At 42.3% G+C, this 44,931-nt stretch carries 45 protein-coding genes, 1 pseudogene and 1 riboswitch; of the genes and pseudogenes, 29 read left to right on the plus strand and 17 right to left on the minus strand.

All coding sequences use genetic code 11. The annotated features are described in order from the left end of the window. Positions 1-414 precede the first annotated feature (414 nt). The 9 genes from liaF to J7I93_RS09460 all read left to right on the plus strand — a co-directional run bounded on the left by liaF (position 415) and on the right by J7I93_RS09460 (position 10,925). A complete protein-coding gene (liaF, locus tag J7I93_RS09420; protein ID WP_214725578.1) occupies positions 415-1,149 on the plus strand; it encodes a cell wall-active antibiotics response protein LiaF in 735 nt (244 codons plus the stop codon). Further along, positions 1,146-2,168 (plus strand): sensor histidine kinase, encoded by a 1,023-nt coding sequence (locus J7I93_RS09425; protein WP_214725580.1) that lies wholly within the window; start codon positions 1,146-1,148, stop codon positions 2,166-2,168. The genes liaF and J7I93_RS09425 overlap by 4 nt, the downstream gene beginning before the upstream one ends. Before the next feature lie 45 nt (positions 2,169-2,213). Beyond that, positions 2,214-2,846: a response regulator transcription factor gene (locus tag J7I93_RS09430; RefSeq protein WP_214725583.1), complete on the plus strand. Its 633-nt coding sequence runs from the start codon at positions 2,214-2,216 to the stop codon at positions 2,844-2,846. Positions 2,847-2,976: 130 nt separating this feature from the next. Next, positions 2,977-3,927: a cation diffusion facilitator family transporter gene (locus J7I93_RS09435; protein ID WP_214725585.1), complete on the plus strand. Its 951-nt coding sequence runs from the start codon at positions 2,977-2,979 to the stop codon at positions 3,925-3,927. A 209-nt stretch (positions 3,928-4,136) separates the two neighbouring features. Then, on the plus strand, positions 4,137-4,286 hold the full coding sequence (locus J7I93_RS09440; protein ID WP_214725587.1) for an RAxF-45 family protein: 150 nt from the start codon (positions 4,137-4,139) through the stop codon (positions 4,284-4,286). Between the two features lie 367 nt (positions 4,287-4,653). Then, positions 4,654-6,531, plus strand: coding sequence for a ribosomal protection-like ABC-F family protein (gene abc-f, locus J7I93_RS09445; protein ID WP_214725588.1), 1,878 nt, complete (start codon positions 4,654-4,656; stop codon positions 6,529-6,531). Positions 6,532-6,761: 230 nt separating this feature from the next. Then, positions 6,762-8,138: a sigma-54 interaction domain-containing protein gene (locus J7I93_RS09450; protein WP_214725590.1), complete on the plus strand. Its 1,377-nt coding sequence runs from the start codon at positions 6,762-6,764 to the stop codon at positions 8,136-8,138. Between the two features lie 86 nt (positions 8,139-8,224). Further along, positions 8,225-9,541 (plus strand): aspartate aminotransferase family protein, encoded by a 1,317-nt coding sequence (locus J7I93_RS09455; RefSeq protein ID WP_214725592.1) that lies wholly within the window; start codon positions 8,225-8,227, stop codon positions 9,539-9,541. Between the two features lie 16 nt (positions 9,542-9,557). After that, positions 9,558-10,925 (plus strand): YjiH family protein, encoded by a 1,368-nt coding sequence (locus J7I93_RS09460; RefSeq protein WP_214725594.1) that lies wholly within the window; start codon positions 9,558-9,560, stop codon positions 10,923-10,925. A gap of 450 nt (positions 10,926-11,375) precedes the next feature. Here the strand turns inward: J7I93_RS09460 and J7I93_RS09465 are convergent, their stop codons facing one another. Further along, positions 11,376-11,828, minus strand: coding sequence for a DUF2269 family protein (locus J7I93_RS09465; protein WP_214725595.1), 453 nt, complete (start codon positions 11,826-11,828; stop codon positions 11,376-11,378). Positions 11,829-12,014: 186 nt separating this feature from the next. Here J7I93_RS09465 and J7I93_RS09470 point away from each other — a divergent pair, with 186 nt between their 5' ends. Then, a complete protein-coding gene (locus J7I93_RS09470) occupies positions 12,015-13,340 on the plus strand; it encodes a polysaccharide biosynthesis protein (protein ID WP_214725597.1) in 1,326 nt (441 codons plus the stop codon). Between the two features lie 116 nt (positions 13,341-13,456). Here the strand turns inward: J7I93_RS09470 and J7I93_RS09475 are convergent, their stop codons facing one another. Further along, the gene (locus J7I93_RS09475) at positions 13,457-14,131 is read right to left on the minus strand and encodes a TrkA C-terminal domain-containing protein (RefSeq protein WP_214725598.1); all 675 of its coding nucleotides are present in this window, start codon (positions 14,129-14,131) and stop codon (positions 13,457-13,459) included. 58 nt (positions 14,132-14,189) lie between these two features. Next, positions 14,190-14,453, minus strand: a complete 264-nt coding sequence (locus J7I93_RS09480; protein ID WP_214725600.1) for a hypothetical protein — start codon at positions 14,451-14,453, stop codon at positions 14,190-14,192. 210 nt (positions 14,454-14,663) lie between these two features. Between J7I93_RS09480 and J7I93_RS09485 the strand changes: the two genes are divergently transcribed. Continuing rightward, positions 14,664-15,602 (plus strand): magnesium transporter CorA family protein, encoded by a 939-nt coding sequence (locus tag J7I93_RS09485; protein WP_214725602.1) that lies wholly within the window; start codon positions 14,664-14,666, stop codon positions 15,600-15,602. A 221-nt stretch (positions 15,603-15,823) separates the two neighbouring features. Here the strand turns inward: J7I93_RS09485 and J7I93_RS09490 are convergent, their stop codons facing one another. Continuing rightward, positions 15,824-16,777: an SDR family NAD(P)-dependent oxidoreductase gene (locus J7I93_RS09490; protein ID WP_214725604.1), complete on the minus strand. Its 954-nt coding sequence runs from the start codon at positions 16,775-16,777 to the stop codon at positions 15,824-15,826. Between the two features lie 72 nt (positions 16,778-16,849). Next, on the minus strand, positions 16,850-17,422 hold the full coding sequence (locus J7I93_RS09495) for a TetR/AcrR family transcriptional regulator (protein WP_214725606.1): 573 nt from the start codon (positions 17,420-17,422) through the stop codon (positions 16,850-16,852). A gap of 159 nt (positions 17,423-17,581) precedes the next feature. Here J7I93_RS09495 and J7I93_RS09500 point away from each other — a divergent pair, with 159 nt between their 5' ends. From J7I93_RS09500 to J7I93_RS09520, 5 genes are all read left to right on the plus strand, one after another. Next, on the plus strand, positions 17,582-18,094 hold the full coding sequence (locus tag J7I93_RS09500) for an acyl-CoA thioesterase (protein ID WP_214725608.1): 513 nt from the start codon (positions 17,582-17,584) through the stop codon (positions 18,092-18,094). 14 nt (positions 18,095-18,108) lie between these two features. After that, a complete protein-coding gene (locus J7I93_RS09505) occupies positions 18,109-18,393 on the plus strand; it encodes a hypothetical protein (protein ID WP_214725610.1) in 285 nt (94 codons plus the stop codon). Between the two features lie 395 nt (positions 18,394-18,788). Then, the gene (gene ggt / locus J7I93_RS09510) at positions 18,789-20,570 is read left to right on the plus strand and encodes a gamma-glutamyltransferase (RefSeq protein ID WP_214725612.1); all 1,782 of its coding nucleotides are present in this window, start codon (positions 18,789-18,791) and stop codon (positions 20,568-20,570) included. A 379-nt stretch (positions 20,571-20,949) separates the two neighbouring features. Next, a complete protein-coding gene (locus J7I93_RS09515) occupies positions 20,950-21,384 on the plus strand; it encodes an NUDIX hydrolase (RefSeq protein WP_214725614.1) in 435 nt (144 codons plus the stop codon). 21 nt (positions 21,385-21,405) lie between these two features. Next, positions 21,406-21,732 (plus strand): SCP2 sterol-binding domain-containing protein, encoded by a 327-nt coding sequence (locus J7I93_RS09520; RefSeq protein WP_214725616.1) that lies wholly within the window; start codon positions 21,406-21,408, stop codon positions 21,730-21,732. Positions 21,733-21,775: 43 nt separating this feature from the next. Here the strand turns inward: J7I93_RS09520 and J7I93_RS09525 are convergent, their stop codons facing one another. Continuing rightward, complete coding sequence (locus J7I93_RS09525; RefSeq protein ID WP_214725619.1) at positions 21,776-22,273, minus strand: GNAT family N-acetyltransferase; 498 nt, start codon at positions 22,271-22,273, stop codon at positions 21,776-21,778. Positions 22,274-22,286: 13 nt separating this feature from the next. Continuing rightward, positions 22,287-22,736, minus strand: a complete 450-nt coding sequence (locus tag J7I93_RS09530; RefSeq protein ID WP_214725621.1) for an SRPBCC family protein — start codon at positions 22,734-22,736, stop codon at positions 22,287-22,289. Positions 22,737-23,176: 440 nt separating this feature from the next. Between J7I93_RS09530 and J7I93_RS09535 the strand changes: the two genes are divergently transcribed. The 7 genes from J7I93_RS09535 to J7I93_RS09565 all read left to right on the plus strand — a co-directional run bounded on the left by J7I93_RS09535 (position 23,177) and on the right by J7I93_RS09565 (position 29,597). Continuing rightward, on the plus strand, positions 23,177-23,320 hold the full coding sequence (locus J7I93_RS09535) for a hypothetical protein (RefSeq protein ID WP_214725623.1): 144 nt from the start codon (positions 23,177-23,179) through the stop codon (positions 23,318-23,320). A gap of 120 nt (positions 23,321-23,440) precedes the next feature. Beyond that, positions 23,441-23,614, plus strand: a complete 174-nt coding sequence (locus J7I93_RS09540) for a hypothetical protein (RefSeq protein WP_214725625.1) — start codon at positions 23,441-23,443, stop codon at positions 23,612-23,614. 164 nt (positions 23,615-23,778) lie between these two features. Next, on the plus strand, positions 23,779-25,290 hold the full coding sequence (gene cls / locus J7I93_RS09545) for a cardiolipin synthase (RefSeq protein ID WP_214725627.1): 1,512 nt from the start codon (positions 23,779-23,781) through the stop codon (positions 25,288-25,290). Positions 25,291-25,541: 251 nt separating this feature from the next. Then, a complete protein-coding gene (locus J7I93_RS09550; RefSeq protein WP_214725629.1) occupies positions 25,542-26,933 on the plus strand; it encodes a TldD/PmbA family protein in 1,392 nt (463 codons plus the stop codon). A gap of 1 nt (position 26,934) precedes the next feature. Then, positions 26,935-28,293: a TldD/PmbA family protein gene (locus J7I93_RS09555; RefSeq protein ID WP_214725631.1), complete on the plus strand. Its 1,359-nt coding sequence runs from the start codon at positions 26,935-26,937 to the stop codon at positions 28,291-28,293. A 414-nt stretch (positions 28,294-28,707) separates the two neighbouring features. Beyond that, positions 28,708-29,253, plus strand: a complete 546-nt coding sequence (locus tag J7I93_RS09560; RefSeq protein WP_214725633.1) for a GNAT family N-acetyltransferase — start codon at positions 28,708-28,710, stop codon at positions 29,251-29,253. 62 nt (positions 29,254-29,315) lie between these two features. Continuing rightward, the gene (locus tag J7I93_RS09565) at positions 29,316-29,597 is read left to right on the plus strand and encodes a hypothetical protein (protein ID WP_214725635.1); all 282 of its coding nucleotides are present in this window, start codon (positions 29,316-29,318) and stop codon (positions 29,595-29,597) included. Between the two features lie 43 nt (positions 29,598-29,640). Here the strand turns inward: J7I93_RS09565 and J7I93_RS09570 are convergent, their stop codons facing one another. The 5 genes from J7I93_RS09570 to J7I93_RS09590 all read right to left on the minus strand — a co-directional run bounded on the left by J7I93_RS09570 (position 29,641) and on the right by J7I93_RS09590 (position 33,742). Further along, on the minus strand, positions 29,641-29,982 hold the full coding sequence (locus tag J7I93_RS09570) for a DUF3243 domain-containing protein (protein ID WP_214725637.1): 342 nt from the start codon (positions 29,980-29,982) through the stop codon (positions 29,641-29,643). A gap of 76 nt (positions 29,983-30,058) precedes the next feature. Further along, positions 30,059-30,790, minus strand: coding sequence for a twin-arginine translocase subunit TatC (gene tatC / locus J7I93_RS09575; RefSeq protein ID WP_214725639.1), 732 nt, complete (start codon positions 30,788-30,790; stop codon positions 30,059-30,061). Between the two features lie 14 nt (positions 30,791-30,804). Beyond that, positions 30,805-31,023, minus strand: coding sequence for a twin-arginine translocase TatA/TatE family subunit (tatA, locus tag J7I93_RS09580; protein WP_214725641.1), 219 nt, complete (start codon positions 31,021-31,023; stop codon positions 30,805-30,807). Positions 31,024-31,207: 184 nt separating this feature from the next. Further along, entirely contained in the window at positions 31,208-32,923 is a 1,716-nt protein-coding gene (locus J7I93_RS09585; RefSeq protein ID WP_214725643.1) for a GMC family oxidoreductase, read from the minus strand. 51 nt (positions 32,924-32,974) lie between these two features. Beyond that, positions 32,975-33,742 carry a gluconate 2-dehydrogenase subunit 3 family protein gene (locus tag J7I93_RS09590; protein ID WP_214725645.1) on the minus strand — a complete coding sequence of 256 codons (768 nt, stop codon included), beginning with the start codon at positions 33,740-33,742 and terminating at the stop codon, positions 32,975-32,977. 560 nt (positions 33,743-34,302) lie between these two features. Between J7I93_RS09590 and J7I93_RS09595 the strand changes: the two genes are divergently transcribed. Then, positions 34,303-35,028, plus strand: coding sequence for a 5-formyltetrahydrofolate cyclo-ligase (locus tag J7I93_RS09595; RefSeq protein ID WP_214725647.1), 726 nt, complete (start codon positions 34,303-34,305; stop codon positions 35,026-35,028). A gap of 12 nt (positions 35,029-35,040) precedes the next feature. On the opposite strand, the pseudogene J7I93_RS09600 reads toward J7I93_RS09595, so the two are convergent. The 3 genes and pseudogenes from J7I93_RS09600 to mscL all read right to left on the minus strand — a co-directional run. Further along, a pseudogene (locus tag J7I93_RS09600) lies at positions 35,041-35,478 on the minus strand (peroxiredoxin-like family protein); the annotation flags it as partial. A 230-nt stretch (positions 35,479-35,708) separates the two neighbouring features. Beyond that, positions 35,709-36,353 (minus strand): Bax inhibitor-1/YccA family protein, encoded by a 645-nt coding sequence (locus tag J7I93_RS09605; protein ID WP_214725651.1) that lies wholly within the window; start codon positions 36,351-36,353, stop codon positions 35,709-35,711. Positions 36,354-36,425: 72 nt separating this feature from the next. Then, positions 36,426-36,794 (minus strand): large conductance mechanosensitive channel protein MscL, encoded by a 369-nt coding sequence (mscL, locus tag J7I93_RS09610; RefSeq protein ID WP_214725652.1) that lies wholly within the window; start codon positions 36,792-36,794, stop codon positions 36,426-36,428. Positions 36,795-37,116: 322 nt separating this feature from the next. After that, a riboswitch (PreQ1 riboswitch) is annotated at positions 37,117-37,162 on the plus strand. Between the two features lie 110 nt (positions 37,163-37,272). Between mscL and queF the strand changes: the two genes are divergently transcribed. From queF to J7I93_RS09635, 5 genes are all read left to right on the plus strand, one after another. Beyond that, entirely contained in the window at positions 37,273-37,770 is a 498-nt protein-coding gene (gene queF, locus J7I93_RS09615; protein ID WP_214725653.1) for a preQ(1) synthase, read from the plus strand. 16 nt (positions 37,771-37,786) lie between these two features. After that, positions 37,787-38,419, plus strand: coding sequence for a queuosine precursor transporter (locus J7I93_RS09620; protein ID WP_214725654.1), 633 nt, complete (start codon positions 37,787-37,789; stop codon positions 38,417-38,419). Positions 38,420-38,597: 178 nt separating this feature from the next. After that, positions 38,598-38,888, plus strand: a complete 291-nt coding sequence (locus J7I93_RS09625; protein ID WP_214725655.1) for a YhdT family protein — start codon at positions 38,598-38,600, stop codon at positions 38,886-38,888. Continuing rightward, complete coding sequence (gene panF, locus J7I93_RS09630) at positions 38,885-40,327, plus strand: sodium/pantothenate symporter (RefSeq protein WP_214725656.1); 1,443 nt, start codon at positions 38,885-38,887, stop codon at positions 40,325-40,327. Before J7I93_RS09625 ends, panF begins: the two co-directional genes overlap by 4 nt. Positions 40,328-40,605: 278 nt before the next feature. After that, positions 40,606-41,796: a hypothetical protein gene (locus tag J7I93_RS09635; RefSeq protein ID WP_214725657.1), complete on the plus strand. Its 1,191-nt coding sequence runs from the start codon at positions 40,606-40,608 to the stop codon at positions 41,794-41,796. A 43-nt stretch (positions 41,797-41,839) separates the two neighbouring features. On the opposite strand, the gene J7I93_RS09640 is transcribed toward J7I93_RS09635, so the two are convergent. Both J7I93_RS09640 and J7I93_RS09645 read right to left on the minus strand, forming a co-directional pair. Then, positions 41,840-43,072 carry an aminopeptidase gene (locus J7I93_RS09640; RefSeq protein WP_214725658.1) on the minus strand — a complete coding sequence of 411 codons (1,233 nt, stop codon included), beginning with the start codon at positions 43,070-43,072 and terminating at the stop codon, positions 41,840-41,842. Between the two features lie 206 nt (positions 43,073-43,278). Continuing rightward, the gene (locus J7I93_RS09645; protein WP_214725659.1) at positions 43,279-44,559 is read right to left on the minus strand and encodes an MDR family MFS transporter; all 1,281 of its coding nucleotides are present in this window, start codon (positions 44,557-44,559) and stop codon (positions 43,279-43,281) included. Between the last annotated feature and the right edge of the window lie 372 nt (positions 44,560-44,931).

Here is a 44,931-nt window from a genome sequence, read left to right on the forward strand (position 1 = left end):
AGGATCAAGTGCCTTCCGCTCCAATCAACTCAGTAATTAAAACTAGTTTGCAGGCAACAAACTTTGCGAAAAAGCTATTTAAAAACGTGCAAGATAAACATTAAACCAAATTAAAAATCCTGCCTGTAAATAAACTAATTGTTTTAAAAAAAGACCGTATGGCTCACTTAATCCTCCGTACAGTCTCTTTTTTCTCGTGAAAACCAAAAACTCATTCTATTTTATGAACAAAAAATGGTATTCTAAAAAGGCGTAGGGATGCTGCGCCTTTTCGGCCTTATTTTTATAAGTTAAATTTCTGAACTTAGATAACTGTCTGGTTTCAGGCGTCATCGGTTGAGCTTATAAAGTCGCCGATAAGCAGGCGCCTTGGGCTTAACTGATCATTCCAATATGCAGAAGGAGGGATGCCTCATGAACTATAAAATAAAAAGCGATTATTTAAGCTGGATCGTAATGGTGGGCATTGTCGTCCTCTTTGTGGAAATTGCCTTTTTTAATAGGGGAGTGATTTTCTCTCTTCTTGTTCCAATTGGAATGGTGTATATTGGAAGAAAGTGGATGCCGCGAACCTCTGGAAAATGGCTTTTCTGGCTGGGGTTAATTTTTCTGCTCATCAATATTTTTAGCATGATGACGTTAAAATTTTTCCTGCTGGCTATTTTGATTCATCTGCTGATTCAGTTTGCGCAATCCAAAAAGGACCCGAAACAAATCAGGCCGGAGATTAAAGAACCAAGTGTTAATCTTCAAAAAGAAACGGTCATTAAAAAAGATCCGCTTTTTTCCAATATATTTGTTGGCCAGCAGACAACGCCTGAGCAAGTGTATGAATGGAATGATATTAATATACAGACAGGCATTGGCGATTCTGTCATTGACTTAAGTTATACCGTACTTCCAAAGGGAGAAACCGTCATTTTTATCCGAAACTTTATCGGCAATGTAAAGGTGCTTGTTCCTTACGATGTGGAAGTAAGTGCCAGCCATTCAGCCATTGTCGGTGCTGCAAGAATATTTGAATATGAAGAATCAAAGCTTTTTAACCAAACACTGCAGCTTCAGACACCAGGCTATGATAAATCGGGACAGCGCATCAAGATCTTCACCTCACTGCTGGTAGGCGATATAGAGGTGAAGCGCGTATGAGTATCATCCAGCGGCAAATTGTTTGGGGGGCCAGCATGTCCCTCCTGATTCTTGCTGTCCTGACGGCTTCCTTTTTCACAATGTTTCCCATTCCTGATTGGGGTGATTTATGGGAGACAGAGGTACTGGATATTCCGTTTATTATCTTCGTGCCAAGCGTCAGCCTGGCGATCGGCCTGATTTTTGGATTCATGTCAGGCTTATATTGGCGCCGGAAGCTTCAGACGGTTGATAGCCTTCTTCATCAGGTTGAGGAAGGGCGTCAGCTGGATGCTGACGAACTGAATACAGGCAAAGAACTGCAGTCCATTGCCGGCAGGGTGGGGAAAATTCAAAAGCATATTGCTGATCAGGCAAAAATTTCTCAAAAGCTTGCAAATGAAAAAGCTGAGGATATTGAAGGCAGAATGCAGGAAATCATTTCTCAGGAACGGAACAGGCTGGCCCGAGAGCTTCACGATTCAGTCAGCCAGCAGCTTTTTGCAGCATCCATGATGATGTCCGCCATAAATGAAACCCAGCAGGACCAGGCAGGCAGGCAGGCCAAGCAGCTGAAAATGGTAGAAGAAATGATCCACCAATCCCAGCTTGAAATGCGGGCTCTTCTGCTGCATTTACGTCCGGCTGCACTGAAAGGAAAAACGCTTCAAGAAGGAATTGAAGAATTGCTTGTTGAATTGCTTCAAAAAGTAGCGCTTGAGATTGATTGGAAGGTGGAAAATTTTCCGCTTGATAAAGGGGTGGAGGACCACTTGTTCCGAATCCTCCAGGAAGCTGTTTCCAATACACTCCGCCATGCGAAATCGCATAATCTGGAAGTGCTGCTTATTCAAAGGGATGATTATGCCATACTCCGTGTGGCAGATGACGGAGTCGGATTTGATGTTGACGCAACAAAGGCCGGATCCTACGGGCTGCAAAATATGTACGAACGGGCAGCCGAAGTCGGCGGGAGCATGAAAATCATCAGTGTGAAAGATAAAGGAACACGACTTGAGGTGAAAGTTCCAATTATGTAAAAAATGTCTGCTAAGAGGCAAGACTAAATGCAGAGGGTGAGGCCAATGATTAAAGTTTTATTTGTCGATGACCATGAAATGGTTCGGATCGGAGTGTCTTCATATCTGACGGCACAGCCGGATATTGAAGTCATAGGAGAAGCGGATAACGGGAAAACGGCTATTGAGATGGCACTTGAATTGCGGCCGGATATTATTTTAATGGATCTGGTGATGAAAGAAATGGACGGAATCGAGGCAACAAGGAATATCATCGAGCAATGGCCAGAAGCAAAGATCATTATTGTGACAAGCTTCCTGGATGATGAAAAAGTGTATCCGGCACTTGAAGCAGGGGCTACAAGCTATATGCTTAAAACCTCCAAAGCAAGTGAGATCGCGGATGCAGTCCGTTCCACTCACCATGGCCAATCCGTGCTGGAGCCGGAAGTGACCGGCAAAATGATGGTGAAAATGAGGCAGAAAAACCAGCATCAGCCCCATGAAGAGCTGACCAGTCGTGAGATGGAAATTCTTCTGTTAATGACAGAAGGCAAAACGAACCAGGAAATCGCTGACGAACTTTTCATTGCCTTAAAAACAGTCAAAACACATGTAAGCAACATCTTAAGCAAGCTGCAGGTCCAGGACAGGACGCAGGCTGTTATCTATGCCTTCAAGCACTCGCTGGTAAAATAGAAGTTGAAAGAGCTAATGATCTGTTAGCTCTTTTTTATTTTGCGCTAATAGCCGTAATGGAAAAATTCATGATTCAGATACAGTGCAGGTGGGTAACAATAAAACAAACAAAGAATTTGGCGGTGATAAAATGTCAGTTATAGCTTTACTAAAAAAAGGGAATAAATCTTCCGGGATGGCGGCTCTCGGAAATACGGCATTAACGATTGCCAAAGGGGTAGCGGCCATGATAAGCGGGAGCGGGGCTATGCTTGCCACAACCCTTCACTCCCTGGCAGATGCCCTGAACCAGGGATTTGTCTTCTTTGGCAGTGCTCTTGCTGAAAAGGAACCAACCAAAAGGTTTCCCACCGGATTTGGGAGGGTCATTAACCTATTTGTTCTGATAGCGGTTATTGTTATTTCCATAATGGCCTACGAAACCATACATAAGGGATGGGAGCTGATTCAGCATCCGAAAGAATCGACCGATCTCTGGCTTAATGTGGGCGTTATGGTCCTGGCGGTTTTGGTAGATGGTTTTATTTTAGTAAAGGCAATGAAGGAAATTGCCCATGAAACCAGAACTCCGGCCAAAGGCATGGAAGTAGTGGCTATTGCATTTAAAAATGTCGGGCTTGCCACTCCTCCAACACGGCTTGTTTTTTATGAAGATATCATTGCTACCTTTGGTGCACTCCTTGCCCTGGTATCCATTGTGATAGCCCACTTTACCGGCTTATATTTTCTCGATGGAGTCGGAACCCTTTTGATTGGGCTACTGCTGGTTGGAATCGCCATCAAAATCGGTTTTGAGAACACATTAGGCCTGATCGGTGTTGCTGCACCAAAAGATATTGAAGACCGAATTGCCAAAATTATTCTTGATGACCCTGATGTTGTGGATATCAAACAGCTGAGGCTTATCCAAGAGGGAAGAAGATACCATGTGGAGGGCTATATCGAGCTAGTTGAAGGCCTGACCCTTGCGGTGGCTGATGATATTAAAATTGGCGTAAGAAATAAATTGCTCGATGATCCGGATATAAGTGATGTGACCATTGGAATATTGGAAACAGACCAAATTCAAACGTGGAAATAATAAAGAAAAGGAAGCCTTGCAGTGCGGGCTTCCTTCTTGCTGTAGCGAAAAGAAATGATCAAGCCGATTGTAAATACAATTGATGTTCATGCTCCCGCTAATATATTGTCATTAAAAAGATGATGGAAACTTAGGTACATGCCCATTGCTTTTGAATTGAAGAAATATTAAAATAAAACTAACTTATTGGAAATGGAGGTGGAGAAGGGATGATTGGAGCTGTTTTGGCACGTGGTGAATGGATTGAATTCCTTACTATTTACCGTGCAATTTTTCATGGTTTTGCTTTTAACGGGATAAGTATGCCCTTTTTTAGCAAATTTCATAGTAAAAACAAAACAGTGAGAACATCTCTTTAGCCACTCTAGAATACAGCGGTGAAAGGTGGGCTTCTTCAAGCTCTCCTTTTTAATTGGATCTCTAGCAAGGCCATAGGAGCATGCTTTCCTATGGTCTTTTTTGCGTTTAATTTAAAGGGTCTATTCTAATAGATTTTGTGATAAAAAAATTTTTAAAAATAAGGTTGGTTGATTGGAGCGGAAGGTGCGAGATCCTCGAAAATGCATTCGCATTTCCTTCGTGCGGTGTTGATTCAAGGGTGCTGATTCAACGTCCAGCGGGAGGCTCACCGCCCGCCCCGCGGAAAGCGAGCAACCTGGAGCGGAAATCAACCACTCCTCACAACTTGTTAAAAAACAGTCATTAAAAAATTTGGAGGAAATGATTATGATCGCATGCAGTGTACAGCAAATTGGAAAAATGTATGGGGGCAGCCATGTCTTTGAAAATATATCATTTGAAATCCATGAAAAAGACCGGATCGGTTTAACAGGCAGGAATGGAAGCGGAAAAACGACATTGTTCAAACTGCTTGCAGGTGCTGAGGTGCCGGATAAAGGACAGATACATTGGAGAAAGGGATGCGAGATTGGCTACCTGGCACAGATACCTGACTATCCTGCAGACATCAAGTCTATTGAAGTTTTAAAAAAAGCTTTTGCCGATTTGCTACAAATGGAAACTAAAATGAAGCATATGGAGCAGCAAATGGCTAGTGAACCCCATCCAGATCGATTAAATAAACTGATCGGTGAATATGGAGAGCTTCAGGATCAATTCGCGCTGAAAAACGGTTATGAAATCGATAGCCAGATTGACCGCATTTCCAATGGACTTAATATAGGAAGCTTGCTTGATAAAGACTTCACCAGTCTAAGCGGAGGCGAAAAAACAAAAGTGTGCCTAGGCCACATGCTTCTTAGGAGCCCGAATCTGCTTCTTCTGGATGAACCGACCAATCACCTGGATATCAAGGCAGTAGAATGGCTGGCTGACTTTATAAAGGGGTACGAAGGAACAGTCGTCCTGATCTCACATGACCGGTATTTTTTGGATGAGACTGTTGGCAAAATTCTTGATCTGGAAGATGGGGAAATCACTCTATACCTGACAAATTACTCCGGCTTTGTAAAAGAGAAAGAAGAAAGGCTGTTAAGAGAGTTTCAGCAATATGAAGAACAGCAAAAGAAAATAAAGAAAATGAAGGAAGCCATTAAAAGGCTGAGAGAATGGGCCAACCAATCCAATCCTCCCAATGCTGGCCTTCATAAGCGGGCAAGCAGCATGGAAAAAGCACTCCAGCGCATGGAAAAACTGGACCGCCCTGTGCTGAACCGCAAAAAGATGAATGTCGATCTTGATGCTGCCGATCGAAGCGGAAAAGATGTAGTAGTGATGAAGGAGATAAGCAAGTCCTTTGGCAGACAAATACTATTCCGGAACATCAGCATGCATATCCAATTTCAGGACCGGACCGCTATTGTCGGGGACAATGGGACGGGAAAATCGACTTTGGTAAAGATGATCCTTAAAGAAATTGAAGCGGATACAGGTGAAGTCAGATGCGGAAGCAATCTTAAAATAGGCTACCTGTCTCAGCATGTATTCTCAGATAACACTGATCAAACAGTGATTGATGCCTTTAGGGAGGAATTATCTGTAACAGAGGGGGATGCACGCCATATTCTGGCTGGTTTCCTTTTCTATGGCCATACCGTTTTCCGCAAGGTATCAAGCTTGAGCGGAGGTGAAAGAATGAGGCTTCGCCTGGCTCAGCTGATGCATCGGGATATTAACTTTCTTATTCTCGATGAGCCAACCAATCATCTGGATATCGAATCAAGAGAGGTATTGGAAGAGGCATTGGATGACTTCTCGGGAACCATTTTGGCTGTCTCCCATGACCGCTATTTTATTAATCGTTTGTTTAGCAAAATCTATTGGATTGACCAGCAGGAAGTCCATTTTTTTGAAGGGAATTATAATCGTGCGAGAAAAAAGATGGAGGATAAGTGGAAAGTGGCAATAGAGATGCCAGTTTTGATAAAGGCAAAAAAAGATGATCTTCCTTTAAAAGGAGAGAAAGAGCCATTACCCGAGGAACTGGAAATGGAGATTGAAAATCTCGAGTCCTCTCTCCTAAAATTAGAGAAATCATTGGAAACGGAAACCGATTTGGAAAAGCTGCAATTCCTTTATGACAAAAAAGAAGAATTAGAAGTGCAAAGGGAGGTACTATACGGAAAATTAGATGCTGTTTTATAAAGGGTAAAGAAGGCTAACAGATGATTAGCCTTCTTTTTTAATACAAAAAAATGTATTTTTATAAAAAATTCACGAAGACACCTTCCCATTGTTCTACAAATATTGTATAGTGTTATACAAATCTGAATAATTATTTAAATCTGAATAAAATAGTGCAACTTGCTTCTTTGGATTAGGTTTTTATTGGTATTTCTATTATTCACAATTGAATAATTGTAGGGGGAATACAAATGAACAGCTTTTTTATGGACTGGAATAATGAAAAAGAAGTTATTTCTTCAATGGAAGAAGATATTATGGTGACCAATTCAGACGGCATAATTATAAAAGTCAGTAAAGGAAGCGGCAGCCATTATGGAGTTGAGCCGGAATCGCTGCTCGGAGAATCAGTTTATGAGCTTGAGAGAAAAGGAGTTTTTAAGCCTGCTATAACCCCTGAAGTATTAAAGCAAAAGAAGAAAGTCATTTTAGTACAGAAGGCTGGATCAGGAAAAAAGATACTGGTGACGGGCATTCCAGTATTTAATGAAGCCGGGAAAATCGATCATATTGTCAGTTATTCTTATGATGTTTCAGAACTGCTCGTTATAAAAGAATACCTGAATAGTGTGGAAGAAGAAATGGCGAGGGTAAAGAGCGAACTGGATCTTCTGCGCAATAAAAGCAACAAAATGGATGGAATCATTGCAGATAGCCAGCCCATGCAAAATATTGCTGAAACGATAAGAAGGATTAGAGATGTGGATGTTACAGTCCTGCTCTTAGGGGAGTCAGGGGTTGGAAAATCAGCTCTTGCTAAATGGATCCATCAAAATAGCATACGCAAGGACGGTCCTTTTATTGAAGTTAATTGCAGTGCCATTCCGGAGTCTATCTTTGAAGCTGAGTTTTTTGGCTATGAAGGGGGGGCTTTTACAGGTGCTAAAAATAAAGGGAAAATGGGGTTTGCTGAAATGGCAAAGGGAGGCACGCTTTTTCTCGACGAGATTGGCGAGCTGTCAGCCCATCTGCAGGCAAAGCTTCTGAAATTCATACAAGATAAGAAGTTTTATAGAGTTGGGGGAACCAAGCCTGTAAATGCAGATTTTCGCTTGCTTGCTGCCACAAATAAGGATCTTGAGAAAGCGGTCCAGACGAAGGAATTCAGGCAGGACTTATTCTTTCGCCTGAATGTCGTGCCTCTGAAGATACCGCCATTAAGAGAAAGGCAGGAAGATTTATTTGCTCTGATTCATTATTTTCTCCATGCCATTTCAAAACGCCATAATCGTGCACGGGAACTGGACAAGGCATTGGTTGACCACTTGCTGCAGCTGGAGTGGAAGGGAAATGTAAGGGAACTTGAAAATCTAATGGAGCGGCTAATTGTTACAAGCAGGAATTCGGTTATCACAAAAGAAGACTTGCCTTATGAATATCACATACAAGAGAAGAGAGACGATTTTATGCATCTCGAAGGACTGCCGTTGCCTTCCATACTGGAGGAAGTCGAGAAAAAAGTGTTAATCAATGCAAGGAAATGCTATCGAACGACGACTGAAATAGCAGGCGCCTTGGGCATCAGTCAGCCCTCCGTAGTAAGAAAATTAAAAAAATATGATTGTTAATACATACTTTGGCATGAATATTGCATTAAAGATTAACAGAGAAATTATAAGATTTTACATCCATGCATGATTCAGGAGGGGATAGTATGAACGGAGAAAATTGGAGTCATCTTGTTGGAAATATCTCGAATTTATTAGCGCCAAGCATGGCGAAAGACCATCCGAATTTGCCTGTAGTCAAAGCGGAAGGCTGCTATTACTACGGAGTGGATGGCAGGGAGTATTTGGACTTTACATCAGGTATTGCAGTTGAAAATGTTGGCCACCGCCATCCAAAAGTTGTACAGGCCATCAAGGACAGCGCGGATCATTTGGTTCACGGACCATCAGGGGTCATCATCTATGAATCGATACTTAGACTCGCAGAAGAACTAGGAAAAATCACGCCGGGAAACCTGGATTGCTTTTTCTTTGCGAACAGTGGAACCGAGGCAATCGAAGGAGCCATTAAGCTGGCAAAGTATGTTTCAAAAAGACCTTATGTGGTATCCTTCACCGGCTGTTTCCATGGGCGGTCAATGGGGGCATTAAGTGTTTCCACATCCAAGAGCAAATACCGGAAGCACCAGCAGCCATCCTGGCTGACCTATCAGCTGCCATATGCCAATGAAAAGGATTGCCCATATGGAGAAGACCCTGAGGAGTACTTCCCAAGGAAACTGGAAAAGGACGTTGAAACATTGTTCAAGCATCAGGTTGACCCTGAAGAAGTAGCCTGCATGATTATTGAACCGGTCCTTGGAGAAGGCGGCTATATCATTCCACCGAAAAATTGGATGAAAAAAATCAGGGAAATTTGTGATCAGCATGGAATTTTACTGATTTTTGACGAAGTGCAAACCGGCTTCGGACGGACTGGGGAATGGTTTGCGGCACAGGCATTTGGCGTCACTCCGGATATTATGGCAATTGCAAAGGGAATTGCTGCCGGTCTTCCATTAAGCGCAACTGTAGCATCTAAAGAATTAATGGAGAAATGGCCGTTGGGTGCCCATGGAACAACCTTTGGGGGAAATCCAATTGCATGCTCTGCAGCTTTAGCCTCTCTTGAAGTTTTGAAAACGGAGGATCTATTGGAAAACGCGACACAAATGGGGAATTATGCGTTAAAGAAACTCCATGAACTAAAAGCAAAGCACCCCGCTGTAGGGAGTGTAAGAGGTTTGGGGCTGATGATTGGCATTGAAATCATTGATCCGCACACGGGGAAGCCTGATGGAAATGCGGTAATGGATATTCTGAATTCCTCACTGGATAAAGGGGTACTTTTCTACTTATGCGGAAATTCAGGTGAGGTTATTCGGATGATTCCGCCGCTGATCGTGACAAAAGAGCAAATTGACCTAGGTCTAAAAGTTTTGGATGAAGCGCTGACAGAGCATAAAGCTGTTGTTGCCAAATAAAAAAGGGGGATTGAGAATGAAGGCTGAGACAAGAGTCAAACCACAAGCAGTCACAGGTGAATATTGGAAGTTTATTATTCCTTCGTTAATTGGAACGCTATTATTCCTGGTTCCGGTTAAGTTTCAAGGAGATGTTACGATTGGTGTTGGCATTCTGGCATCCTTATTAAGTCATACATTTAGTGAGCAGATGCCTGCATTTATTATTTTTATTCTCGGTTTATCCGCTGGTGTTTCTATTATTACGAAAGTTTTTAAGCCATCGCTGATTATGGATAACAAATTTCTTAAAGGATTGTTTGATACCGGAAAATTCGGTTTAATTATGAGAATACTTGGCTTCGCAGTTGGTTTAATGACCATTTTGGAAGCAGGTCCAGAATTTATTTGGTCCAGGAATACAGGTGGAGTCGTCCTGTACGATCTGGCTCCTGTTCTTTTAACATGGTTTTTATTTGCGGGAATACTTCTTCCGCTATTAGTTGAGTTTGGCTTAATGGAGTTTATTGGGGCGCTTGTTCAAAAATTCATGAGACCCCTGTTTACTTTGCCGGGCCGTTCTTCAATCGACTGTCTGGCGTCCTGGATGGGCGCAGGAACAGTAGGGGTATTAGTAACAACAAAGCAATATGATGAAGGATTTTATTCAAAAAGAGAGGCGGCGGTTATCGCAACCACGTTTTCTATCGCTTCTGTTGCTTTCAGCCTGGTAGTAGCAAATGTTGTGGGGCTTGGTCATTTATTCATTCCTTTTTACTTAACAGTCTCGGCAGCATGCGTTGTGGCTGCATTGATTATGCCGAGAATTCCTCCGCTATCCCGGAAGCCTGACACTTATCATGAACCGGTGGGCCAGCAAATCGATGAAACCATTCCGGAAGGGGTGTCAAATGTTAAGTGGGGCTGGCACCAAGCTATTGAAAAAGCCAAAAATGCTCCAGGTCCGAAGAAGCTTTTATTCAATGGAGTGGAAACCGTATTGGACATTTGGATGGGGCTAATCCCACTGGTTATGAGCCTGGGAGCCGCAGCCTTGATTATTGCTGAGTATACCCCAGTCTTTCAAATTATCTCGTATCCGCTGATTCCGGTTCTGGAATTTATGCAATTGCCTGAAGCAGGTGCAGCAGCCCAAACGATGCTAGTTGGTTTTGCTGACATGTTCCTGCCGGCTGTCATCGGAAGCGGAATTGAAAGCGAGTTAACAAGATTCGTAGTGGCAGGTCTTTCTCTAACACAATTAGTCTATATGTCCGAAATAGGCATTTTGATTCTGCGCTCGAATATTCCATTAAGCTTTACAGATTTATTTATTATTTTTATTGAAAGAACCATTATCACTTTACCAATCATTGTTTTAATTGCGCATCTTTTTGTCTTTTAATAGGGTCTGTTAGAGCTCATTGTTAGTTTTGGCACTCTGCTGATGGAGCCAAAACCAACAGTTAAGTATAACAGTGCGTAATAGAAAAGGAGGCCGGCATTGCCGGCCTCCTTTCACTTTTGCATATCACTTTTTAAAGTAATGCTTTTTCTAAATGATTGTTGTGTTTGAATAGATTTGTGAATAGAAAAATTGAAAATAAGGTTGGTTGATTGGAGCGTAAGGTACGAGACTCCTCCAAAATACTATCGCATTTCCTTCGTGCGGTGTTTTTCAAGGAAGCTTATTCAAAGTTCTGCGGGAGGAGTGGGACAGGTGAGACCCCACAGGTGCAGCGCACCGAGGATGCTCAGCGCCCACCCCTCGTTCGCTGAGCATCCTGGAGCGGAAATCGACCACTCCTCATCACTACTTGTTTAAATAGCAACAAAGTTTGCGTAAACAGCCTATTTAAAACGGCTTTAATGACATTAACACAATCAGTACAACCGCTGCAGTATGAATGATTGCGTTATAAGGGCGCAGCTCCTGATTCAGTTTGGTGTAAGGATCAGGGATATCATCGCCTTTATGGTTTTCCATGATTTCAGCCATGGATTTAATCTTTTTAGGCATGATGCCTGCAACAATAAATTGTACACCTATGTAGATTGCGATGCTGGCAATATACCAGGCTTGTGTAAACAGAGCAGTGTTCAAAATGCCCAGAACAAGCCCGGTAATCAGCAAAATGATGCTCCCGACTTTGGCAAAGGTCTCAATTTTGCTGTTCAGATTTAATGAATACTTTGCCTGTCCTGCTGTAGCAGGGCTTTTCATTACAACGGGCATGGCAAAGCTGGCGCCGAGGCCGACCACTGCGGCAACGACATGGATAAGGACTAAAAAACTATAAATGCTCATTTTTCTCCTCCTAAAATACGGATTTAATGGATACATATTACTATATGTATAATAATAATATAATAAAACCGTATAGTGATAAATACCTATAAGGAACTTTTTTAGGGAGAGATTTAATTTGGCAAAATATTATGGAGACATGTCTCATATCTTATATAGAATCTGCAATGTATAAGGAGAGGCGCAATGAGTAAATTCTTCAAGGGAGTTGTTTTGCTTGCGCTGGCAGCCTTTGCCAGCGAGTGTATAGAGTTTGTCGTGAATATGGTCCTTGCCAGGGAACTTGGAGAGAGAGGGCTCGGCATGTATATGTCCATTTTGCCGACCATTTTCCTGATCGTCCTTTTAGCAAGCTTTGAGCTTCCGATATCCATATCCAAATTTATTGCCGAGAAGGATAAAAAATATCACAGAAGCATGCTTAATCATGTCATTAAGCTGACCATCATCTTTACGGCTATACTGATGCCGCTTGCGGCAGCAATTATTCCATTTGTCTCTGTTTTTAATGAATATCATCCTCTGCTAAGGTGGACGGTCATTGGATTTATTCCGATTGTGTCTTTTTCCTCAATAGCCCGGGGCTTTTTTATGGGCAAGCATCAAATGGGGAAAATTGCAGCCTCAAATTTCCTGCGAAAGTCTGTTCAGCTTCTATTGCTGGTCGTGCTGTATCAGGCCTTTCAATTCGATACGGATACGGCAGTCTTTATCGCCTTTTGTACATTCATAGGGAGCGAGATCGTTGTCTTCCTTTATTTGCTTCATATGTTTATTATTCAGTATCAGCGTGTCAAAAAGGAGCCATCTGAAATCCTTAGCGGGAAAAGTGTACGGCAAAATTTAATCTCTGTCTCTGTTCCTACTACAGCGCTTAGAGTATTCCACGCACTGACACATGCTGTTCAGCCCTTCTTGATAAAAGGAGCTCTTTTAAAAGCAGGCGTACCAGGGGAAGTGGCCACGGAGCATTTTGGGATGCTTGCTGGTGTAGCGATGACCATCGGCTTTTTTCCATCATTTATTGCCCACTCATTTTTGATCATGCTGATTCCGACTGTATCGAAAGAGTATGCAGAAAAAAATTTGGAGGAACTGCGGCGTCTCCTTCAGCAGGTGTTCTTTGTAACGTTCTTATATGGTATTCCTTCCGTAGCATTATTCTACTTTTTTGCAAGACCGCTTACGGATGTATTTTTCCATTCAACCGATGCAGCCGTTTATTTGCAGATGCTGTGGCCATTCTTTCTGCTGCATTTTTTCATTATTCCGATGCAGGCCTATTTGATCGGATTGGGTCTCATGAAAGACGCCTTTTATCATTCAGTCTGGTCAACGATAGTTTCTTTTACAGCGATGTTCCTCCTGGGTTCAATGCACAGCCTGCAAATGGACGGGATCATCATGGGGATGAACACTGGGGCTGTTTTGCTCACCATGATGCATTATGTAACGGTTTGCCGGAAAATCGGCCTAACCCTTTTTCTCTCGCCTGCCAAACAGTTTAACTGAAAAAACGGATAAAATAGAGAAAATATTTATTGATGGGAGGAATGGCAGGATAGAATTGGCTATGCGGCCCATCGGAAAGCAGCAAAGTAAGCATCTTCCTGTTAGCAGAAGATGCTTTATTTCTGTCTATCTTCTTTTGGACCGAACTTTCCTTCAATTGCTTCTTCATCTCCATATAAAATAACATGATCTCCTTCTTGGACTTTTGTGACCAGCCGCTTTTTCCTGATTTTCAAATCACCTCTTTGGATGTAGAGAACAAGGATATCTTCATCCTCCTCAATAATATTTCTGAGTTCTTTGCCAATGAAACCGGAAGACTTGTCTATAAAATAATCCAAAATATGATCGCTTTCATCTGTGAGCAAGGCTTCCCTGATCGGCAAATCCCGAAAGTCGTAGTGCTCTTCCAGTTCATGTTCAAGCTTTTCGGATAGAAACTTTCTTATGTAAGGCATTCTTAGAATGAAAATAATAATAATGAGTACGACGGCTACGATTGAAATTTTTGTCGTGTAAAACTCATCTGAAAGCAGATTGCTGATGGCCGAAATGATCACGGCCAAAGAAAAGGCACCGAACAAAATTAAAAAGGCACCGACTCTCCTGCGAATGGGGTGATCAATGATCAGTTCCGACTCTCCTGTTGTAAATCCTGTACCTGTCAGCATAGAGATAACCTGAAATCGTGCAATATGCTTATCCAGCCCGGTATAAGTAAAAAGCAGCGTATTTATTTCGATCACAGCCAGAACAATTCCCAAGTAAATCAGGATAAAAAGCACACCCATCTCTATTCCTCCGATTATTTTGAATTATATAAAAAACCTAAGGAAGCTAGTCCTTAGGTCATTGCTGTACTGTCTCATTATAGTATTGAACTGAATACATGGAACCTTCATCAACCATTTTATTGTCTTCAATATTATGGGGGTCAGGGTGACCAAGCTTTTCTGTTGGCACTGTATCATTAAGGAAACGGTCAGGAATCATGCCTTTCATTTTAACGGCAAGGGACTGTACCTTGTTACGATTGTTCTTGCTGGTCAATAATAAAATACTTGTAATTCCGACACCTGCTAGTACATATGGATTTAACGGACGAGAATTCATTATTATGCTCCTCCTCTTTAAATATAGAAATTTGTATTTCTTACTCTACATTTACCCGGCCTGTTTAAATGAAAACATTTTTTATTTAAACATTGTTTCCAGATCAAGAAATAATTACTCCTTTTGCAAGGTTTTAATGAGGAGGGGAGAGGGGAAACATGTAATTATTAAATAAGAAGAGAAAGGCTCCAGCTGGAAAGGAAGATGGAGATGAAAAAAGAATACAGTGAGCATAATTGGAAGTGGCATCGCTATGACCATACTAATGAAATAGAATGTGAAAAAGCCCCGGATTTTAAAGATGCATTACAGAAGTGGGCTGAAAAAACGACAGAGAATAAAACAAATGTAATGGAAATGGATACTACTGTGCGGGAAAAAGAGTATATAAGCGGCTCGCTCATCTATCAGCAGACAATAAAAGAGCAGCATGAGAACAGTTTATTTCACTATTTTTTAACGAGAGACTTTCTAATAACCGTAAACTTTGATTCCGCTGTTATTCAATCCGATAACTCTTTGCTATTAAAAAAAATGGAACAAACACACAATGCGATCGATGGATTTTTTGTCATTTTGGGTGAGGTCCTAAGTGATAACATTCAAAAGATTGATAAGTTTGAAGTCAGATTAAACGATTTGCTTTGGAAGATAAAAGAGAAAAACAATATTAATCGCCTCGAAGAAATCTATCAGCTCCGCCATCAAATTTTAGTATGGAAAAATCTAATGATTCCTGTTAAAGAAATCAGGCTTGGGATTGAGGAAGCTTTTGGCGAAGATGTAACCGAAGGGGCCGAATTCAAAAGAACATGCAAGAGAATTGAGAGGGGATATACGCTTGTAAGGGAATATCAGCAGGAAATTGATGATCTGGTTAATTTTGAAGAAATGGTATCCATGCACAGGGGAAACGAAATTGTTAAAACGCTGACTGTCATAACGACTTTAATGACGCCGGTTGCTTCTTGGGGAGCACTTTGGGGCATGAACTTTAAATATATGCCTGAGCTTGACTGGAAAATTGGATATCCCTTATCCATCTTCGTAATTGTTGCGACTACAGCAGCTCTTTACATTATGCTCATTAAAAAAGGATGGATGGGGGATATTTTGCGAGGAAGAAAGAAGGATTCTTTCTTTAAATAAAGGCACTTTTAAATTTTCCCTTTAGGCACTCAGCGAACGCGGGCAGTACGACGCGGGGGCTGCCTTTGTCACACTCCTCCCTCAGGACTTTGAGTAAGCATCTTAGGAATAACACCGCCCTCGAAAAATTCGAATGCGTTTTCGAGGGCCTCGCGTCATCTGCACCAATTGCAAAAATCAACAAGAAGCCTTCACTCAGCCTAATAAAAGGAATGCCCGTATTAAACGGCATTCCTCTCAGCTGTTTTCAATAAATGGTCTAGGCTTTCCTTTATACCATCTTCATAGGTTGTTTTAGGGAGAGCACCAATGCGCTGTTCGTATTTGCTGCCGTCCAGAATTACGGGCGTTTCATTTAGATACATCATCTCCGTATATTCCCTCATGAAAGGATCAAAGACGCCAATGGCACGGATCATCCATTTGTGAACAGGCCTAAAAGAAACCTGTTTATTGAGATGCCGGGAAGCAATACGTGCGATTTCCTCACCTGTAATCGTCCCTGTCCCTGGAATATTCCATACTTCACCGTACGCTCCTTCTTTTAAGGCAAGGTCAGCTAATGCCTTCGCTCCATCCTTTATATATATAAATTCTCTGGCTATGTTGGTTTTACCAACAAACAAAACCGTATTTTTATCGATAATTTGCTCGAAGGTGTATTGTAAAAGGGTGTTGCCTGTCTGCGGTCCGTAAAAATCAGGGAAATGCGCAATGATATAGGGAACGCCTGAGTTTTTAATTTTTTCAATCAAAGTTTGGCGAAGCTTGCCTTTTTTTGTGTGAGGATTCTTGGCGGATGTTTCGGTTGCAGGCTTGGATTGCAGACCGTAGGAGTAAATATTATCAACATAGATAAATGGCTTATTCTGCTTGCTGCAAACATCCAGAATATGATCCAGGAGAATGGACAGTGCCGGGTCCCAGTTCTGGTAAGGGATATTGATAGCATGGAATACGGCATCCGCTTTGGAAACAGCTTTTTCAACATCAGCCTGGTTCATCGCATCTCCTGGAAAGATGTCAGCATTTGAACCCCAATTTTCTTTGTATTTAACCAAATTCTCTTCTGATCTGGCAAATGCGATGGTTTTTATATTTTTCTGGCAAAGAGCCTCTGTCAAAGCGTAGCCCATTCCGCCGGTAGCACCGAGCACTGCAGCTTTTTTAAACATATTAATCATCCTTTTTTTTTATTGACCGCTGTTCAAATGACGGTAAAATTGAAGAAATAATCCTTCACTTCTTTACCTAATTGCTTTGATTAAAAAATTTACATGTGAAGAGGCCAGCTCCTTCACATCTTCAAATGCTGTTTCCGATTTGCAATAATGCGTCACAAAACCGTGCATACTTAGGAATATCGACCAAATCTCCTTCACGGAAAGAGGCTTCTTGGTTAGGGAGTTAATAGCCCGTGCAAAATGTAAATAGCTTTTATTTGGTCCTTCCTGAAGATAGCTTTTTAAATCATCGTCACGAATCAAAAACATCAATTCATAATGTTTTTGATGGGTAAGGCCGAATTGGATATACCGATAAAGAATGTTATATAACTTCTGTTCATTGGTTTCTGCAGGCTCAGCCAGAACACTTTCGAGCTCCCGGTTGAGCTTCTGGAAATCGGTTTCAATGATTTCATAAAATAATTGGGCTTTATTTTTGAAATGATAATAGATGGCACCGTGGCTGCAGCGGAGAGTATCCGCAATTTTTCTCATGGATGCTGCTGAGTATCCTTCCCTGACAAACAGGTCACGTGCTACAGTGATGATCGCTTCTTTTGTTAATTCATCGTGGGCTGCTTTTCTTGGACTCATCAAATCACCTTTCGTTATTGAACACTGGTCAATAAAATTATATGCCCTTAAGGATATTTTTGGCAACAATAATTTGATGAACTTTCCAAATTATTTTTATTAGCAAACAGCTTTTGGTATGCTAAAAGAAAATATTTTATCTCTTCAGGAGGAAACAACATGAATGAAACAAAAACATGCAGAGAGTCCTTTACAGTAAAAACAAGCATTGTCCTGCCGCCTGACACGAATACATACGGAACTTTATTCGGCGGGAAGCTTATGGCCTATATAGATGATGTGGCAGCCATTGCAGCGATGCGTCATGGGAGAAAGAATATTGTAACGGCATCTACTGATTCCGTTGACTTCCTTCATCCTGTTTATGAAGGCAATTCGGTTTGTCTGGAAGCATTTGTAACTTATACAGGCAGAACCTCGATGGAGGTTTTTGTCAAGGTAATTGCCGAAGATCTGGTCACAGGCGAACGAAATGTTTGCGCCATGTCTTTCCTGACGATGGTTGCCATCGATGAAAATGGCAAGCCAACTCCAGTACCTTCCGTAGTGCCAGAAACTGATGAAGAAAAGAGTTTATATGAAACAGCCAAAGAACGCGCTGAAATCCGGAAAAAACGCAAAAAAGACAGTGAAGCCAGGGCAAAAAAATACGGAACAGGTTTGCCCTGGTAGATAGGGGGAGAAGAATGGGTTCAAGAGTCATGCATGCAATCATTGCTAATGAGATCGCATCCAGACTGGAACTGAAAGACAAATCAGCTTTTATACTGGGAGGAATAGCGCCTGATGCTGTTTCTCCCAAAGAATATTCCCATTTTTATAGGGGAGATACCAATGACTATTCCCGTACAATTGGTTACAAAGAGTTCTTGAAAAATACCAAAGCATATGTGATTCTCTCGTTTGATCAGATAATCGGGTATGTGGAAATTTCTGTAGACCGAGGGGTTTTCGAATTGAATAGTGTGTAAATTGTAAAAATAGGCTCTATTCGTATAGATTGTTGTTCTTGGACTATAGATTGCCCGTTGATTTCCGCTCCAGTCACGCAGCGAACCCGCGGGGAGGGGAGGAACGGGAGCTTCCTCGGCGTTTCACGCCTGCGGGGTCTNNTTCGAGGATCAAGTGCCTTCCGCTCCAATCACCTCAGTAATTAAAACTAGTTTGTAAGCAAAAAACTTTGCGAAAACAGCCTAAAAAAATAACTCCTCATTTATTCCTAGTCTTCCAAGGTATTTGGAACTTTTTTCATATCCGGGTCTAGTAAAATAGATTTAACTTTCAGAATATTAACTCTTATTTCTTGCTAATCCTTTTCCTTCCTCTTAAGTTAGACGTGTAGAAAACTTACTAAAGGAGGAAAAAGATGAAGAGAATATGGAAAGCCAGTTTAGCCGTTTTTTTTAGTATTTTACTAGTGGCCGGCACAATGCCTTTAACCGGCCAGGCAAAAAAGCCTAAAAATGACTATGAAGGCTATAGCCAGGTTGACGTCGGCGAGGACGGCATGGTGGCTTCGGCCCATCCGCTCGCATCGCAGATTGGTGCCGATGTCTTAAAAAGGGGCGGTAATGCCATAGATGCGGCTGTTGCTGTCCAGTTTGCACTCAACGTGGTGGAACCGATGATGTCAGGTATTGGCGGCGGCGGCTTCATGATGGTGTATGATGGCGAGACAGAGGAAACGAACATCATTAACAGCCGGGAACGTGCTCCGGCCGGGGCCGCACCTGATATGTTTCTGGATGATGACGGAAATCCTATTCCATTTTCGGAGCGTTCAACCGGCGGTACAGCAGTCGGGGTACCAGGGACCTTGAAAGGCTTGGAAACGGCACTGGATATATGGGGAACACGTCCAATGCAGCAGCTGATCGGCCCTGCTATTAAGCTGGCTGATAAAGGTTTCCCGATTGATTCGGTATTGGCGGATGCGATTGCCGATAATCAGGATAAGCTGAGCAGATCGGCTGCAGGCGAAGTATTTCTGCCAAATGGCGAACCTTTGGCAGAAGGGGACCATCTGGTACAGAAGGACCTGGCGAAGACTTTGAAAATGATTCGTTCTGGCGGAGCGGAAGCTCTTTATAATGGGGAAATCGCCGAAGCCCTAGCTGGTGTTGTCCAGGATTTCGGCGGATCGATGACTCCGGAAGATCTTGCAAACTATGATGTAACTATCGATGAACCGGTTTGGGGAGACTATCAGGGTTATGAAATAGCAAGCATGCCTCCTCCAAGCTCGGGCGGTGTATTTTTGCTGCAGATGCTGAAAATCTTGGATGATTTTAATCTATCACAATACGAAACAGACTCATGGCAAAAATACCATCTGCTTGCTGAAACGATGCATTTGGCTTACGCAGACCGTGCGGCATACGCAGGTGATCCGGAATTTGTAAATGTTCCGATTAATGGATTGCTCCACCCGGATTATATTAAAGAGCGCCAAGAACTAATCAGCCTGGATGAAGTGAATGCAAACCCGGAAGCTGGAGATCCATGGAAGTATGAAAACAGCTCAGCAAATTATGAAGCGGCTGCCCAGCCAAACGACAGGGAATATGGCGAGACCACCCATTTTTCAGTAACAGATAGATGGGGGAATGTCGTCTCTTATACAACAACGATTGAACAGGTATTTGGTACTGGCATCATGGTACCGGGCTACGGATTCATGCTGAATAACGAGCTGACAGACTTTGATGCTGTTCCAGGCGGAGCCAATGAAGTCCAGCCAAACAAGCGCCCGTTAAGCTCCATGACACCAACAATCGTTTTTGAAGACGGAGAACCTGTACTGACAGTCGGCTCACCAGGCGGCCCGACCATTATCACATCAGTACTGCAAACCATTTTACATGCAATCGAGTATGATATGGAATTAAAGGATGCAGTCGAAGAGCCGCGCATCTATACGAACAATTTGAATTCCTATCGATATGAAGAGGGAATTTCTGAGGGAGTCATGAATCATCTAAATGATATGGGGCATAACTTCGGTCCAAATCCAACAACAATCGGAAATGTACAGAGCATCCTAATTGACCATGAAAATGGCACCTTTAAAGGCGTGGCAGACTCCAGCCGCAACGGAGCAGCCATCGGTGTAGACTTAAAAGGTAAAGGAAAGGATAAAAGAAAATAGAATATCAAAAAGATAGCGCCCTGCTACGGTGGGGCGCTATTTGTATGTCTGCGCCGTTTTTCAGAACGAGTCTAGCCTTTATAACAGACGGTTAAATAGGTAGTTGCACGCAAATCGAGGAAAGCGGTTCATAAACTGTAAAAGCTACACGCAAAAAGAGGAAAGTGATGCATAAATTTAAGAAGTTGTCCGCAAATAACGGATGGGTATTCAAATATTAAACAAGTGCAATGAATCCCAGCTTTTTAAACCGAAAGTGCATTGAAAGCTCTATCTAATATTCGAACTCAAGCTCTATTAAAAAACAGAATGAATGAGTATTCATTTAACAGGAGGGATTTCTCCTCAATTGTTGAATTTAACAGATGGGGGTGAATAAATGTTTGCCGTAAATGTGGAAGGCGCTATTTATAAAGATGGCAAGTGGCTGGTTATTGAGCGTGGCCGGAAGGAATCACATGCAGCAGGCGAGCTGGCTCTGGCAGGCGGGAAGGCGGAGCAGGAAGGCCATACAACAAATCTTCTCGAGCGCACTGTAAAGCGGGAGATTTTTGAAGAAGTCGGCCTGCTGGTCAGCGACCATATGCATTATGTAAGAAATACATCCTTCATTGCAAACGGCGTCCATGTAGTGGATATCGTTTTTCTATGTGAGTATGAAAGCGGAGAGGCTTTTAATAAAAGCCCGGATGAAGTGGAAGCCGTTTTCTGGATGACAACAGATGAAATTCTGCAGAATCCCGCTGCTCCAATCTGGCTGAAGGATAGTATTAAACAGGCGGAACTTTTAAGAAGAAGCTTAGAAAAAATTTAATCAAATAAGGGGGCAATAAAAGTGCCAGTCAAAGAAGAGCTTCAGCAGCTTGTCGATAAAATGAATGCGGACCCTGTACATATCAAGAATGAAAAGGATCGGGTATTCCAAGTAGACCTGGAGGAAAGCGGCCGGCTGCAAATCATTTTAAAAGATGGAAAGGTGGCTGTGGAGGAGGACGCACCTTATGAGCCGGAAGTTACACTTAAACTATCAGATAAAAACTTCTCCAAGCTTTTAAAGGACAACCTGAACACGACAGTGGCGTTTATGACCGGCGGACTCAAGGTGGATGGCAAAATGGGCCTTGCCCTTAAACTGCAGGAAATAGTGAAAAAATATCAATAAGAAAAAGGCAGCCCCTCCATAACAGGAAGCTGCCTTTATGCAGCTAAAAATACAATGCCATTAATTCTTCATCATAGTACACACCATTGATCTTCAAAGCACGCCGTTCCTTGCCGTAAACTTCAAACCCAAAAGACGAATATAGCTTTTTCGCAGGCTCATTTTCTGACATGACAGCCAAATGAATCTGCTCAACGCCTTCCCAGCTCCAGGCCTTTTCTACGGCTTCACCGATCAGTTTTTTACCGATGCCCGTCTGTCTGGAGGCTTCGGTCACATACATCGCATATATATTGGACCGGTGCTTCATTTTTAATCCGGTTTCCCTTACTAAGCTAACCACACCCACAAGCTGGCCACCTTCAAATGCGCCAAAGTGAAAGGAGTTATCAGCTTTAAATCGGTCTCCATAAACTTCGGGAGGGCGCCCAACCTCTTCTTCATAGCTGGAACCAAACGCCTCTGGGTTCTTTCTTAACCCTTCTAATCTCAATTCTTTGTATTTTACAGCATCATCAGGCTGTAAAAGCCTTATTTCCATTTTAATGCCTCCTTCACGCTTCTGTCTCCGCTACATGCTTGACCCGCTCCGCAAATTGTTTAACGATCTTGTCATTCGCAAAAATTAAGAAGAGTTTTACAAACCATTTTAACGCCTGGTTCGTGGCCGTGTATTTGAACCGGGTTCTGTTCTCGTCCAATTTGTCCATTTCATAGTGGGCTGTAATATCGAACATGTTAGCAAGGCGAAAACCGACCTTCAGCACTTTATGGTCTGGAGTATCCGAGTACTTGAGGGTTTCCACATCGTATTCTTCAACCCTTGATCCTTCTTTATATTTTTGCCGGTAGATGGTGCCGACACCTTCATCCGTAATTTTAACCGGCTTATGCTCGACCACCTGGGGCATGATTTTTTGCATATTTTCCTCAGAACCATTTAATAGCCCCCATACCCTTTCAATCGGAGCTTGAATTTCTATTTCAGTTGACCACTTTTTCACCCTGCCATTCCCCCTATGGTTAAAATCCTATTTCCATTACTTTCTCTGTACCTGCACAAAACCCTTTTACTTTTTTGTTGTTTCCGGAAACTTTGTTGCCTTTTGAAGGCAACCGTAATTTAACCTACTGAGTTGATTGTAGCGGAGGGCACTTGATCCTCGAAAATGCATTCGCATTTTCTTACGAAGAGGTGTCTATTCAAAGAAGTTTATTCAATGTCCTGCGGGAAGTGAGAGAAGTGCGAGACCCCACAGGCGAAGCCGAGGAGGCTCGCAACCCTCCCCGTTGAAAGCAAGTGTCCGTAGCGGAAATCAACGGGCAAAATCAATAAAACAAAAACAATAATCTATGAGAAAAAGGAGCCTGCTTTTTATGAAAATTAGTTTTAATCCCCAATATACGGGAACAGGAATGAAAAGGATAAACAGGAGGGATTAACATGTCACAGGAATACGGTAAATACCTAAAGGATGTTGTAAAAGGGCAGCAGTCCCAGCAGGACAAGCAGCAATCACTGAAGGATCAGGAACGCTTGCCGGATCAGCAAAACCGTTTGAAGGACCAGGAGAATATGAGAAGATAATAAAGTGAGGGAGCTATAATTTGTAGCTCTCTTTTTTTAGAGGAAAAAAAGAATTTCGCCCCGAATATTAAAGCAAAGGTTTGCCGATGATGAATATACATATAAAAAGGGGGACGAAAGATGGGCGTATTATTTGGTTTAATTATAGTGACTCTTGCCTTTGCCTACAGCATTGACCGCAGGCGAAAGAAGAATAATAATACACTGCAAAAAGGAATCAGTCCAAACGAAAAGCCGGGAGAAAGTTCGAATTATATGATGGGTGACAATCGGTATACTGGAGGGGGACAATAAAATGGGAAGCGTTGTGTAATAAGCAAGGCTTCTTTTTTTGTCCCTATAATGCTTTCTTCTCCTGAAAATGGGAAAAGCTAATGGTACCTGGTTTCTTTTGGGCATCAGAAAGGGTATAAGATACATACAGAATTGTAACCTTTTTAGAGTTGGAGAAGTGGGCCATGAGAAGACGCAGAATCGAGTCACTTTTTGTATTTATCTTAATTGTAACAACCTATACAATATTTTTTACAGATGCCAGCACACTAATCAAGCTAGTTGCTGCTATTTTGTATGGCACGGCCATTTTAATAAGTGCCTATTCATTGATGCTCGAAAACCGTTCCCCCCATCAGACCCTTTTATGGATGTATGTTCTTGTGTTTTTTCCGGTGTTTGGTTATCTTTTTTACTTGTTTTCCGGACAGCTTTACTTGAAAGGCTATTTGTTTAAAAGCAAAAGGAGCAGGGACCGGGATGAATGGAAAAGACTGATGAAGAGAGAGGATACCCCGGATATTTCCTTCCTGCAGGACAGCCAGCTATGCTTTGCCAGGTTTGCCAATAATGTGGCCTTAACGCCGCTTAGCACCAATTCGCGGGCGAAGATGCTGAAAAATGGAGAGGAAACCTTTAATGAAATTAAGAAAAAACTGCGAGAAGCAGAAGAGTTTATCCATATGGAATATTATATTTTCCGCTCAGACCGGCTTGGAAAAGAAATCATAAATATATTAATGGATAAGGCCAAGCAGGGTGTGGAGGTGCTGTTTATTTTTGATGCGGCAGGCAGCATGGGGATTTCACTGGAGGATCTGCAATCCATGGAGGAAGCGGGCATTAAAGTACGGCCTTTTTCCCCTCTGAAATATGGATTTTTTAATCAGAAATTTAATTTCCGCAATCACCGAAAGATTGTCGTCATTGATGGGAAGGCCGGTTTTGTAGGCGGTCTCAATGTTGGCGTTGAATACTTGGGCGAGGACGAAAAAATCGGTTTTTGGCGAGATACCCATATGATCTTAAAAGGTGAGGCCGTATACACCCTTCATACGGTGTTTTTGCTGGATTGGGAATATGTCAGTAAAGAAGAGGTACTCGAGCAATATAGAGAGGTTAAGTATCAAATTGACGATGACGTGCTGGATGGGGCGGTGCAGGTTGTTGCAAGCGGCCCTGACACTCAGCAGGGCATTATGAGTGATTTATATTATTCCATCATCTCTTGTGCAACCAAATCCATTTGGATTGCCACGCCATACTTTGTTCCAGACGAATCCATCAGGACAGCTTTAAGGGTTGCGGCAGCTAAAGGGGTGGAGGTGCGTATCCTGGTGCCGGAAATTAACGACAGCTTCCTGACCCAATATGCGAGCAGATCTTACTTTCCGGAGCTGCTGCGGTACGGAGTGGAGATTTATTCTTATAAAAAAGGCTTTTTACATCAAAAAATCATTATCGTTGACGGCATTCTCGCTTCGATTGGAACAGCCAATATGGACATGAGAAGTTTCCACTTGAATTTCGAAGTAAATGTATTCCTATACGGCACCAGCTCCATCCGCGATCTTGTCTCCCATTATGAGGAGGATTTGGAGGAGAGCGTTAAAATAAGTCCTGTAGAGTACTATAAGAGAGGTTTTGTTGAAAGATCAAAAGAATCATTCGCCCGGCTGTTTTCGGGTGTACTGTAAAGGTGTCTTGGATAGGCGCCTTTTTTTTATGTCTGGAAAGATAATTGTTACCTTGCAAATTAGAGAATAGAACCTGCAAATAGAGTGGTCCAACCTGCAAATAGCCAATCACTCATTTTCCATTTAGGTCCCCAGACCAGGACCAATCATTCTTCCTATTGGTCAAAAAAGGAAAAATCCATACTAAAATGAATATTAGTACGGTATGATTAGAATAGTTTGAAAAGTTAGATATATGAAGGAGGGGTTTCATGCTTTCACAATCACTTATTGAAGACGTCATAACGGCAGCTCTAGCCACTGGCGGGGATTTCGCGGAAGTATTCGTTGAGGACCGTTTTACAAATAATTTGGCGCTGCAGGGCGGGAAAATTGAGAGCAGTTTGTCAGGCCGGGATTTTGGGATTGGCATTCGCGTGTTTAAGGGAATGCAGAGCGTTTATGCCTATACAACGGATGGAACGAAGGAAGGCTTGCTAAAAGCGGCGGGGAATGCTGCGCAGGCAATCATCGGAAACACGGTTATTCAGCCCTCCCAGCTGCGAAAGGAAATGATTCCTGCGGCACATCCGATCTCTTTAAATCCGAGGGAGGTTGAGAAGTTCCGCAAAGTGGATGTAATGAAAAAGGCTTACGAAATTGCCAAAGACTATCATAATAGCATCCAGCAGGTTACGGTTAGATATTTGGATGAAGAGCAGAATGTACTGATCGCCAACTCGGAAGGCAAGTTTGTAGAAGACCGCAGAGTACGCAGCCGCCTTGCGATTCAATCGATTGCAGCAGACGGCAATCAGATGCAGCCGGGATTTTACGGACCTGGTGCTCATAAAGGCTTTGAATTTTTAGAAAACCTGAATCTTGAGCATTATGCAAATGAAGCATCCCGTATTGCGGTTACGATGCTAGGTGCAGATCCTTGCCCAAGCGGGAAATTCCCTGTCATTATTGATAATGAATTCGGCGGCGTTATTTTCCACGAGGCATGCGGACATGGACTTGAAGCCACATCTGTCGCGAAAGAGAATTCCGTTTTTGCCAACCGGATTGGGGAAAAAGTGGCTTCGGATGTCGTTACATATATTGATGACGGCACAATCGCCAATGAGTGGGGATCCATCACCATTGATGATGAGGGCGAAAAAGCACGCAAAAATGTTCTGATTGAAAACGGTATTTTAAAAGGTTACCTGATTGATAAATTTAATGGGCGGAGAATGGGCATGGAGTCAACCGGTTCAGGCAGAAGGCAGTCCTACCGTTTCGCTCCGACTTCCAGAATGACCAATACGTATATCGCTAATGGAAAGTCCTCTCCGGAAGAAATTATTTCAAACACTGAGCATGGCATCTATACGAAATACATGGGCGGCGGCCAGGTGAACACAACGACCGGCGATTATAATTTCGCGGTTATGGAAGCGTACCTTGTGAAGAATGGGAAAATCGGCAAACCGCTTAAAGGTGCTACCTTAATCGGAAACGGACCTAAAACCCTCCAGCTTGTTGATATGGTCGGAAACAATCTTGATCATGGTGCGGGCATGTGCGGGTCTCAAAGCGGCAGCATCCCTGTGAACGTAGGCCAGCCGATGATTCGTGTGAGCGAAATGACCGTCGGCGGAAGAAAGGGGGAAAAATAGGATGAATTTACAGGAGTTTAAGGAGCAGCTCTTCCAGCTGGGTGAGCAGCATGGCTTTACGGATATGGAGCTCTATTACGAGAGGGATGAGAAGTTTGCTTGTGAGCTTTATAAAGGGGAAATCGATACCTATGACACTTCCGAAGTATTCGGAACCTCCTTCCGAGGCCTATACGAGGGCAAAATGGGCTATGCTTTTACGGAGAAGCTTGATGAAGAATCTCTTTCTTTTCTTATAGAAAATGCGAAGGAAAACTCCGAGTTTATAGAAGATGAAGTGCAAGAAGAGATATTCGCTGGCAGCCAAAAGTATGAAGAAGGAAACTTCTATTCGGCTAATCTTGCAAAAGTAACAATTTCAGAAAAAGTCAATTTGCTTAAGGAAATTGAAAAGCATATTTATGCGTATGATGAACGGGTAACGGGGACCGATTATTTTATGCTGAGCAGCGGTGAGACAGAAAAGGCCATTATGAACAGCAAAGGTCTCAGCCTCAGTGAAAAGAAGAATCATATCGGAATTTATGTATCGGTAATCGTTAAGCAGGACGGTCAGGTGAAAAATGGAGAGTACTCCAAGTTTACAAGAAACTTCTCGATCTTAAAGCCTGAAGAAATCGCAAAACATGCAGTGGAAGAAGCCTTGTCGCAGCTGAATACTCAAAGTGCTGAAAGCAAAAACTACCCAGTTTTGTTGAGGAACGATGCTGCGAGTGCATTATTGCAAACATTCACCCCTATTTTTTCAGCAGAAAATACACAAAAAGGGCAATCAGCCTTAAACGGAAAAACAGGAGAAACGATTTCGGTCCCGTCACTGAGTATTGTAGACGATCCATTTTTGGAAGAAGGGCTGCTCAGTTCAAGCTTTGATAGCGAAGGTGTTGCAACAGTTAAAAAGGATATTGTGAAAAGCGGCAAGCTCGTTTCGCTGATGCATAACCGTAAAACAGCACAAAAAGAAGGAGTGGAATCGACAGGAAATGCCTATAAAGCCTCCTATAAGGGAGCGTTAACGGTAGCACCAACTAATCTCCATGTCGTTCCATCTGATAAAAGCTATGATGAATTAGTATCATCCATATCTGAGGGAATTGTCATTACCGAACTGTCCGGACTCCACTCTGGAGCGAATACCGTATCAGGAGACTTCTCTATAGCAGCGAACGGGTATTTCGTCAAAGACGGAAAAGTTCAAAACGCTGTCAATCAAATGACTATTGCCGGCAATTTTTATGAGCTCCTGAATAATATAGAAGCTATTGGGTCTGATTTGGAATTCTCCATGGGATTTATGGCTTCCGGCTATATAGGTTCCCCTTCACTTTTAATAAAAGAACTTGCTGTAACAGTAGAGTAGCAGGAGGTGGCACATCACAATAGTGGTGTGCTTTTTCTAATAAAATTCATGAGTAGGGAAGGAAGTGTGCCTGGAAAAGCAGAATATTGAATTTCATCGTACAATTAATTATTAACAAGCAGGGGGGACACTCTATAAAAGCCAAAAACAATGCGAACCGTTGATAAATAAGGTTAGTTGTTGCGGAAGGTGAGAGACTCCAGCGGGAGAAGTGGGACAGATGAGACCCCACAGGCGTTGTACGCCGAGGAGGCTCACCTCTCGCCCCGCGGAAGCTTGAGCATCCTGGAGCGGATATCAACCTCTCCTCCCTACTTGTTATAAAAGTAACAAGTTTGCGAAAATAGCCTTATGGAAAAATCATTAAAGTAAAGACAAAGCAAAGCTCATAATATCTAAAAGGAGGCCAAAGCGATGAAAACATTGGAGGCTAAACGCATTCTTCTTCGAAACCTTACACTTGATGATGCCGAAAAGGTAGAAGAGTATGCGAGCGATTATGACGTAGCAAAGACCACTTTAAATATTCCGCACCCTTATCCTAAAGGCGGTGCGGAGGAGTTTATTACAAGTATTCTTGAAGCCGAGAAAAAAGGAAAGATTGCTATTTTTGCCATCACGCTAAAAGAGGATAATCGTTTAATTGGGCTGATTAATATTTCGGGACCAAATGCAAACAGAAGAGCGGAAATCGGCTATTGGATCGGCAAGCCGTTCTGGGGTAAAGGCTATGGAACTGAAGCCGCCATGGCGATTATCAAATACGGCTTTGAAGAAATGAATCATAACCGCATTTATGCGCTTGCTTTTACCGATAATCCGGGGTCCTGGAGGATTATGGAGAAGGCTGGAATGAAGCATGAAGGAATATTGCGCCAGCATGCAGTAAAAGACGGGAAGCCGGTAGATTTAACTTATTATGCGATCTTGCGGGAAGAATATATGGCTAAACACGCCTAGTTTGAATCTGGTTCTTGAATGTGTTTCAATGGAAGCATAACTTTTCCTAAATGGAGGTTCTTGTGAGAATCATTGCTTCCCACCCCTTTATCATTGTAAGCCGGACGATTGACTGGAATCAGCAGCAGTACATTGAACAGGAACACCATCTTCATCTCTATGAAGACCAGATTATTTCGCCCACGGAAAAATTTCTGATTGATGAAGTATGGGATATGTCATACAGGGTGTCCAATTCGGAAATCGGATTCCTTTACCTTCATACGAACCGGGGGCTGTATTCCTTTCATGTAAAATCTGAACCAAGTCAATTTATCCATCATTATAAGGAACTCAAGCAATAAGAAAGCCGGAACAGTCATTAACAGACGATTCCGGCCGTTTATTTTAACCCTGTTCACTTAGGCGCACAAGCATGTGGGCCAGCTTATGCCTTTCTTCTTCATCTCCTACCTTCCACAATTCTTTCAGCAGCTGCTCTTCCCGGTTTTTTGGCTCCACATTTTCAGCGAGGTAAGCAGCAACCTTTTCAGCTGTTACCGCAAGCTGCTCTTCATTTAATCCCAGCCTTTTGCCAAGCTCGATTCTTTCGCTCAGGTAGCTCTTAAATTCATCAAAGGTGCTTAAGATATCTTCAGCTCGCTCATTAGACATACGGTCCATTGCCTTTCTAACATTTTTTGTATCCAATTCACCATCTTGTTTAATTACGTGTTCTTGTTCATTCATACTTATGGCCTCCTAAAAGAATGTTTCTTATTTAATATCCTTTTAGAAGACAAGTTAAACTAGCTTCCTGCATTTGCTAGAGTTCATTTGAAGGAGAAGTCCCCTTTACTGCATTCAATTTTTTAAACCTTGCTCTGGATAAAAGAACCCCAATTTCATATAACCCGATCAATGGTATTAACACGAGAATCTGTGAAAATAGATCGGGAGGCGTAATTAGTGCTGAAACAACTGCCATAATAACATAAGCGTATTTCCGCATGGAACTGAGCATAGCAGGTGTGACAATGCCAATGGCTGTCAGGAATAACAAAAGCAAGGGAACCTCAAAAAGAAACCCAAAAGGAATGGTGGACATCAGCAAAAATGAAAAATATTCCCTGGCAGTAATCATCATGGAAAAGTGGGATTCCCCCAGTAACATCAGAAATTGATAAATAGTGGGGAAGATAATGAAAAAACCGAAGCAAAGACCGCCGATAAAACTGAAAAGGATGGCTGGGAAAAACATGATAGATAGCCTGCTTTCTTTTTCAGTTAATGCCGGCTTCACAAATAGCCACACCTGATAGGCGATAAAAGGAAGCGAAAGCCCGAGGCTAATGCTTCCTGCTATTCCTGTATACATCTTAATGACATCAAGAGGCCCAAGCATGACAAGTTCATGCTGATTTGACAGCAAGGGTATTAATCTATTGATGGAAACTAAACAAACGGCAAAGCAAAATATAAAGAAAATTAGCGACCGAAGAAGCACTTTTCTTAGGTCCGTTAAATGCTCCACAAGGGTTTGCTCATCTTTGTCCATTTCAAACCCTCCTCTTAAAGCGGTTTATCCTTTCGGTCTGATGGTTCGATTGGGCGTGTCTTCGTTTCAGGCTCATCATCGTCACTCATAATATCCCGGGCTGACTTTTTGAATTCGGAAAGTGTTCTCCCAAAAGCCGACCCGATTTCAGGCAGCTTCTTGGGGCCAAAGATAATTAAAGTGATGACCAGGATGATAATCAATCCCGGAATACCTATATTTGAAAGACCCATAATCCTCACTCCTTTTACTGCTGTTTATGATGTCAGACTTAAGCGCAATCAACTCAAGGTCTTAAGCTCCTGGAAAAGGAAAGCTTCGTCAGTAACTTATCGTTCTCCCAAAAGTGCAGGTTTTGGGAGGACGCAGCGGTTTTAGTCCGCGTTCCTTTTTAGGTGGAAGTCCGGCGCTTCCTCTTTATGCAAGCAGGCCGCCTTCTTTGCTGTATTTAATAATGCCCTCTGCTGCCCTGTAGGCAAGTGCTCCCACTGTTCCTGTAGGATTATAGCCTCCATTATGGGCAAAAGCAGATGCGCCAATGACAAATACATTTTCCGCATCCCACATCTGGAGGTAGTTATTGACCGCAGAAGTTTCCGGGTCTGCTCCCATAATGACACCGCCCGTATTGTGAGTTGTCTGATAAGGGACGATATCATAATGCTCAAGCTGCTGTCGGTCATTAACTCTCGAAGGGCCCATTTCTTTCATTATCTTGTCTGTGATACTGCCAATGTAGTTGTAAAGGTTTTTATCCTGTTCAGTAAAGTCGTAAGTCATACGCAAGAGCGGGAGTCCATAGGCATCTTTGTAGGAAGGATCCAAATCCATGTAATTAGTCTTGACTGGCATGGATGCACCCTGTGTACCGATGCTTAGTGCTCTTGTAAAATACTTGATTGAATTTTCCTTAAACTTGCTGCCCCATTTTGGTGTATCGGTCGGAACCATATTATATTGGATTGGCCTGTAGCCGGATTGGTTAATGGATATGGAACCGCCGTGGATGAAGTCAAGATCGGAATGGTCAAAATTATCGCCATTATAATCATCGACTGTCGCCCCCAAAGCACCAGCACCCATGAACGTATTGAATTGTTCTTCATCAAAGAAGCCTGCAGAACCAGGAAGTATCTGATAACAGTAATTCTTTCCAATAACACCTTTACCTGTGTCAGGATTATAGGGACGGCCAAGCTTGGAAGTAAGCAAAAGGCGGGTGTTATTCATGACATAGCTTGTCACAATGACCATTTCAGCCGGCTGGATAAATTCTTCTTTCGTCTGGACATCAATATATCTGACACCAGTTGCTTTTTTTCCGTCATGAAGAATTTCTGTTACATTCGCATAATTACGGATATCAACATTTCCCGTTTCTTTGGCAAAAGGAATAACGGCAACGGTTGGGTCTGCTTTAGCCCCATATTCACAGCCAAAGCGCTCACAGAAAGCGCAATACTGGCAAGCGGCCATCTTGGCGCCATACTGGTTTTCATAAGCTTGGCTCATATTCCCGGAAGGCATTTGATAAGGCTTCATTCCTAACGACTTGGTCGCTTCCTTAAACCTTGCAGTAATAGGCGTTTCCTTCATTGGAGGATTCGGGTAAGGGTTCGATCTTTTAGGGCCGAGCTCGCTTTCCTCTCCGCCAATCCCCGCAGCTTTTTCAAATTGATCAAAATAAGGCTCAAGTTCATCGTAGGTAATGCCCCAATCCTGAATTTGAAGGCCGAGATCCTTTACCTTTGCTTCGCCATATTTTTTTATCGTTTGCGATTTTATTTCAAAATCATAGGGCAGAAAGCGGAAGGTATGACCATTCCAATGGACACCTGATCCGCCTAAGCCCTCACCAAGCAAAAAGGAACCAAGCTGCCTCATGGGAAGGGCCCTTTCCTTGGCGTGATTGCGGAAGGTAATGGTCTCCTTTGAAAGATCCTGCATTAATTCATAGCGAATTCCATAGCGAAGCTCGTCATGGACTACATAGTAGTCTTTCACACCGCGTTCTTTTCCTCGTTCAAGGCCGACAACCTTGATTCCCTGCTTTCCAAGCTCGGCGGCAAGAATTCCTCCTGCCCAGCCGACTCCTATAATGACTGCATCTGTTTTTGGCAATGTTTTAGCCATATTCTTCCCTCCCGATAGTGGAAAATAAATTTAAATTCTTTCAAATTCCGATTATTTCGTATATGCATGGAGGCTGTTCGGTTTAATTTCAACGAATTTCTCGGACTCAATTTGGTTAATATAGCTCATTTGGTGGCCTGGGAAGTTTTTCATTTTCCACCCTTCCATATTCTTATTGCCTGCATATGCAGGATCTGCATACACACCCTCTATGGTTGCGGCCCGCAGGATACTAAAGAACGTTTTAGAAGTAACGCCCCGCAGCTCCACTTTGTCTTCTTCAAAGGCAGTGAGGATTTCATCCTGCTGTTCACCTTCCAGTTCAGCAAAAGGCTTTTTAAATTTATCCCTGCTGTAGGTTTGAAGAGCGACCAGGCCAACATCAAAGACTTCATGGCGTTTAAGAGGGGATTGATACCCCTGAAAGTTTGAACCGGGAAAGAAAGGGCCCTGCATATATTCCTTTGTATTGTGGCCCCATGAACCAGCCAGCTGATGGTCAATGAAAAAGGGAACATCCAAATCATTTGCCCCCGGCCCGTTTTCATCCTTCGGATAAATTCTTTCTACAGCGGCTTGCAGAATCCCGAATATCTCTGGATTGGTAAAATAAAGGGGTGACTGCTGGAATGCAACCTGGTCATGTCCATTTTCATGTTCGTTACCTTCAGTGGCAGTGCCGTCATCTTTATTCATGTTGGCTCCAATCAGCCCGCCAAGAATCCCTCCGCCTACCAATCCACCAGCAACTAAGCCGGAATTGCGGATAAATTTTCTTCGCGACATGGTTGATTCTGATTTATTTTCATGTTCAGACATTAACTGGAAACCTCCTTTTATTAGGCATTATGGAAAAAGATATTCATATCTAAACAAAGTTTAAAAAAATTTAATAAGGCGGCAGAAAAAAAAGAGGGAGAATTTTGAAATATAGGGAAGGAAAGATAGGAAAAAAATAACTTGAAATTAAAACGGTAGGGAAGGAATCTAGTGAAGAAGCTTTTTCGTGGACATTAAAAAAGATGCAAACCGCTTGGTCTGCACCTTTTTTAAGTCCGATGACGGACAACCTAAGGAGTTACGATATGCATAGGATCGAACCGATCTTAAATATATCGGTTATAGACGAGAGTGCCTTTCGAACGCTCTGCAAATCCTCCCTGGTTTCTTGCAATGCCAATGACGAACCTTGAAGTCGCTGTTACGCTTTTCATCGTGAACCAGTCCCTTCTGTTTTGTTATTGGCCTTGCATTATCTGTTTACCACGATGACCTGTCCCAAAACATTTTTCTTATAAGAAATATTTGGTAATTAAAAACCCTTTTTCTATTCAGTTTTATATAAGATGGATAAAATAAAAGGATAGGGAGTGAATGCATTGAATACAAAGAAAGAAATTCGTGAATACATATGGAATTATCTTGAGGAAAATAAGCTTGGACGTTTTCCTTTTCCGCTGAAAAATAGAATTCCCAATTTCAAAGGTGCTGAAAAGGCGGCACAATTTGTTTTTAGTATGCCCGAATACAAAAAAGCAAAAGTCATAAAAGTGAATCCTGATAGTCCGCAGCTGCCGATCCGCACACAAGTTTTAAAAGACGGTAAGACTTTGCTGGTGCCGACTCCAAGACTGAGAGCAGGCTTTATTATGGTAAAACCGGAATGGGTTCCTGCCGGTGAAGAACGAAAAGCCGCGAGCCTTAAGCATATACATTCATACGGAAAGGAAATTCCTCTTACTGAACTTCCTGTGATCGATTTATTTTTTGCAGGATCTGTGGGGCTTCATAGGGATGGAAGGCGAGTTGGGAAGGGCGAGGGGTATGCTGACCGGGAATATGCGATTATCAGGGAGCTTGGCAATCCTCCCATCCCTGTGATTGGAACGGCTAATAGCGCCCAGGTCACAGGTGCAGATATACCAAGAGATCCCTACGATTTGACGGTGGACTGGATTGCAACCGAAAAGGAGCTGATTCAAACGAATACACCTTATCCAAAACCGGATGGCATTCAATGGGAACTTGTGACCGAAGAGGAAATGGAAGAAATGCCAGTTTTGCGGGAAATATGGGAGATGACAAAAGGGAAGGCAGCCAAATGATAAGGCTGCCTTCTAGCCTTTTACTTCGTCCATTTTCTTTATAACATCATCAATCTTTGCGTGATCTTCAGGTGATTCATCAATATGGTTCCACAATATCTTTCCATTTGGGGAGAAAAGCCAGGTTCCGCCTTGAATATAGACATCCTGTGTTTTCATGGATTTCATTACGAATTCCTTTTGCTTTTCATCCTTAGGAATAAATCCGTTAACCTTTCCGGTTATAAAACTAAATGCTGCTTTGGAAAGAAGCTTCCATTTTGGCATCGTTTTATGTCCCATGCCCTTATAAGACTCCCTGGATGGATCGCCGAGGATTGGAAATGGGTAGGGACCAAACTGGTCAAGGAATTGTTTGATGAAAGGTCCTTTAGAAGGAGCGATGGCAATAACCTGAAAGCCTCTTGCCTCCACTTCGTTTATTCGCTCGCGCAACTGCGCAAGATAGGCTCTGCAAACTGGTCAGCCAAGGTGGCGGACGAATACAGCCATGGTATATTGGCCATGGATTGCCTGGTCCAGGGTAATGTTTTGTTCAGGGTTCTGGGTTTCTAGAATGTATTTCATGTATTTACCGCCTTTCAAGAGATACTTTAGATCATACCGAACCTTTACAAAGGAATACAGAAATAATGCTCTGTCTGTGCAAAAAGAAAAAGCAGGATCTGCTCCTGCTTTTCTTAGTCCCTGCTTCCCAGAATCCCGAAAATACGCAGGATATTGATGAACAGGTTGATAAAATCAAGATATAGATTAAGAGCCATTAAAGGCACTTCTTCAGCTGAAACACCATAATGCTTCATGCGGTTGAAATCGAATAGTACATATCCGCTGAATACCAGCACTCCAATGAAAGAGAAGGCAAGCATTCCGGTAGAGCTTAGCGGCCAGAAGATATTAAAAATGGAAATCGCAATAAGTGCAAGCAATGCAGCCATAAGCATGCCGCCCAGGAATGATAAATCGCGTTTGGTTGTAGTAGCGTAAACTGCTAGGCCTGTAAAAACGACTGTAGTTGTCGCAAGAGCAACCAGGACAGGGTTCGGTCCAATGGCAGCAAGGTAATGGGCCACAATTGGATAGGTTGTTACCCCTGAGATAAACGTGAACACATAAAGGAAGGTGTAACCGATCGCCTTTTTGCGGCGAAGCAGAAAGGCGAAAAGCAGCATTCCGACTTCCAGAATAACTAACGGCAGAAACAGTGCAGGCGGAACAAACACGCCGGCCATCGTCCCGATAAAAGCAATTCCTAATGATAGTGCAAATGCCCTCAGTACAGATGGCAAGTAGCCATTGCTGTTTGCAGTGTGCTGTACATACATTTTTTCATTTCTCCTCTATTGTAATTGTTATATATGTATATACGGAATACCTGTTAAGGAGGTTTCAGGATTTTATTTGTTTTTTAATAGATCCCTGATTTCTGTTAGAAGCTCCACATTTTTATCTATAACGGGTGAAGGCTTGGCTTCTTCTTTCTTTTTGAAGCGGTTTATCATCCTTACAACCATAAAAATTGAGAATGCAATGATCAGGAAATCAACAATATTTTGCAGGAATAAACCGTATTTTACCTCGGCGCTTCCCACTTTGACCATCAGGTTTGTGAAATTCACTCCTCCCAATAGCAGCCCAACAAGCGGCATAATTATATCATCTACAAGGGAAGAAACAATTTTTCCGAAAGCTGCTCCGATGATAACTGCAACAGCCAAATCTAAAACATTCCCTTTTAAAGCAAACTTTTTAAATTCATTCCACATATAATCCCTATCACCTTTCTGTACAAATTACCGTTATTATACTATGAACGGAAAGGGAAAGACTAGATAGGTCAGTACTTAAATGAAGAAAACCTCTAACGAAGGAGGACAAATCTTTATATACAGCAATAAATGCCTCCAAAACCCAGGTATATGAAGAATCTAAGAAAAAAAGGAGAGCCGGCATCAAAGCAGCTGCTATTGTTTCTCTCTTCAAAACTTAGAGTAAAGGCCCTGGTCCTTTCCTAAAATATCCGTTGACAGAAACAAGCTTTTTCTCTATAGTAACTATGACAATTACATTTAGAATATTCCCGTGTCAACGGGAGAGGTTCATAGCTTCACCCTCTATAAAAAACTATGGCTTTGATTATACAATAATCAACCATATCCAGAGAGGATATGGTTTTTGTTTTTTCAGGCTGTGTTTTGGACCTCTCTTGGATGCCGCGGGATCTTATAAAGGGAGGCTTTTTTTATGTCAGGAAGAAAAGATGAGGAATTAACGGATATTACATTATTGGGAAATCAGGGCACGAAGTATCTTTTTGAATACTCGCCTGCGATTTTGGAGGCTTTTGATAATAAGCATCCAAACCGCGATTATTTTGTAAAATTTAATTGCCCGGAGTTTACGAGTCTGTGTCCGAAAACGGGTCAGCCGGACTTTGCGACCATATATATCAGCTACATCCCAGATCAAAAAATGGTTGAAAGCAAGTCTTTGAAGTTATATCTTTTTAGCTTCCGTAACCATGGCGATTTTCATGAGGACTGTATGAATATCATTATGAACGACTTAATCGAACTGATGGACCCGCGCTACATTGAGGTATGGGGCAAGTTTACGCCAAGAGGCGGGATTTCGATTGACCCTTATTGCAACTATGGCAAGCCGGGCACGAAGTATGAAAAAATGGCGGATTACCGCTTAATGAACCATGATCTTTATCCGGAGACGATTGACAATCGTTAATGAGAGGTGAATATCTTTGCTTTTATATTTAAATGCAGCCTTTGCAGGGCTGCTTATATTATCAAATATCCTGGCTGTTAAATTGTTCAGCATCGGAAGCTGGGCGATCCTGCCCGCTGCTGTAATCGTTTATGTATTTACGTATCCAATTACAGATATTATTGGTGAGGTTTACGGCAAAGAAGCGGCGCGCAAAACAGTATTTGCCGGATTTGTGACTCAGCTGATGGCAGCGATTTTTATTTTCACGGCCATCCACCTTCCTTCCGCACCTTTTTTCGGTGCACAAGCCGAGTTTGAAACGATCCTAAGCGGCAGCTTCAGGGTAACCATTGCCAGCCTAATATCCTACCTGGTAAGCCAAAATCTTGATGTGTTTGTTTTTCACAAGTTGAAAGAAAAGCACGGCAGCAAAAAGCTGTGGATTCGCAACAATCTCTCAACGGCCTCCAGCCAGCTGATTGACACAACGGTTTTTATTCTGATTGCTTTCTTTGGCACAATGCCGCTTGGGGCTTTAATGGGCATGGTGGCTACTCAGTATATCTTTAAATTTACCGTAGCGGTTGCTGATACACCGTTAGTCTATTTATTTGTTAAAATGGCAAAAAAGGAACGTACTGGCGGTGAAGCAAATGCTGCGGCATGAGCTTGCATTAAATTCATTTTTAAAATAGTATCAAAAAAGCAGAGCAATCTGCTTTTTTTGTTGCACAAAAATAATATTAATGGGATTATGTTTAGGGAATATTCTGTATTCTTTTAACCGAATGCAAGAATACCTTCCAATTAATACATACTAAAAGAAAGCACTGAAGGGGGAAAAGATGAAGATAGATAGACATAAAAAAGATCCTCGCTTTAAAATTGCTGAAAAAGAGGCATGGATCGGAATTGCACTCGTTCTTTTTAACTTTATATGGTGGTATGGATTTGCCTATGGAATGGGCTCGGGTCCCGCAGAGGAATATACATACATCTTTGGATTGCCGGCCTGGTTTTTCTATAGCTGTGTAGCGGGCTTTCTTATTATGGTGGTGCTGGTAACTGCAGCCGTTAGATTCCTTTTTAAAGAAGTGCCTTTTGAAGATCGGGCGGAAGGGGGAGATTCCGAATGAACTGGGAAGTCGTGGCTCCTCTTCTCATCTTTTTAGTCATTATTTTTCTTATTGGCTTTTGGTCCAGCAGGCAAATGCAATCAGGCAATTCATTTCTTCAGGATTACTTTCTGGGTGGAAGGCAGTTGGGCGGGTTTATCCTGGCAATGACGATGATTGCTACGTACGGAAGTGCCAGCAGTTTTATTGGAGGTCCCGGTGTAGCATATACACAAGGGCTTGGCTGGGTTTTGCTTGCCATGTCACAGGTGGTTACAGGCTACTTCGTTCTTATGGTCCTTGGTAAGAAATTCGCCATCACTGCGAGGAAGTATAATGCGGTCACGCTCATAGATTTCCTGAAAGAAAGATATAACAGCAAATGGGTCGTCTGGCTTTCAGCTCTCAGCATCATTATTTTCCTATTTTCCGCAATGGCGGCTCAATGGGTTGGCGGTGCAAGATTAATTGAGTCATTGACAGGGTTAAGCTATATTTCCGCATTGTTTATTTTTGCAGCTTCTGTAATGGTTTATGTGGTTATAGGAGGTTTCCGTGCAGTAGCGGTGACCGATGCTGTCCAGGGAGCGATTATGTTTATTGGAACCTTGATCCTTCTAATTGCTGTCATTGTGGCAGGGGGAGGAATATCCAATATTATCAGTGACCTCTCGGCAGAAAACCCGAATCTTATTACTCCATATGGTTTTGATGGCGGGCTTACGCCTTTATATGTTTCCTCTTTCTGGATTTTGGTGGGAGTTGGTGTTGTTGGTCTTCCGCAGGTTGCAGTGAGAGCCATGTCTTATAAAAATGCAAAAGCCATGCACCGGGCGATTATTATTGGGACCGTGGTGGTTGGCTCTATCATGCTTGGCATGCATTTAATCGGTGTATTTGCCCGTCCGATTCTTCCGGGGATTGAAGTAGGGGACAAAGTCATGCCGATGATTGCAATGGAAGTGCTTCCACCCTGGCTGGCTGGAATTGTACTGGCGGCTCCGATGGCGGCTATCATGTCAACCGTTGATTCCTTGCTTCTGCTTGTTAGTTCAGCCATAGTAAAAGATGTGTACATCAATTATATAAAGCCTGATGCCAGTGAAAACACTATTAAAAAAATGAGCTTTAGTGTTACAGCTCTCTTGGGCGTCCTGGTGTTTTTAATGGCCCTCAGTCCGCCTGACTTGTTGATTTGGCTGAACCTATTCTCATTTGGGGGGCTTGAAGCAGCCTTCATTTGGCCGGTTGTGCTCGGTCTGTATTGGAGAAAAGGGAATAAGTTCGGCGCAGTAGCCTCCATGCTTACTGGAACAGGCTCCTATATCCTCTTTCATACCTTTTATCCAAATGCGTTAGGCATGAATACAGTCGTTTTGCCTATTGCATTATCACTGCTAACTTATGTAGCAGTAAGCCTTTTTACCGAAAAGTCCATGTCAGCAGCTGCTGAAATATAAAAAAGCAGGCTCCAGTTATAACGGAGCCTGCTTTGCTTTTGAGGCTGGATCCATTGATATACTTGGCCGGAACCCGATTCAATCAAACGTTTGATTGAAGCAGGAGAATTGCCTTAAACAGAGGATATGAAAGGAAATGCTTGTTTTTATAAAAAAATGAGCATATTGGTAGATTTGTAGAAACTATCCCTATTTGTTACACTTAGTAGGTTAAAGGCAAAGTTATTGTAACATTTGACTTTAAATGGAAATGTTTTTAATACATTAGGGAGATTACAATGAAAAATTTTATATATATCATATCGATGGTCATGTTATCGTCTGTAATAGCAGGCTGTTCAAGTGAAACCAATGCTTCCTTAAATACAGAGGATGTTACTTTTAAAAAAGAAGATAAAGTTGAGTCAGAAAATAAATTTCCTGCTGTAAAAACAGAGGGGAAAGAGAAAAAAGATACTGCTTGGCTTAATAATAAGTCTTTATACCAATTTGAAGCTGCTGATGGGAAACTAAAATATACCGTATATCTTTATGCAGAACATGAAAGAGATACAATCCTGGAGACAGACAGCCAAAAAGGCAAAAAAGGTGATTCCTACTATAGAGGAAATTACTCGGTCTATTTGGCAGAAAAGGAATCTGATGTTGCTTTTAAACAGGATGTTCTTAGTGAGAATGGTGAAATGGTTTTTAACCCTTCGAAGGAACAAGCGTATACATTAAAAATGCGAAATAAGACAATCATTTCAGTTTTTCAGCCGAAAGGTAAGGACGAAGCCAAGGGCCATTTATTGGCAATTAAAGATGGTGAAATAATCGAGATTCATTCCGAGAAGGAAGTCATCACTTCTTCACTGGCTAAAATAAAGAGAGTAAACCAGAAATTTATCCAAACTGCCCAAAGCAAACAAGATAAATTGGTTTTTTCAACATGGCTTTTTAACGAGGAAACCCTTTCCCTGACTCTTCACGATCGTGAAGAGCTAGAGAGCGTAAACAATGCCAGCTGGATGAATCAATGGATAGAAGATGAAGCCTTCTATTACCCATTTAAAAATCTTGAACTTAGCAGTGATGTAATTGAAAAAGCAAAACAAGGAATTCCGCTTGGAAGTCCTTATCCAATTGGCACAAATATAAATGAAATTATGAAATCAGAGCCGGACTTTATAGATAAGGAATCCGAAGATGATAGCCCGTATGTCAGGTACCCGGACATTACCTATTACTACGAACGTGAAACCGGTAATGTAACTGCTATTTCCATCCCTGGTCAGCGGATGAGAACTACGATCGATGAGATAAAGACCCTATTTGGAAATCCAGCTGAAGTAGTAGATGAACCGAATTCAGATGGAACCATTTCGGTTTACACGGCAGATAAGTACTCCATCGAAGTTTTTTCTGATGAAGAGGGACAGGTCAGCAAAATATACTTAACTAAAACAATAAAAAATCATGCGGAATAATTCCGCATGATTTTTTTATTGAAATGATAATCTTGAATTAACCTTAAAAAGCCCAATCGCCTTTTCGGAATACTGGCTCAGCATTGCCGTCTTCGGTGATGCCATCGATATCCATTTCAGCAGAGCCAATCATAAAGTCAACATGTGTTAAGCTTTCGTTCAAGCCGTTTTCCGCCAGCTCCTCGCTGGACATTTTCTTTCCGCCCTCGATACAGAATGCATATGCACTGCCGATAGCAAGGTGATTGGATGCATTTTCGTCAAACAAAGTATTATAGAAAAGCAGGTTTGACTGGGAGATTGGCGAGTTGTAAGGAACAAGGGCTACTTCACCAAGGTAGTGCGAGCCTTCATCCGTTTCAACAAGCTGCTTAAGAATTTCTTCGCCTTCTTCTGCTTTAACATCCACAATGCGTCCATTTTCAAATGTCAGGCTGAAGTTGTCGATGATGTTTCCGCCATAGCTTAATGGCTTTGTGCTGGAAACTGTGCCGTTAACACCAGTTTTATAAGGAACGGTGAAAACTTCTTCCGTAGGCATGTTTGCCATGAATTCATGTCCCTGTTCATTTACACTGCCTGCTCCAACCCATAAGTGGCCTTTTGGCAGCTCAATTGTAAGATCAGTTCCAGGAGCTTTGTAGTGAAGCTTCTTATAACGCTTACTGTTCAGATAATCCACTTTTTCATGAAGTGTTTCATCGTGCTTTTTCCAAGCTTCAACCGGATTGTCCAGATCTGTTCGAGTTGCTTTAAAAATAGCATCCCAAAGCATTTCCACTCTGGATTCCGCTGGTACGTCAGGAAATACCATATTTGCCCATGCTGGAGAAGGCGCAGCAATTACAGTCCAGCTGACTTTATCGGATTGAATAAACTTGCGGTATTTGGCAAGCGCCGTTCCTGCAGCCTTTTGGAAGCTGGCAATCCGTTCTGATTTTACGCCTTTCAGCAAATCAGGGCTTGCTGATACGATAGACATAAATGCCGCGCCCTTTTCAGCCAAATCTTCTACTTCTTTGGCACGCCATTCCGGGTACTCTGTAAAAGCCTCATCCGGAGCCAGATCATACTTTGTGCGTGTAACCGTGTCGTCGCTCCAGTTTACAACAACATTGTGTGCACCCGCTTCATAAGCCTTTTTTACAACCACACGGACAAATTCTGCTGCATCAAGCGTTGTGTTAACAACAAGTGTCTGGCCCTTTTGGACATTCACGCCAACCTTAACAGCCAGCTCAGCGTACTTCTCTAAATTAGTTTGAAAGTTGCTCATTATGTATTCTCCTTTGTCAGAATCTTCATTATCAATTGTAGCTTTTCTTTTCGGAAAAAGAAACATATTGAATTTAAAATCATTCCGGAGAACCTGCTGACTCCATCTCAGGGCTGAAATTGGATTATAATAAATGATCTATTTAAATTGGGTGTTGATTTCCATTTAAACCCAATTGGCTATATAAGAGCTAAAAATAAGGAATCTTATACAGATTCCTTTTCAGGATTAACTGTCCTGCTCCTTCCGGGAAGTGCAAACATCAGCCAATATAAGAATGAACTTAATACGGCCAGGAAAGCCAGGATGATAAATGTCCAATCATATCCGATCCAGACCGTTAGCGGAATGGAGATAGGAGCAATGGTCTTTCCGATGGTAAATCGGAGGGAGGCTGCAGCAAAATATTGGCCTCTCATATGCTCAGGGGCAATTTTTGATACAAAGCTCTGCTGCAGGCCAGCGGTCATTAATTCGCCCAGTGTAAAGACAGCCATTGCCAGGATTAATCCCCAAATCCATTGTGTTTGGCCAAACATAATAATAGCCGCAGCATAGGTGAGTGAAGATAAGATAAAGACATTTCTTTCTTTGTACTTTAGCATCATTTTCGTTACGGCAACGGTAAATAGAGCTACAAGAAAGCCGTTTTCAGAAAGCAGAATTCCAAAGGCCTGCTCTCCATGGACATGAAAAGACCATTCACCCCATTTAAAGAGCTGCTGATCTTTAACAAAGTCATTTGCATAGACAGGTATTAATAGATCAAGCTGCATAAAGGTTTGCGCTGCCAGAATCCCAGCAATAATAAACAGAAGAAATGTTTTATCACTGAAGATAATGCCATAATCCTTCACTTGCTTTAATAAAAAGGAATACCACTTGCCTTTTTCGCTCAATACATAAGACTGCTTAGGAGCTGTTTCCCTTGTCCACTTTCCAAGAATAATGGCTAAAAGCATACAGATAAGGCCAGCGGCTATAAGAAGCTGAAAGCGGTAATGAATATAAAAGATAGCTCCCAGGATTGGCCCCACAACAACAGCTATATTAATCGATGTGTAAAAGATAGCAAATACATGGCTGCGATCTTTTTCATCCACCACATCTGCTACCATCGCCTGGCTAGCCGGCCAATAAAATGAACTGAAGACACCCACTAGAGCAAAACAGACAAAGCCAAGCACAGGAGAATCCAGCCAGGGAGAACTCGCGAAGGCGAAAACGAAAAAGGATACTCCCTGCCCAAAGGCTGATAGAACCATCATTTTCTTTCGGCCGAATCGATCGGCACAATAACCTCCCATTAAGTTGGCCAGCACAGAAAAAACCTGCGAAAAAATGAGCAATAACCCGGCTTTGTCTTTTCCGAATTCATCCGCAAAATAAATCGTTAAAAACGGGAAGAACATCCAAAACGTAATATTCATTAGCGCTTCCCCAAATAATCTCACCTTTAAATTCTTATCCCATTCTCTTATTCTCATGCTGTTTCCTCGACTTCGATTACCAGAATAACGCTATCATACTACCAAGTTTGAACAAAAGACAAGATGTTTTTATCTATGAAAAAAGCCAAACCATATTGGGTTCGGCCTTTTCACATGGCTCTTTTCTAAAAATTGTTGTTTTATTATGATTTTGTGATTAAAAAACAAAGAGTGTGGAGAGGTTGATTTCCGCTCCAGGATGCTCAGCGAACCGCGGGGCGGGCGGTGAGCCTCCCGCAGGACTTTGGATAAGCATCCTCGAGAATCACCGCACGAAGGAAATGCGAATGCATTTTCGAGGATCTCGCACCTTACGCTCCAATCAACCAACCTTATTTTTATTGTTAAGGCTCTGTTAAATTGGCCTGT

Source organism: Bacillus sp. ISL-47, assembly GCF_018613175.1.
Classification (GTDB): domain Bacteria; phylum Bacillota; class Bacilli; order Bacillales; family Cytobacillaceae; genus Cytobacillus.

Excerpts from the sequence above, each read along its gene's own strand:
- J7I93_RS09440 (WP_214725587.1), top strand. The coding sequence starts at position 4,137 with ATGATTGGAGCTGTTTTGGCACGTGGTGAATGGATTGAATTCCTTACT.
- J7I93_RS09465 (WP_214725595.1), bottom strand. The coding sequence starts at position 11,828 with ATGAGCATTTATAGTTTTTTAGTCCTTATCCATGTCGTTGCCGCAGTG.
- J7I93_RS09470 (WP_214725597.1), top strand. The coding sequence starts at position 12,015 with ATGAGTAAATTCTTCAAGGGAGTTGTTTTGCTTGCGCTGGCAGCCTTT.
- J7I93_RS09455 (WP_214725592.1), top strand. The coding sequence starts at position 8,225 with ATGAACGGAGAAAATTGGAGTCATCTTGTTGGAAATATCTCGAATTTA.
- ggt (WP_214725612.1), top strand. The coding sequence starts at position 18,789 with ATGAAGAGAATATGGAAAGCCAGTTTAGCCGTTTTTTTTAGTATTTTA.
- mscL (WP_214725652.1), bottom strand. The coding sequence starts at position 36,794 with ATGTGGAATGAATTTAAAAAGTTTGCTTTAAAAGGGAATGTTTTAGAT.
- J7I93_RS09460 (WP_214725594.1), top strand. The coding sequence starts at position 9,558 with ATGAAGGCTGAGACAAGAGTCAAACCACAAGCAGTCACAGGTGAATAT.
- queF (WP_214725653.1), top strand. The coding sequence starts at position 37,273 with ATGTCAGGAAGAAAAGATGAGGAATTAACGGATATTACATTATTGGGA.
- J7I93_RS09605 (WP_214725651.1), bottom strand. The coding sequence starts at position 36,353 with ATGTATGTACAGCACACTGCAAACAGCAATGGCTACTTGCCATCTGTA.
- J7I93_RS09645 (WP_214725659.1), bottom strand. The coding sequence starts at position 44,559 with ATGAGAATAAGAGAATGGGATAAGAATTTAAAGGTGAGATTATTTGGG.
- J7I93_RS09640 (WP_214725658.1), bottom strand. The coding sequence starts at position 43,072 with ATGAGCAACTTTCAAACTAATTTAGAGAAGTACGCTGAGCTGGCTGTT.
- cls (WP_214725627.1), top strand. The coding sequence starts at position 23,779 with ATGAGAAGACGCAGAATCGAGTCACTTTTTGTATTTATCTTAATTGTA.
- J7I93_RS09515 (WP_214725614.1), top strand. The coding sequence starts at position 20,950 with ATGTTTGCCGTAAATGTGGAAGGCGCTATTTATAAAGATGGCAAGTGG.
- J7I93_RS09435 (WP_214725585.1), top strand. The coding sequence starts at position 2,977 with ATGTCAGTTATAGCTTTACTAAAAAAAGGGAATAAATCTTCCGGGATG.
- J7I93_RS09585 (WP_214725643.1), bottom strand. The coding sequence starts at position 32,923 with ATGGCTAAAACATTGCCAAAAACAGATGCAGTCATTATAGGAGTCGGC.
- J7I93_RS09495 (WP_214725606.1), bottom strand. The coding sequence starts at position 17,422 with ATGAGTCCAAGAAAAGCAGCCCACGATGAATTAACAAAAGAAGCGATC.
- J7I93_RS09555 (WP_214725631.1), top strand. The coding sequence starts at position 26,935 with ATGAATTTACAGGAGTTTAAGGAGCAGCTCTTCCAGCTGGGTGAGCAG.
- J7I93_RS09425 (WP_214725580.1), top strand. The coding sequence starts at position 1,146 with ATGAGTATCATCCAGCGGCAAATTGTTTGGGGGGCCAGCATGTCCCTC.
- tatC (WP_214725639.1), bottom strand. The coding sequence starts at position 30,790 with ATGGACAAAGATGAGCAAACCCTTGTGGAGCATTTAACGGACCTAAGA.
- J7I93_RS09475 (WP_214725598.1), bottom strand. The coding sequence starts at position 14,131 with ATGGGTGTGCTTTTTATCCTGATTTACTTGGGAATTGTTCTGGCTGTG.
- J7I93_RS09430 (WP_214725583.1), top strand. The coding sequence starts at position 2,214 with ATGATTAAAGTTTTATTTGTCGATGACCATGAAATGGTTCGGATCGGA.
- J7I93_RS09535 (WP_214725623.1), top strand. The coding sequence starts at position 23,177 with ATGTCACAGGAATACGGTAAATACCTAAAGGATGTTGTAAAAGGGCAG.
- J7I93_RS09560 (WP_214725633.1), top strand. The coding sequence starts at position 28,708 with ATGAAAACATTGGAGGCTAAACGCATTCTTCTTCGAAACCTTACACTT.
- J7I93_RS09540 (WP_214725625.1), top strand. The coding sequence starts at position 23,441 with ATGGGCGTATTATTTGGTTTAATTATAGTGACTCTTGCCTTTGCCTAC.
- panF (WP_214725656.1), top strand. The coding sequence starts at position 38,885 with ATGAACTGGGAAGTCGTGGCTCCTCTTCTCATCTTTTTAGTCATTATT.
- abc-f (WP_214725588.1), top strand. The coding sequence starts at position 4,654 with ATGATCGCATGCAGTGTACAGCAAATTGGAAAAATGTATGGGGGCAGC.
- tatA (WP_214725641.1), bottom strand. The coding sequence starts at position 31,023 with ATGGGTCTTTCAAATATAGGTATTCCGGGATTGATTATCATCCTGGTC.
- J7I93_RS09500 (WP_214725608.1), top strand. The coding sequence starts at position 17,582 with ATGAATGAAACAAAAACATGCAGAGAGTCCTTTACAGTAAAAACAAGC.
- J7I93_RS09590 (WP_214725645.1), bottom strand. The coding sequence starts at position 33,742 with ATGTCTGAACATGAAAATAAATCAGAATCAACCATGTCGCGAAGAAAA.
- liaF (WP_214725578.1), top strand. The coding sequence starts at position 415 with ATGAACTATAAAATAAAAAGCGATTATTTAAGCTGGATCGTAATGGTG.
- J7I93_RS09505 (WP_214725610.1), top strand. The coding sequence starts at position 18,109 with ATGGGTTCAAGAGTCATGCATGCAATCATTGCTAATGAGATCGCATCC.
- J7I93_RS09635 (WP_214725657.1), top strand. The coding sequence starts at position 40,606 with ATGAAAAATTTTATATATATCATATCGATGGTCATGTTATCGTCTGTA.
- J7I93_RS09480 (WP_214725600.1), bottom strand. The coding sequence starts at position 14,453 with ATGAATTCTCGTCCGTTAAATCCATATGTACTAGCAGGTGTCGGAATT.
- J7I93_RS09450 (WP_214725590.1), top strand. The coding sequence starts at position 6,762 with ATGAACAGCTTTTTTATGGACTGGAATAATGAAAAAGAAGTTATTTCT.
- J7I93_RS09550 (WP_214725629.1), top strand. The coding sequence starts at position 25,542 with ATGCTTTCACAATCACTTATTGAAGACGTCATAACGGCAGCTCTAGCC.
- J7I93_RS09525 (WP_214725619.1), bottom strand. The coding sequence starts at position 22,273 with ATGGAAATAAGGCTTTTACAGCCTGATGATGCTGTAAAATACAAAGAA.
- J7I93_RS09625 (WP_214725655.1), top strand. The coding sequence starts at position 38,598 with ATGAAGATAGATAGACATAAAAAAGATCCTCGCTTTAAAATTGCTGAA.
- J7I93_RS09490 (WP_214725604.1), bottom strand. The coding sequence starts at position 16,777 with ATGTTTAAAAAAGCTGCAGTGCTCGGTGCTACCGGCGGAATGGGCTAC.
- J7I93_RS09485 (WP_214725602.1), top strand. The coding sequence starts at position 14,664 with ATGAAAAAAGAATACAGTGAGCATAATTGGAAGTGGCATCGCTATGAC.
- J7I93_RS09570 (WP_214725637.1), bottom strand. The coding sequence starts at position 29,982 with ATGAATGAACAAGAACACGTAATTAAACAAGATGGTGAATTGGATACA.